Source organism: Shigella sp. FC1661 (assembly GCF_001712525.1).
Lineage (GTDB): Bacteria > Pseudomonadota > Gammaproteobacteria > Enterobacterales > Enterobacteriaceae > Escherichia > Escherichia coli.
In genome coordinates this window covers 1-41,947 of record NZ_MDGW01000578.1, presented here as the reverse complement: position 1 = coordinate 41,947, position 41,947 = coordinate 1, and the positions used below count along the sequence as shown (strand labels likewise).

Sequence of the window (41,947 nt, the reverse complement as noted above, 5' to 3'; positions counted from 1 at the left end):
AACCGAAGAACACGGCGGTGCGGAGTCCGGAGAGTAACGGAATAGCAGAGAGCTTCGTGAAAACGATAAAGCGTGACTACATCAGTATCATGCCCAAACCAGACGGGTTAACGGCAGCAAAGAACCTTGCAGAGGCGTTCGAGCATTATAACGAATGGCATCCGCATAGTGCGCTGGGTTATCGCTCGCCACGGGAATATCTGCGGCAGCGGGCTTGTAATGGGTTAAGTGATAACAGATGTCTGGAAATATAGGGGCAAATCCAGGCACTCATTCCACCATGCATTCCGATTAATCCCGCATAGCCAGTTGAACTTTGCTACTCTGTGAGAGGTAGTACCTTCTATCCAGTGCGGATTTAATTAATGGAATAAATGATTATGAGTGAAAATGATACAACCCCAAAGAAGTCTACAAGCCAGGTTAACAAAGCGGTATTCTTTACATCTGCTTTGCTAATTTTCCTTCTTGTCGCCTTTGCCGCCGTATTCCCGGATGTCGCCGACAAAAATTTTAAACTACTTCAGCAACAAATCTTCACGAATGCCAGCTGGTTCTACATACTTGCTGTGGCCCTGATTTTACTGAGCGTCACGTTCCTTGGACTCTCACGTTACGGTGATATAAAGCTGGGCCCAGACCATGCGCAGCCTGATTTCAGCTACCACTCCTGGTTCGCGATGCTTTTTTCGGCAGGGATGGGGATCGGCCTGATGTTCTTTGGCGTTGCCGAACCTGTGATGCATTATCTTTCGCCACCTGTCGGCACTCCAGAGACCGTTGCGGCAGCGAAGGAAGCCATGCGCCTGACGTTCTTCCACTGGGGTCTGCACGCATGGGCAATTTATGCCATCGTGGCGCTGATTCTGGCCTTTTTCAGTTACCGTCACGGTCTGCCTTTAACGCTGCGTTCTGCGCTCTATCCCATTATCGGCGATCGCATTTACGGGCCTATAGGCCACGCGGTTGATATCTTCGCCGTGATAGGCACTGTCTTTGGCGTTGCAACATCGCTGGGTTACGGTGTATTGCAGGTGAATGCCGGTTTGAACCATCTTTTCGGCGTGCCCATCAATGAAACGGTACAGGTCATTTTGATCGTGGTCATCACGGGGTTAGCGACGATTTCGGTGGTGTCCGGCCTGGACAAGGGAATACGCATCCTGTCTGAGCTTAATCTGGGCCTGGCGGTGTTGCTCCTGGCGCTGGTCTTGTGCCTGGGTCCCACTGTGCTTCTGCTGAAGTCATTTGTGGAAAATACGGGTGGTTATCTGTCGGAACTGGTGAGTAAAACGTTCAACCTTTACGCGTATGAACCCAAGTCGAGCAACTGGCTGGGGGGCTGGACATTATTATACTGGGGATGGTGGCTTTCATGGTCGCCGTTTGTAGGTATGTTCATTGCACGCGTTTCCCGCGGCAGGACAATTCGTGAGTTCGTGACTGGCGTGTTGTTTGTTCCCGCCGGCTTTACGCTCATGTGGATGACGGTGTTTGGAAACAGCGCCATCTATCTCATCATGAACCAGGGCGCCACTGACCTCGCCAATACCGTTCAGCAGGATGTTGCGCTTGCCCTGTTTAATTTCCTGGAGCATTTCCCGTTCTCTTCCGTGCTGTCATTCATTGCAATGGCGATGGTCATCGTCTTCTTTGTAACGTCTGCTGATTCGGGGGCAATGGTTGTGGATACTCTGGCATCAGGTGGGGTGGCAAACACGCCCGTCTGGCAGCGAATTTTCTGGGCATTGCTCATGGGCGTTGTTGCTATTGCCCTGCTGATCGCAGGGGGGCTGAGTGCGTTGCAAACCGTAACGATAGCGAGTGCATTGCCCTTCTCAGTTATCTTATTAATATCCATATACGGACTGTTAAAAGCCCTGCGTCGGGATTTGACCAAGCGTGAAAGCCTTAGCATGGCGACTATTGCTCCTACGGCTGCACGTAACCCAATTCCCTGGCAGAGAAGGTTACGCAATATCGCGTATTTGCCGAAGCGCTCTCTTGTGAAACGTTTTATGGACGACATTATCCAACCCGCCATGACGCTGGTTCAGGAGGAACTTAACAAGCAGGGAACGATAAGCCACATCAGTGACGCCGCCGAGGATCGTATTCGCCTTGAAGTCGATTTGGGCAACGAGCTGAATTATATATATGAAGTGAGGCTTCGCGGGTATAACTCACCGACCTTCGCGCTCGCTGCGCTGGATAATGATGAGCAGCAGAGTGAACAACATCGATATTATCGCGCTGAAGTCTATCTCAAAGAGGGCGGCCAAAATTATGATGTAATGGGCTGGAATCAGGAACAGCTGATTAATGACATACTGGACCAGTACGAAAAACACCTGCACTTCCTGCATCTGGTTCGTTAACAGCAACATGCCGCCACAGAGGCGGCATTTATTTATCCCGGCTGCAATATGAGGGAATGCAGAATGATTTCACGCTGGAAATGGATGCTGAAGCAGACATTTAAAAAACTATGGTTCAGGGCAACGTTATTCGCAATTGTCGCAATAATAACGGCCCTTTTATCAATTCTTTTTAAATCAATGATACCTGAGTCGGTTTCCGTGAAGGTTGGTGCGGAAGCAGTCGATAACATTCTGAACATACTGGCATCGAGTATGCTGGCAGTGACCACATTTTCGCTGAGCATCATGGTCACAGCCTACGGTTCAGCCACTACTAATGTGACTCCCAGAGCTACTCGTTTAGTTGTTGAAGACGTCACCACACAAAATGTACTGGCCACCTTCATCGGTTCTTTTCTCTTCAGTCTGGTAGGGATTATTGCCCTCAATATGGGAGCTTATGGAGAAAGGGGGAGAGTCATTTTATTCATTGTAACACTGGTTGTCATTGCCTTAATCCTCATCACATTGCTTCGCTGGATACAGCATTTGACCTCTCTGGGGAGGGTTGGTGAGACAACGGCAAAAGTAGAACAGGCGGCCATCGAAACATTTATTGCGAGAGCAAGAAATCCCTGTCTCGGCGGATATCCATGGCTTGAGAACAATGAACAGCCGAAAGGAACGGTTGCAGTTTATCCGAAAAAGATTGGCTATGTTGAATATGTTGATATGGTGAAACTCAGCAAGCTGCTGACCAATGATCCCCGTCATGTATACCTCGTGGCGCAGCCGGGCAGTTTCATACATCCGTCCACGCCAGTTTTGTACCTGAGTCAGGGCCAGGAGTCATCAATCAGCACCGATTTACTTGAGACGATTATTGTCTCGGATGTACGTTCATTTGCTCAGGACCCCCGATTTTGTCTTAGCGTCATGGCCGAAATAGCCTGCCGAGCCCTTTCCCCCGCAGTGAACGATCCTGGAACCGCCATTGATGTCATTGGCAGAGGTGTACGTATACTTTCCGCTTACGCGCAGAATAAATCTGATGAAATAGAAGTGAAATATCCTTCTGTACATGTTGCACCACTTCAGAATAACGATCTACTTGAAGACTTTTTCTCACCTGTTGCGCGCGATGGTGCCAGTATGAGGGAAATTCAGATAAGGGTCCTTAAAGGACTGTCGATGCTGAGTAAGGGTTGGCCTGGAATTTTTGCTGAAGCCGCACAAACCCTAGCATTTGAAACATTAGAGCATGCTACTCGTGCTGACCATATAGATTCTGACAGATATCTAATAAAATCAATTTATTATAATTTATTTAGTGGCGAAGATTCTAATAAAAAACCATAGTTGCGGAGCAAGCGATACGGTTGTTGGCAAGTCAAGGGCAAAGCATTCGCGTGAGAGTGGGCGTCTGCTTTGTGCCAACAGCGGACATTATAGATGGTATATGTAGAAAGTGAACATGCGTAGATTGTATGATTTAGCCGTCACTTAATTATTGGATAACTCACACAAGTATGACCGTTGCTTATCGCATACATTTGGTTTCCCTTAAGATTTACAAATGGAAATGTCGTATACTCATAATTTATAGAGGTCATATTAAATGTAAGGAATTTATCTTCAAGTTCTAATTTTGTAGAGTGGGCAGGGTATGTTCCTTCATTTTTCATTGTGATAATAAAACCGATAGGAAAAAAATGTAAAGCACAAATAAATGCCACATGTCCTTCGTTCATAAATGCTACACTTTGAGCGGATATGTGCATTCTGTGTGGGTAAAACCAGTAGTAAATATCATGAGTTTCCTCAAAACTTGAATTTTTACCCAAAACATAATCCTTTAAAGGTGTATAGAAGGGGCTATCTACGGGTTCTTTTTTACAATCTTCAACTGAAGTTGCTGATAGCACGTGCCCAATCATAGCCTTAGTGAAAGATATGCTATCAAAAGGTATTCTAATGAATGGATATACATTCATACCATTCATATATCGACTTAACTGTTCTTTAAAGGACTTTGTTACATTTTCAATTGCAACATCGAGCCCACCTAATACCTTATTGTTACAGTGGCTGCAAATGGTTCTGAAATAAGAGCCATTTTTAGCATTTAATGGTTTAACTGGTTCCTGAATACCAAAAAATTCGCTAACTGTTTTCTGCAAAACAGGGCCTAAGGTTATGGCGCACTTTGGAGGAACATGATCTTTTGTGAGCAAGCCATATTTCCCACAAATATTGCAATAACCTTCAGTAATGCCATTGTGCTTCCATCGTTCACTAATTTTCGTCATTTTTATTCCCTCAGTAGCATAAGCTATCTATACGTTTTTTAATCCTATCAAAGATACAACTTAACGTCAGGAAAATGATAGTGTTTATCTAAGTAATACAATTAACTTCAACGCGTGACAGTCTGCTTTTCGCTCAAAGCAGACTGTCAGATTTGATAGCGTTTTGGCTATGTAAATTGTCAGTCGGAAAATGAGTGAGTACAAACTAGGACAGGCGGGCGAATTGCCCGCCTTTTCTGTATCTGTTGTTTCATCCACTGACCAGACAGATCAAATAGCGTCTCATGCTCTGTACAACAGAAAATAGTTGCACCCATTAACCACGGAGTTAAACGGATGAGTGACTATCATCACGGCGTGCAGGTGCTGGAGATTAACGACGGCACCCGCGTCATTTCAACCGTATCCACCGCCATTGTCGGCATGGTCTGCACGGCCAGCGATGCGGATGCGGAAACCTTCCCCCTCAATAAACCGGTGCTGATTACCAATGTGCAGAGCGCAATTGCAAAGGCCGGTAAAAAAGGCACGCTGGCGGCATCGTTGCAGGCCATCGCTGACCAGTCAAAACCGGTCACCGTTGTTGTGCGCGTGGAAGACGGCACCGGCGACGACGAAGAAACGAAACTCGCGCAGACCGTTTCCAATATCATCGGCACCACCGACGAAAACGGTCAGTACACCGGACTGAAAGCCCTGCTGGCGGCGGAGTCGGTAACCGGTGTTAAACCGCGTATTCTCGGCGTACCGGGACTGGATACCAAAGAGGTGGCTGTTGCACTGGCATCAGTCTGTCAGAAGTTGCGCGCTTTCGGGTATATCAGCGCATGGGGCTGTAAAACCATTTCCGAGGTGAAAGCTTACCGCCAGAATTTCAGCCAGCGTGAGCTGATGGTCATCTGGCCGGATTTCCTCGCATGGGATACGGTCACCAGTACCACCGCCACCGCGTATGCTACCGCCCGTGCGCTGGGTCTGCGTGCCAAAATCGACCAGGAGCAGGGCTGGCATAAAACGCTGTCCAACGTCGGGGTGAACGGTGTTACCGGCATCAGCGCATCTGTATTCTGGGATTTGCAGGAGTCCGGCACCGATGCTGACCTGCTTAACGAGTCAGGCGTCACAACACTGATTCGCCGTGACGGTTTCCGCTTCTGGGGTAACCGTACCTGCTCTGATGACCCGCTGTTCCTCTTTGAAAACTACACCCGCACCGCACAGGTACTGGCCGACACGATGGCTGAGGCGCACATGTGGGCGGTGGACAAGCCCATCACCGCAACGCTGATTCGTGACATCGTTGACGGCATCAATGCCAAATTCCGTGAGCTGAAAACAAACGGCTATATCGTGGATGCGACCTGCTGGTTTAGCGAAGAATCCAACGATGCGGAAACCCTCAAGGCCGGAAAACTGTATATCGACTACGACTATACCCCGGTGCCTCCTCTTGAAAACCTGACCCTGCGCCAGCGTATCACCGATAAATACCTGGCAAATCTGGTCACCTCGGTTAACAGCAATTAAGGAGCCTGACCGATGGCAATGCCGCGCAAACTCAAGTTAATGAACGTCTTTCTGAACGGCTACAGCTATCAGGGCGTTGCAAAGTCCGTCACGCTGCCAAAACTGACCCGTAAGCTCGAAAACTATCGAGGTGCGGGGATGAACGGCAGCGCACCGGTAGACCTCGGCCTTGATGACGATGCGCTGTCAATGGAGTGGTCGCTCGGGGGCTTCCCGGATTCGGTTATCTGGGAGCTTTACGCCGCAACCGGTGTGGATGCCGTGCCGATTCGTTTTGCAGGCTCTTACCAGCGCGACGATACCGGCGAAACGGTGGCCGTCGAGGTGGTCATGCGTGGACGTCAGAAAGAAATCGACACCGGCGAGGGTAAACAGGGAGAAGACACCGAGTCGAAAATCTCCGTGGTCTGCACCTATTTCCGGCTGACGATGGACGGTAAGGAGCTGGTCGAAATCGACACCATCAACATGATTGAGAAGGTGAACGGCGTCGACCGGCTGGAGCAACACCGCCGCAATATCGGCCTGTGATTTTCATCCGGTCAGCCAGGCTGACCGGTTAACCCCCGATTCAGAAGTGAGAAAACCATGAACAAAGAAAATGTGATTACCCTGGACAATCCGGTCAAGCGTGGTGAGCAGGTCATCGAACAGGTCACGCTGATGAAACCCAGTGCCGGGACGCTGCGCGGTGTCAGTCTGGCTGCGGTCGCGAACTCTGAAGTCGATGCACTGATTAAGGTGCTGCCGCGCATGACGGCACCGATGCTGACCGAGCAGGAAGTCGCCGCGCTGGAACTGCCTGACCTTGTGGCGCTGGCCGGTAAGGTGGTCGGTTTTTTGTCGCCGAACTCGGTGCAGTGACGTTTCCGAAAAATCTCTCGGTCGATGACCTGATGGCGGATGTGGCAGTGATATTTCACTGGCCGCCATCAGAACTGTATCCCATGAGCCTGACCGAACTCATCACATGGCGCGAAAAGGCGCTCCGGCGAAGCGGAAACACGAATGAGTAACAATGTAAAATTACAGGTATTGCTCAGGGCTGTTGACCAGGCATCCCGCCCGTTTAAATCCATCCGCACAGCGAGCAAATCGCTGTCGGGGGATATCCGGGAAACACAAAAATCACTGCGCGAGCTGAACGGTCAGGCATCCCGTATTGAGGGATTCCGCAAGACCAGTGCACAGCTCGCCGTGACTGGTCATGCACTTGAAAAGGCACGGCAGGAGGCCGAAGCCCTTGCCACACAGTTTAAAAACACCGAACGTCCGACCCGTGCTCAGGCGAAAGTGCTGGAATCCGCAAAGCGTGCGGCGGAGGACTTACAGGCGAAATATAACCGCCTGACAGATTCCGTTAAACGCCAGCAGCGGGAACTGGCCGCTGTGGGAATTAATACCCGCAATCTTGCACATGATGAGCAGGGACTGAAAAACCGTATCAGTGAAACCACCGCACAGCTTAACCGTCAGCGCGACGCGCTGGCGCGTGTCAGTGCACAACAGGCAAAACTTAACGCAGTAAAACAGCGTTATCAGGCCGGAAAGGAACTGGCCGGAAATATGGCCTCGGTGGGCGCTGCCGGTGTGGGGATTGCGGCGGCGGGAACGATGGCCGGAGTTAAGCTGCTGATGCCCGGTTATGAGTTTGCGCAGAAAAACTCAGAATTGCAGGCCGTGCTCGGAGTGGTAAAAGACTCCGCCGAAATGGCTGCACTACGCAAGCAGGCGCGTCAGCTCGGCGACAATACCGCAGCCTCGGCAGATGATGCAGCTGGTGCGCAGATTATTATTGCGAAAGCCGGTGGGGATGTTGATGCCATTCAGGCGGCAACGCCGGTCACGCTGAATATGGCGCTGGCGAACCGTCGCACGATGGAAGAAAACGCCGCCCTGCTGATGGGGATGAAATCCGCCTTTCAGCTTTCAAACGATAAGGTCGCTCATATCGGGGATGTTCTCTCCATGACGATGAACAAAACCGCCGCCGATTTTGACGGCATGAGCGATGCGCTGACCTATGCCGCACCTGTGGCAAAAAATGCCGGTGTCAGCATTGAAGAAACCGCCGCAATGGTCGGGGCGCTGCATGATGCAAAAATCACAGGCTCAATGGCGGGAACGGGAAGCCGTGCCGTGTTAAGCCGCCTGCAGGCACCGACGGGAAAAGCATGGGATGCACTCAAAGAGCTTGGTGTGAAAACCTCAGACAGTAAGGGAAACACCCGACCAGTATTTACCATTCTGAAAGAAATGCAGGCCAGTTTTGAGAAAAACCGGCTCGGTACTGCCCAGCAGGCTGAATACATGAAAACCATTTTCGGGGAGGAGGCCAGTTCAGCCGCCGCCGTGCTGATGACTGCCGCCTCAACCGGAAAGCTGGACAAACTGACCGCTGCGTTTAAAGCCTCAGACGGAAAGACCGCAGAGCTGGTAAATATCATGCAGGACAACCTCGGCGGTGACTTTAAGGAGTTTCAGTCCGCTTATGAGGCGGTGGGGACTGACCTGTTTGACCAGCAGGAAGGCGCACTGCGTAAGCTCACGCAGACGGCCACAAAGTATGTGTTAAAACTCGACGGCTGGATCCAGAAAAACAAATCACTGGCGTCAACCATCGGCATCATTGTCGGTGGTGCACTGGCAATGATTGGTGTCATCGGTGCCATTGGCCTCGTAGCCTGGCCGGTTATCACCGGCATCAATGCCATCATCGCGGCAGCAGGCGCAATGGGGGCAATCTTCACGACGGTTGGCAGTGCTGTTATGACCGCCATTGGAGCGATTAGCTGGCCGGTTGTGGCCGTGGTGGCCGCCATTGTCGCCGGGGCGTTGCTTATCCGTAAATACTGGGAGCCTGTCAGCGCATTCTTTGGCGGTGTGGTGGAAGGGCTGAAAGCGGCATTTGCGCCGGTGGGGGAACTGTTCACGCCACTTAAGCCGGTGTTTGACTGGCTGGGCGAAAAGTTACAGGCCGCGTGGCAGTGGTTTAAAAACCTGATTGCCCCGGTTAAAGCCACACAGGACACCCTGAACCGTTGCCGTGACACGGGCGTCATGTTCGGGCAGGCACTGGCTGACGCGTTGATGCTGCCGCTTAATGCGTTCAACAAACTGCGCAGTGGTATTGACTGGGTACTGGAAAAACTCGGTGTTATTAACAAAGAGTCAGACACACTTGACCAGACCGCCGCAAGGACTAATGCCGCCACGTATGGCACCGGTGGTTATATTCCGGCGACCAGCTCTTATGCAGGCTATCAGGCTTATCAGCCGGTTACGGCACCGGCTGGCCGCTCTTATGTGGACCAGAGTAAAAACGAATATCACATCAGCCTGACGGGTGGTACTGCGCCGGGGACACAGCCTGACCGCCAGTTACAGGATGCGCTCGAAAAATACGAGCGGGATAAACGTGCGCGCGCCCGTGCCAGCATGATGCATGACGGTTAAGGAGGTGACGAAAAATGATGCTCGCGTTAGGTATGTTTGTTTTTATGCGCCAGACGCTGCCACACCAGACCATGCAGCGCGAATCAGATTATCGCTGGCCGTCAAATCCCCGTATCGGTAAACGGGATGCCTTTCAGTTTCTCGGTGTGGGTGAGGAAAACATGACGCTTGCCGGCGTGCTTTATCCCGAACTGACCGGCGGGAAGCTGACGATGACCACGCTCAGGCTGATGGCAGAGGAAGGCCGGGCGTGGCCGTTGCTGGATGGCACCGGCATGATTTACGGCATGTATGTCATCAGCAGGGTGAGTGAAACAGGGAGTATTTTCTTTGCAGACGGCACACCCCGGAAAATTGATTTTACGTTGTCGCTCACCCGCGTGGATGAATCACTGGCCGCGCTTTATGGCGATATCGGTAAACAGGCGGAATCGCTCATCGGTAAGGCTGGCAGTATGGCGACTAAATTCACGGGTATGACGGGGGCGGGATAATGCTGGACGCGCTGACATTTGATGCAGGTAGTACGCTGACGCCGGATTACATGCTGATGCTCGACAGCAGGGATATTACCGGCAATATCAGCGACCGTCTGATGAGCATGACCCTGACGGATAACCGGGGCTTTGAGGCTGACCAGCTTGATATTGAACTGAACGATGCCGACGGGCAGGTCGGGCTGCCGGTTCGTGGCGCTGTCCTGACGGTGTATATCGGCTGGAAAGGTTTTGCCCTGGTATGCAAAGGGAAATTCACCGTTGATGAGGTTGAACACCGGGGCGCGCCGGATGTGGTCACCATCCGCGCCCGGAGTGCAGATTTCCGCGGGACGCTCAATTCCCGCCGTGAAGGCTCCTGGCATGACACCACGCTCGGTGCGATTGTTGAGGCGATAGCCTCCCGTAACAGGCTGGAAGCCAGTGTCGCTCCGTCACTGGCCGGAATTAAAATCCCGCACATCGACCAGTCGCAGGAGTCTGATGCGAAATTCCTGACCCGTCTTGCAGAACGCAACGGCGGTGAGGTCTCGGTAAAAATGGGAAAACTGTTGTTTCTCAAAGCGGGGCAGGGGGTGACGGCCAGTGGTAAAAAAATCCCGCAGGTCACCATAACCCGCAGCGACGGCGACCGCCATCATTTTGCGATTGCTGACCGTGGAGCCTATACCGGCGTAACAGCAAAGTGGTTACACACCAAAGACCCGAAGCCACAAAAGCAGAAGGTAAAACTGAAACGCAAAAAGAAAGAGAAACACCTGCGCGCACTGGAGCACCCGAAAGCGAAACCGGTCACGCAGAAGAAAACGCCAAAAGTACCGGAAGCGCGCGAAGGTGAATACATGGCAGGTGAGGCTGACAACGTTTTTGCCCTGACCACGGTATATGCCACGAAAGCGCAGGCCATGCGCGCCGCTCAGGCGAAGTGGGATAAGCTGCAACGGGGCGTTGCGGAGTTTTCCATCAGTCTGGCTACTGGTCGGGCAGATATTTACACGGAAACGCCGGTCAAAGTATCAGGCTTTAAGCGCGTCATAGACGAGCAGGACTGGACAATCACTAAGGTGACACATTTTCTGAATAATAGCGGCTTCACGACGTCCTTAGAGCTTGAGGTCAGGCTTTCTGATGTGGAGTACGAAACAGAAGATGATGAGTGATGTTTTGTTTTATCTGTTTGTTTTATAAGGGTAAATTAACTAAAATGGCACCATCAACAAAACCGGAAGAGGTGCTCGCGATGTTTCATTGTCCTTTATGCCAGCATGCCGCACATGCGCGTACAAGTCGCTATATCACTGACACGACAAAAGAGCGTTATCACCAGTGTCAGAACGTGAATTGCAGCGCCACGTTCATCACTTATGAGTCGGTACAGAGATACATCGTGAAGCCGGGAGAAGTCCACGCAGTAAGGCCGCACCCGTTGCCGTCAGGGCAGCAAATTATGTGGATGTAATTAGAAACAGGAAGCCCCTCAGTCGAGGGGCTTTTTTTGTCGATGTGGTCAATGTGTGGACGTGACCAGAAATAAATCCTTTTATTTCAATTTGTTGTACGTAAAAAATAAGCCCGTGTAAGGGAGATTACACAGGCTAAGGAGGTGGTTCCTGGTACAGCTAGCATTTTATGGGTTATGTTTTTCAGCGAAACGGATGATAACCTTAATAAATGCAGCTGTATGTGATCGGTTTCTAAGAATTTTCCATCCGGGAAAAATAATCGAAATTAATCACTTACCGTGGGGATTACGCGTGGTTTCCCCGGAGAAATTACGCATCAGCAGCGCGTAATTGAGCTCAAGATCCTGCGGGACCGGGAGCCACACAGTATAACCATCGCCTGGTGCTATCGGCATAGCTTCGCCTTTGGCGTTTTCCATGTGCTCAAGGGTAAAATTAATGTTGCCTTGCGGCGTCATCAGCTCAAGGCTGTCGCCAACGGAGAATTTATTTTTCACCGCTACCGCCGCGAGGTCCCCCTTGCGCTCACCGGTAAACTCACCAACAAACTGCTGGCGGTCAGAAACTGAATAACCGTATTCGTAGTTCTGATAATCGTCGTGAGTATGACGACGCAGGAAACCTTCGGTATAGCCACGATGCGCCAGACCTTCCAGAGTTTCCAGCAGGCTGGTATCGAACGGTTTTCCCGCAGCGGCGTCATCGATAGCTTTGCGGTAAACCTGTGCGGTGCGTGCACAATAGTAGAAAGATTTGGTACGACCTTCGATTTTCAGCGAATGCACGCCCATTTTGGTCAGGCGTTCTACATGGGCGATGGCGCGCAGATCTTTCGAGTTCATGATGTAAGTGCCGTGCTCATCTTCAAACGCGGTCATATACTCGCCCGGACGCTGGGCCTCTTCGATCATAAACACTTTGTCGGTTGGTGCGCCGATACCCAGCGTCGGCTCAACATTTTGCACCGGAATCGGCTCGTACTTGTGTACGATGTTGCCAACATCATCTTCTTTCCCTTCCTGGACGTTGTACTCCCAGCGGCAGGCGTTGGTGCAGGTGCCCTGGTTCGGGTCGCGCTTGTTGATATAGCCAGAGAGCAGGCAGCGACCGGAGTAGGCCATGCACAGCGCGCCGTGAACGAAGATCTCGATCTCCATATCCGGCACCTGATTGCGGATCTCTTCAATCTCTTCCAGCGACAGCTCGCGAGAGAGGATCACGCGGGTCAGGCCCATTTGCTGCCAGAATTTCACCGTCGCCCAGTTCACGGCGTTAGCCTGCACCGAAAGGTGGATCGGCATTTCAGGGAAGTGCTCACGCACCAGCATAATCAGCCCTGGATCGGACATAATCAGCGCATCCGGCCCCATTTCCACCACCGGTTTCAGGTCACGGATAAAGGTTTTCAGCTTGGCGTTGTGCGGTGCAATGTTGACCACGACATAAAACTTTTTCCCCAGCGCGTGGGCTTCATTGATGCCGAGCTGAAGATTTTCGTGGTTGAATTCGTTGTTGCGCACACGCAGGGAATAACGCGGCTGGCCCGCATAAACAGCATCTGCGCCATAAGCGAAAGCGTAACGCATATTTTTCAGCGTTCCCGCCGGGGAAAGGAGTTCCGGTTTAAACATAATTCTCTCGTTCTGATGACAGGTCAGATCCGCTTCACCTGATGAAGCGGTTAGGGGAGTGCCCCCACTTTAAGTGGCGGGCATTGTAGCGCAATCGGCGGGTTTAGCTCCAGTGTAAATGTCTGGTGGCGTCCTGGTTTTGGTTAAGGATACGAATGACGATAATTTCCCCTGGTGATTGCAGGAAATAAATGACGTGGCGTTCAAAAGGAAGAACAAAAATACCTTCGCCTAATTCAGGTCTGGGCGTACCTATATTATTGTTACTCAGAATCTGGAGAACGTCTGAAAGATGTTCCACATATCTGTCGGCTTGTGGTTCGCCGAAATGGTGATAGCTGTAATACCAGATGCCTTCTAAATCCTCATTGGCTTTTGGCATGAGTTTAATAATACGCACATTATTTCCTTATCCCTGCTTTCACCTTCCGTAAGAACGCGTCCTTTTCCCACGGCTGAGCTTCACCACTACTCAACCCTTCTGCGAGCATGTCACGTAACGCTTGCAGGCGAGACTCTGCTTGCTTTTCTCGAAGTAATCGCAGTGACTCACGGATCACTTCGCTTTGGGTGCGATAGTCGCCGGATTCAATTAAGGACTCGATAAATTCACGCAACTCATCGCCGAGATCAACCGTCATCGTTCTGGCCATTTTACGCCCGCCTGTAAGTAAAAATCTTACATCAGTGTATGTCATAAACCGGATAGCGTCACGAAAGTATTAGAAGATATTTTGGCACATGAACATGTTCAGGAGGATAAGTATGGGATGGTAAACAAAGAAAGCACAACGAGTGCTCGTCAGTGCCCACTATTTTAATGGCGGCGGTTACTCTTAATTATTAATAACTAAGCGTTATTTGGATATAAAGCCGGACGCCAACAACCCACGCCCGGCATCGTAATTACGTATTGTCTTTCACCGTCTGGCTTGTGCCATTGGCTTTAACGGAGGCAATTCCGGTTTCACGAGATTGCGCGGTGGCGTACATCTGGCTGGAGCCGATAATTTGATGATTAGCGGCTTTCAGATTGAAATAGAATTTGCCGTTACTTGCCGTTTTTTTCTCATAGCGTTCTTCTTGCGGGCTGTTGCTACGCACCGACGCGATGCCCTTTTCCGCAGAGGCTTTTGAGGTATACAGCTCGCTGGTGAGGATAGTCTCACCATTGCCCGCTTTTAGCACAAACCGGAACTGATTATCACTGCTCTTACTGAGTTCAAACCAACCAGCCATAATGACTCCTTGATTGAAATTGTGTATCGAAAACAGCATCTAAAGGTGCTGTTTACCGATTAAAGTATGAGCGATTTTCTGATGCCTGCCAGGGCGGAGAGATAATGTCAGTTTGCTGACCATGCGTGGGATAATGTGGCCGGATCGGGTCTGAACGCCATCTCCGGCTAACAAAATAATGTCGCTAAAACTAAACGATGCGGCAGGCGTCGGCTTCCCAGCGGTAACCGACGCCGTAAACGGCGCGGATAAATGACTGTTCGGCGTCGAGAGATTCCAGCTTGCGGCGCAGGTTTTTAATGTGGCTGTCGATGGTGCGGTCGGTTACTACGCGGTAGTCGTCATAAAGATGATTGAGCAAATGCTCGCGGGAGAACACTTTTCCTGGTTCATGAGAGAGCGTTTTCAGCAGACGAAATTCCGCAGGCGTCAGGTCAAGCATTTTACCGCGCCATGAAGCCTGAAAACGACCTTCGTCGATAATCAACGGGCTTTCAGCATCCTGTTGCTGCAACTCGCGCTGCGGTTTGCAACGGCGCAAAATGGTTTTGACGCGCGCTACCACTTCCCGTGGGCTGTACGGCTTGCAGATGTAGTCATCTGCGCCAATCTCCAGCCCCAGCAGGCGATCGATCTCTTCGATTTTTGCCGTCACCATCACGATCGGAATGTCAGAAAAACGACGAATTTCCCGGCACAGCGTCAGGCCATCGGTGCCAGGGAGCATCAGATCTAACAGGATCAGATCCGGTGGTGTCTGGCGCACATACGGCAGTACCTGATCGCCGTGGCTGATAAGCGTCGGCGCATAGCTCGCAGCACGCAGATAATCAATGAGCAACTGCCCCAGCTTCGGTTCATCTTCCACGATCAAAATACGCGGTGTGTTTTCGTCGATTGGTAACTCGGTCATACTTCTCTCTGTAAATCCCGTTCCAGCGGTAACTCTACTGTAATGCTTACCCCGCCAAAAGGCGAATGGGCAGCAATAATGCGACCATTATGTGCTTCAACAATGTTCAGGCAAATCGCCAGCCCCAGCCCGGAACCGCCGCTGGCACGGTTGCGGGAACCTTCGGTGCGATAAAAACGTTCAAACAATTTTTGTAGCTGATCGTCACTGACACCTGGCGCACTGTCGGCAAAGGTCAGGCGCACCGTTTTGTCGCGCTGCCCGGCAGAGATTTGCAGGCTGCCGCCGCTGTCAGTGTAGCGCAGGCTGTTTTCCAGTAAGTTATTGAATAACTGCATTAAACGGTCGCGATCGCCAAATACGGTAATACTGTCTGGCAGGGAAAATTGCAGTTTCAGGCCACGACTGGCGAATCGTTCGCGAAATGCGCCGCCCGCCACTTCCAGCAGTGGGATCAAATCTACCGGTGCTTTTTGATAGGCGAGAGCGCCTTCATCAGACATCGACAACTGATGGAGATCGTCAACCAGTTTGGTCAGTGTACCGACCTCCGCCTGTAAAGACGCCACCGTCTCCGGCGTGAATTTACGCACGCCATCCTGAATGGCTTCCAGTTCACCGCGCAGCACCGCTAATGGCGTACGCAGTTCGTGAGAAATATCGGCCATAAAATCGCGCCGCATTTGCTGGTTTTTCTCCAGTGTGCTGGCAAGCTGGTTGAAGTCTTGCGCCAGTTTGCCCAGTTCATCTTCACTGGTGGGCGTTACGCGGGTAGTGAAATCGCCCGCCGCCAGTTTGTGCGTGCCATCGACAAGTCGTTTTACCGGTGCCAGTAAACCGCGCGCCAGCAGAAAAGTGGCAAGTGCCGCGAGTAACGTTGCCAGGGCGACAATCAACCAGCTGGTTTGCCGCTGTTGTTTATCGAAATTGATATCAGTATTGCGCGTTAACCGCTCAACGGGGGAGGCGATCACCGCGCCAACTTCCGCACCGTTGACCAGAATGGGTCGCCGTGTACCGTCAGGTGGAATCGGCGCTCGCGGACCAACCAGCACTTTGTTGTTTTGATCAACCACCCAGAACTGGGTACGCCAGCCGTGCGGTGGCATACCCGGGCCGGGTTTATCTTCCGAATTATCGTGTTCAAATGAACGCAGGATCTGAAAGACAAAGCGATCATTGTTGCGCAGGAAGCGCCAGTTGCCATGCTGCGCATACTGCTCGCCAAGCGCATCACTTAACAGTTGTAATCGCTGTTCATTACCATGCTTGATGTAATCAATAAAGCCACGCTCAAAACTGATACGCACCGCCCAGTGCATACTGATCAGCAAGACAATGCAGGTGGCGAAAATCGCCAGAAACAGTTTGCCGGTAATACCGGGTCGCCAGAACTTCATTGCGCGCTCCTTTTCGCCGCGAAATAGCTACATTTTGATGCGTATCGTTCGGCACTCTGGCAAAGATGAACGCCGGAAGGGCGATGATCAACGCCATGCTAAGCCAGGTGTACATAAAGACGGTTTGTGTGGTGCCGCTGTCGACGCTGACATGCTGTGAACCAAAAAGTCCCAGCAACAGCCCGGCGATAGTGACGCCGATACTCATCGACAATTGCATAATCATCGACAGCAGGCTGTTTCCGCTGCTCGCCAGATTGTCCGGGAGATCTTTCAGCGTCAGGGTGTTCATGGAGGAGAAACGCGTCGAGTTGACCATCCCTTGTAAAAACAGGACGAACGGCAAAACGTAGTACCAGCCCAGCAGGGCGGTAGTCATAAACAACAGGGTGACCAGCGACAGGCCAAGCGTGGTTGCCACCAGTACCCGACGATAGCCAAAGCGATTCACCACCTGTACCACAATTCGCTTCATCCCCATGCTGCCGAGCACCATCGGGATCATCATCAGTCCGGCATGAAAAGGCGAGAAACCGAGGCCAATTTGCAGGAAAACCGGTGTCATAAAGGGCAACATGCCACTGCCAATACGTCCGGCAAAGCTCCCCGCCAGGCCCAGCGAAAAGGTACGAGTACGGAACAGTTTCAGACTGAACAGGGCACGGTTGTTATTTCTGGCATGCAGCAGATAAAGCACCAGTGCCACCACGCCAACTGCGACCAGGCCTGCAATCGTCAGCGGCGATAAACCTGTACCTTTACTGCCGTCCAGCGCCAGGGTTAATACCGCCATGCCAACCGCCAGCAATAAAAATCCGGAGAGATCAAAGCGCCGCGTCTGCATGGTGTAGTTCGGCATTAACAGCAATGTGGCGATCGCACCGATAATCCCCACCGGAATGTTGATCAAAAAGATCCAGTGCCACGACGCGTACTCCACCAGCAGACCGCCGAGCGCCGGACCGAGCAGCGGACCGACCTGACCGGGTAACGTGACAAAGGTCATCGCCGCCATATATTGCTCGCGCGGTACGATTTTCATCACCGTCAATCTGCCGACCGGCACCATCATCGCGCCGCCAACGCCCTGTAACGCGCGTGCCAGCAACAGTTCGTTCAGCGTGCCGGAAAGCGCGCAAAACAGTGAACCGAGAGTAAACAGCACGATGGCGGTAAAGAAAATATTGCGCACGCCGACTTTGTCCGCCAGCCAGCCGCTGGCGGGCAGCATCACCGCCACGGTCAGCACATAAGAGACAATGACCATGTGCATATGCAACGGACTTTCCCCGAGGCTTTGCGCCATTGAGGGAAGGGCGGTGTTTACGATGGTGGTGTCCAGCGACTGCATAAAGAAGCCGAAAGCCACAATCCACAATTGCCAACGGGTGCTGTCGGGAAGATCTGTCATTTACTCGGTTACCGTTTGTTTAGGTTTACGCGAAAAACGCAGCCGCAGACGGTCGAAAAAGAGATACACCACCGGCGTGGTATACAGCGTAAGGAGCTGGCTCATTACCAGTCCGCCGACAATGGTGATCCCCAGGGGTTGCCGCAGCTCCGAGCCGTCACCGCCCGACAACACCAGCGGCAGCGCGTCAAACAGCGCCGCCAGGGTAGTCATCATAATCGGGCGAAAACGCAGCAGACAGGCCTGGAAAATAGCTTCCTGCGGCGTCAGGTTACCGTGCCGTTGGGCTTCAAGCGCAAAATCGACCATCATAATGGCGTTTTTCTTCACGATGCCGATTAATAGCATGATCCCTATCAGGGCGATTAGGCTGAACGGGGCATTGAACAGCTCCAGCGCCAGCAGCGCTCCAACGCCCGCCGAGGGCAGGGTGGAGAGGATCGTCAGCGGATGTACGTAACTCTCGTAAAGGATACCCAGCACGATATACACCGTGGCGATGGCGGCGATAATCAGGATCACCTGTGAGTTCATCGTCTCCTGGAACACCTGCGCCGTGCCGGCAAAACTGCCGCGCACCGTCGAAGGCACACCAAGCTGGGTCATTGCGCGATCGATCGCCGCACTGGCGTCCGAGAGCGATTTTCCGGTCGGCAGGTTGAACGAGATGGTCGAGGCTGCCGATAATCCCTGATGATTCACCGATAGTGGGGCATTCGCCGGTTGCCATTTAGCGAAATACGACAGCGGGATCGCTTTGCCTTCGTTATTAATGACGAACATTTTTTCCAGCGCGCTGATGTCCTGGGTATAGCGCGGATCCACTTCCATCACCACTTTATACTGGTTCATCGGCTGATAAATGGTCGAGATTTGCCGCTGACCGAAGGCGTTATTTAACAGGCTGTTGGCGGCCTGCACGTCGATTCCCAGCCGTGCCATGGTGTCGCGGTCGTAAACCAGATTCATCTCCGCGCCGTTATCCTGCTGATCGGAGTTCACGTCCGCCAGTTCCGGCAACGTCGCCAGTTTTTTGCGGATTTTTGGCTCCCATTCGCGCAGTGCCGCCAGGTCGTCGGATAACAACGTGTACTGGTAGCTGGCGTTCGACTGACGCCCACCAACGCGAATATCCTGTACCGCCATCAGGAACAGATTCGCCCCCGGTTCTTTCGCCAGTTTTGCGCGCAGACGGTCGATAATTTGCTGCGCCGTTTCGCTGCGTTCGTCGCGTGGCTTGAGGGTGATAAACATCATCCCGCTGTTCACTCGCGAACCGCCTGTAAAGCCGGTGACATTATCCACTGCCGGATCGTCACGGATAATTTTCATGAAATCCTGCAACTTACCGCGCATCGCCTGAAACGAAATACTCTGATCCGCCTGAATCCCGCCCATCAACACGCCAGTGTCCTGCTCCGGGAAGAAGGTTTTCGGGATCGAGATATACAGCCAGATATTCAGCGCAATGGTGCCAAGCAGCACCACGCCCACCAGACGGGTATGATTGAGCACCCATTTCAGCGACTTGCCATAGCCTTGTTGCAGGGCTACCAACATGCGGCCAAAACCACGCAGTCGCTTTTGCTCGCGCGGCTTGCTGGCTTTCAGCATCCAGCCACACATCATTGGCGTTAGCGTCAGGGAAACCAGCAACGAAATACCAATGGCGACAGAAAGCGTCACGGCAAACTCGCGTAACAGTCGGCCCGGCAATCCGCCCATCAACAGCAGCGGCAGGAACACCGCCACCAGTGACAGACTCATCGACAGCACCGTAAAACCGACTTCGCGAGTACCTTGCAGTGCGGCTTGCAACGGTTTCATTCCCGCTTCCAGATGACGTGCAATGTTTTCCAGCACCACGATGGCGTCATCCACCACGAAACCAGTAGCGATGGTGAGCGCCATTAACGAAAGGTTATTGAGACTGAATCCGCACAGGTACATCGCCGCAAACGTACCAATCAGCGAAACCGGCACCGCAACGGCGGGAATAATAGTGGCGCGACCCGAGCGCAGGAATAAAAACACCACCAGAATCACCAGCGCCACCGAGATAATCAGCGTTTGCTCGACTTCTTCCAGCGAGGCGCGAATGGTGGGGGAGCGATCCTGGGCAATTTGCAGATCAATCGCCGCCGGAATGGTTTCCTGCAACTCCGGTAATTTTGCCCGGATGCTGTCAACCGTCTGGATAATATTGGCTTCCGGCAGCTTGCGGATCATCAGCAAAATAGCCGGTTTGGCGTTGGTCATCCCGGCGTTGCGCACATCCTGCACTGAGTCGGTCACCGTCGCCACATCGCCCAGACGAACCGCGCCGCCGTTGTTGTAGTGAATAATCAACGGCTGATATTCAGCGGCGGTTTTTAGCTCATCATTGGTCTGGATCTGCCAGCGGTGAGTGCCATCTTCCAGTGCCCCCTGCGGTTTACGCACGTTGGCATTGCTGATGGCAGTGCGTACGTCATCCAGCGACACGCCCTGATTAAACAGCGCCTGCGGGTTCAGCCCGACGCGCACGGCGGGCAGCGAGCTGCCGCCGACATCGACATCACCGACACCGTCGATTTGCGAAATCGTCGGAGCCAGCTGCGTCGAGGCGAAATCGTACAATTCACCCTGCGAATAAGTATCGGAGGTTAGCGTGAGGATCATAATTGGCGCATCCGACGGGTTCGCTTTGCGATAAGTCGGGCGGCTGGGCATCCCACTGGGCAGCAGACTTTGTGCGGCGTTGATCGCCGCCTGCACATCACGCGCCGCACCGTTGATATCCCGGTCAAAATCAAACTGCAAAATAATACGCGTGCTGCCGAGCGAACTGCTGGAGGTCATTTCACTGACCCCGACAATGCGCCCAAGTGAACGCTCCAGCGGCGTGGCAACGGAAGACGCCATTGTCTCCGGCGACGCACCGGGCAGCGAGGCGCTGACCATAATCACCGGAAAATCGACCTGCGGCAGCGGGGCGACCGGCAGCATACGGAAGCCCAGTATGCCGCACAGGGTAATGGCGACCGACAGTAAAATCGTCGCCACCGGGCGGTAAATGAAGAGGGCAAAAAACTTCACTTACGCCTCCTCTTCATGACAGGCAAAGCGGCTTTTAGTCCACAATGCCAGGCGGTCGAACAGCAGATAAATCACTGGCGTGGTAAACAGCGTCAGTACCTGGCTGACAACCAGACCACCGACCATACCAATGCCTAACGGACGACGCAGTTCCGCGCCGACCCCGGTACTCAACATCAGCGGCAGCGCGCCAAGCAGAGCCGCCAGGGTGGTCATCAGGATCGGACGAAAACGCAGCAGACAAGCCTGGTAGATTGCATCGCGCGGCGACATGCCTTGCTCGCGCTCGGCAGCCAGCGCGAAGTCGATCATCATGATGGCGTTTTTCTTCACGATACCGATCAGCAAAATAATGCCGATAATCGCAATCACATCCAGTTCGCTACCGGCAATCATTAACGCCAGCAGTGCGCCAACACCTGCCGTGGGCAACGTCGAGAGAATGGTGATTGGATGAATAAAGCTCTCGTACAGAATGCCGAGCACGATATACATCGCCACCACCGCTGCGACAATCAGCCAGACAGTGCTGCCCAGCGCCGACTGGAAGGCGAGGGTGCAGCCCTGGAACTGCGTGGTGATATCCACCGGTAGATTCAGCGTCTTTTCAGTGTCCATAATCGCCTGCACCGCATCGCCCAGCGAATAATTATCCGGCACGTTAAAGGAGATGGTTGTTACCGGGAACTGATCCAGATGGTTGATGGAGAGCGGTGCAAAACGCTGCTCAATTTTGGCAATCGAACTTAGCGGAACCACGCCACCGTCGCTGCTGGTCAGGCGAATGGTACCCAGCGCCGCGAGGCCTGGGGTATTTTCGGTGTTGTGTTCCAGCACCACGCGATACTGGTTGGCTTGAGTATAAATAGTGGAAATCAGCCGCTGACCAAACGCGTTGTACAGGGCGTTATCGACATCTGCCATGCTGATCCCCAGACGGCTGGCGCTGTCACGATCAACATTGACATACGCCACCAGCCCTTTGTCCTGCCAGTCGCTGGAGACATCAGAAAGCTGTGGCAGTTGCTGGAGTTTTTCCATCAACTGTGGCACCCAGGTACTGAGCGCATCCAGTGACGTGGCCTGCAAGGTAAACTGGTACTGGGTGCGGCTGACCTGAGTATCGATGGTCAGGTCCTGCGTTGGTTGCAGGAAGAGATCGACGCCCGGCACTTTATCCACCGCCGTTTGCAGACGGGCGATGACTTTTTGCACCCGATCATCACGTTCATCCAGCGGTTTGAGGTTGATCTGCAAACGCGCACTGTTCAGCGACGGGTTAGTGCCATCAACGCCAACAAATGAGGTCAGACTTTGCACTGCCGGATCCTGCAAAATCACGTCCGCGACCTGGCGTTGCCGCTGGGCCATATTGGCAAAGGAGCTGGATTGCGGTGCCTGCAAAGTGCCCTGAATAATGCCGTTATCCTGTACCGGGAAGAAACCTTTCGGAATGAACACCCACAATAGAACGCTAAGCAGCAGCGTGCTGAGCGCCACGCTTAAGGTCAGCCACGGATGATTCAGCACTTTCGCCAGTCCACGACCATAGGCGGCGATTATCCTGTCGAACATTTTTTCCGAGGCACGGGAGAAGCGGTTCTGTTTACGCAACGACTCCTGGCTGAGCATCCGTGCGCACATCATCGGTGTCAGGGTTAGCGACACCACGGCTGAGATTAAAATCGCTACCGCCAGGGTAATAGCAAATTCGCGGAACAGTCGCCCGACGATATCGCCCATAAACAGCAGTGGGATCAACACCGCAATCAGCGAGAAGGTCAGCGAGATAATGGTAAAGCCGATTTCACCTGCGCCTTTGAGCGCCGCCGCCAACGGTTTTTCGCCTTTTTCGATATAGCGGGAAATATTTTCGATCACCACGATGGCGTCATCGACCACGAACCCGGTGGCGATAGTTAACGCCATCAGCGTCAGGTTATTGATTGAAAAATCGAGAAACACCATAACCGCGAAGGTGCCGATTAACGACAGCGGCACTGCGACGCCGGGAATGATGGTCGCCGGAATATTGCGCAAAAACAGGTAGATAATCATTACTACCAGCGCGATAGCCATCATCAATTCACACTGAGTATCGTCGACGGATGCGCGGATATTGGTGGTACGGTCAGAAAGTACCGTCACCTCCACCGATTTCGGCAAACTCTCGGTGAGCTGTGGCAGCATCTGCCGGATGCTGTCGGCGGTGGAGATAATGTTAGCACCGGGCTGGCGCTGAACATTCATCACAATGGCCTGTTCTTTGTTCGCCCATGCGCCGAGCCAGCTGTTTTCTACACCTTGCTCTACGGTTGCGACATCGCCCAGACGAATCGGCGCGCCGTTCTGGTAGGCGATAATCAACTGGCGATATTCTTCCGCAGATTGCATTTGGTCATTCGCGGAAAGCGTAACCGCGCGGGAAGGGCCGTCGAGGCTACCTTTTGCCGAGTTAACGTTAGCGCCGGTAATGGCGGTGCGCACGGTTTCGCTGGTCAGGCCGAGGGCGGCAATCGCCTGAGCGTTAAGTTTGACGCGAACAGCCGGACGCTGGCCGCCGGAAAGCGTCACCAGGCCGACGCCGGAAATCTGCGAGATTTTCTGCGCGACGCGGGTTTCCACCATATCTTCCACTTGCGTCATCGGCATGGCGGTTGAGGTAACGGCGAGCGTCATGATCGGCGGATCTGCCGGGTTCACTTTGCTGTAAACCGGCGGGTTAGGCAGATCGCTCGGCAACAAGTTGGTCGCAGCGTTAATCGCGGCCTGCACTTCCTGCTCGGCGACATCCAGCGGTAATGTTAGCTGGAACTGTAAGGTGATAACTGACGCACCGCCGGAACTTTGCGACGACATCTGTTTCAGGCCAGACATCTGCCCGAACTGGCGTTCGAGCGGCGCGGTAACGGCAGAGGTCATGACATCCGGGCTCGCACCTGGGTAGAGCGTGACCACCTGAATGGTCGGATAGTCCACTTCCGGCAGCGCCGAAACGGGCAGGGCGCGATAACCGATAATCCCGGCGAGTAAGATCGCCACCATCAGCAGCGTGGTGGCGACAGGACGCATAATAAACAGGCGCGACGGGCCGCCTGTGCTGCTCGGAGGTAACACCTGCATCAGGAGCGTGCTCCTTTTTTCGCGTATTCGCGGCTGGTGGCTTTCTCTTCCGGAGTGGTGGCGCTCTGGGCTTCCACCACTTCCACTTTCGCCCCTTCGGTCAGGCGATCAATGCCGTCTGTCACCACGCGATCGCCCGCAGAAATACCTGCACGGATCACCACTTTCTGACTGTCCTGAATGCCCGGCGTCACCAGATGTTTGCTGACCTTGTTTTCGCTATTCAGCACCCAGACAAAATGGCCTTCATTGCCCATTTGCAGGGCGGCTGTTGGGATCACTACGGCGTTTTGTTCGGTGTCGACTAACATGCGCGCGTTAACAAACTGATTGGGAAACAGCGCATCATCCTGATTATTAAAGCGTGCTTTCACTTTAATCGTACCGGTAGTGGCATCGATTTGGTTATCGAGACTTAACAGCGTGCCTTCACTTAATTTCTTCGAGTTGGTGCGATCCCAGGCTTCTACCACCAGCGGTTTCCCGGCTTTTTGCGCCTGCACGACGGTAGCGATATCGCTTTCCGGCAGGGTAAAGAGCAAATCGATAGGATGCGTCTGGGTGATCACCACGATCCCGGTGGTATCACCACTGGAGATTTGGTTACCAACATCAACCTGCTTGAGACCAACGCGACCATCGACTGGTGCGGTGATGCGGCTCCAGTCGAGTTGCAGCTGCGCGCTGGCGACGCTTGCTTCATCAGCCTTAATGGTGCCTTCGGTTTCACTGACCAGCGCCTGTTGGGCATCCAGCTCCTGGCGGGAGACGAGATTGGTTTTTGCCAGTTGCTGATAACGCGCCAGATCACGGCGGGCGTTGGTAAGCGTGGCTTTATCTTTTGCCAGTTGGCCCTGGGCTTGTGCTAATGCAACTTTGAACTGGCTGGGGTCAATTTCTGCCAGTAAATCGCCTGCTTTGACCTGCTGGCCTTCCTGGAAATGTAACGCCATCAGTTGACCATCCACGCGGCTGCGCACCGTAACAGTATTAGCGGCGGTAATGGTGCCAAGCCCGGTGAGGTAACGTGGAACTGCCTGTTCTACGGCGGTCGCCGCCTGAACCGGGGCTAATGGGCCGGAACGCATACCACGGCGACCACCCGCTGGCGATTGCTGCGCTTGTTTCGTCGCCCCTGGGGCTGCACTCTGGGAGTCATTGCGGCCTTGCCAGAACCAGAATGCGGCGATGGCGGCGATAACCACCACGATTACGATTACCCAACGGGATTTATAACTGCCTTTCATCGTTAAGAGTTTCTCTTCCTGAAACGTTTCGCGGAATGATACTAGTGTAGCCAGCCAATAAGGGAGAAAAATGGAGGAATTATGAAACACTATCGGGAATCGTCTGAATGGCGGGCACATTTGCGAGCACGCATCCAGTAATAACACAGGAAACTATTTTATCTACGCGTTAGCGATAGACTGCTTGCATGGCGAAAGGAGGTAAGCCGACGATTTCAGCGGGACGCTGAAACGGGAAAGCCCCTCCCGAGGAAGGGGCCATAAATAAGGAAAGGGTCATGATGAAGATACTCATCATCGTGGTGCTCTTAGTGATTAGCTACCCAGCATACTAAGACTACCAGGGCGGGGGAAACCCCGCTCTACCCTCACTCCTGAAAGTATGCCTTCACGTTCAGAATGTCAATCCGCAGGCTTTGCAGTCTGTGATCCTGCCAGCAAATATTCTTTGCGAGTCGTTACGCAATAATCACACTTGAAACTATTTTATCCGCAAGTCAGCGATAGACTGCATACAGGGCGAAAGGAGGTAAGCCGAAGATTTCAGCGGGATGCTGAAACGTGAAAGCCCCTCCCGAGGAAGGGGCCTTAAATAAGGAAAGGGTCATGATGAGGCTACTCATCATCGTGGTGCTCTTAGTCATTAGCTGGCCAGCTTACTAAGACTACCAGGGCGGGGGAAACCCCGCTCAACCCTCACTGCTGAAAGTATGCCTTCACGATAAGATTGTCAATCCGCAGGCTTTGCAGTCTGCGATCCTGCCAGCAAATATTCTTTGCGAGTCGTTACGCAATAATCACACTGGAAACTATTTTATCCGCAAGTCAGCGATAGACTGCATACAGGGCGAAAGGAGGTAAGCCGAAGATTTCAGCGGGACGCTGAAACGGGAAACCCTCTCCCGGAGAAGAGGGCTTTTAATAAGGAAAGGGGTATGATGAAGCACGTCATCATACTGGTGATACTCTTAGTGATTAGCTTCCAGGCTTACTAAGAACCCCAGGGGGAGGGGGAAACCTCTCCCTAACCCTCACTCCTGAAATTATGTCACTCCGCCCTTAGTGTCAATCGACGGCTCTCCGTTCTTGCGAGGCGAATAGCAAAATTTTCTGCGCCGCCGGGACTAATTCTGAAAGTTTCTTCGTTTGCTCTTATTTCATTATTGCAGTCGGTATGATACCGGACCTCAATAATTCTCTAAGAAAGGATTTCTTATGAGCGAACAAATCACGTTTGCCACCAGCGATTTTGCCAGTAACCCGGAACCACGTTGCCCCTGCATTTTGCTGCTGGATGTTTCTGGTTCTATGAACGGTAGACCCATTAATGAACTTAACGCCGGATTGGTTACCTTTCGCGATGAGCTGCTTGCCGATTCGCTGGCCTTAAAAAGAGTTGAACTCGGCATTGTGACGTTCGGCCCGGTGCATGTGGAACAACCCTTTACCAGCGCCGCTAATTTTTTCCCGCCCATCCTGTTTGCCCAGGGCGATACACCAATGGGCGCTGCCATTACCAAAGCCCTGGATATGGTAGAGGAGCGGAAACGTGAGTATCGTGCAAATGGTATTTCGTATTATCGCCCGTGGATTTTCCTGATCACCGATGGCGCTCCAACCGATGAGTGGCAGGCTGCCGCCAACAAAGTGTTTCAGGGGGAAGAAGATAAGAAGTTTGCCTTCTTTTCCATCGGTGTTCAGGGGGCGGATATGAAGACTCTGGCACAAATCAGCGTTCGTCAGCCTTTGCCACTGCAGGGATTACAATTCCGTGAACTGTTTAGCTGGTTATCCAGTTCGCTGCGTTCGGTTTCCCGCTCCACGCCGGGAACGGAAGTTGTGCTGGAAGCGCCAAAAGGCTGGACGTCAGTGTGAGCTGGCGTCTGGTTTATGCATCCGCTGTTGGAACGTCGCACATTAGCGCTGATTTACCTTGTCAGGATGCCTGCCAGATGCAGGTTGCCTGGCTAAATGACCAGCAGCCATTACTGGTGATGTTCCTTGCTGATGGCGCAGGTAGCGTTTCGCAGGGAGGAGAAGGCGCGAAGCTCGCCGTCAATGAAGCGATGGCGTTTATGGTGCAAAAAGTACAGGACGGTGAATTGGGGCTTAATGATGTCCTCGCCACAAATATGGTACTGACCATTCGTCAACGACTTTTTGCCGAGGCAGAAGCCAAAGCATTAGCAGTTCGCGATTTTGCCTGCACGTTTCTGGGATTGATTTCATCGGCTAACGGCACATTGATTATGCAAATTGGCGACGGCGGTGTAGTGGTGGATTTTGGTCGTGGTCTGGAACTGCCGCTCACGCCGATGGTGGGTGAATATGCCAATATGACGCATTTCATTAGCGATGAAGATGCTGTTTCCAGACTGGAAACTTTCACCAGCACTGAGCGTGCGCATAAAGTTGCAGCATTTACGGATGGTATTCAGCGACTGGCGTTAAATATGCTGGATAATTCTCCGCATGTGCCTTTCTTTACCCCGTTTTTCAATGGACTGGCGGCAGCAACGCAGGAACAACTCGATTTATTACCTGAATTGTTAAAGCAGTTTTTGTCCAGCCCGGCGGTAAACGAGCGTACCGATGATGATAAAACGTTGGCACTGGCGCTGTGGTTACCATGAAACCCACTTTATATACTGCTACTGGTGAGTGCGTTACGCCAGGCCGTGAACTGGGCAAAGGTGGCGAAGGCGCGGTTTATGATATCAATGAGTTTGTCGATAGCGTCGCCAAGATTTATCACACGCCGCCACCCGCCTTAAAACAGGACAAACTTGCCTTTATGGCTGCGACAGCTGACGCGCAGTTGGTGAATTATGTCGCCTGGCCGCAGGCAACGCTTCACGGTGGGCGAGGCGGAAAGGTTATCGGTTTTATGATGCCAAAAGTTTCTGGTAAAGAACCGATTCATATGATCTATAGCCCGGCACATCGTCGCCAGAGTTACCCTCATTGTGCGTGGGATTTTCTACTCTATGTTGCGCGCAATATTGCTTCATCTTTTGCTACGGTTCACGAGCACGGGCACGTCGTGGGGGACGTAAACCAGAACAGCTTTATGGTAGGTCGCGACAGCAAAGTGGTGTTGATCGATAGTGACTCCTTTCAGATTAACGCCAATGGCACACTGCATTTATGCGAAGTCGGCGTGTCGCATTTTACGCCGCCAGAGCTACAAACCTTGCCATCATTTGTCGGTTTTGAACGTACCGCGAATCACGATAATTTTGGCCTTGCGTTGCTGATTTTTCACGTCTTGTTTGGTGGGCGGCATCCTTATTCTGGTGTGCCGCTTATCTCTGATGCGGGTAATGCGCTGGAGACGGATATTGCCCATTTCCGTTATGCCTACGCGTCAGACAACCAGCGACGTGGTTTAAAACCGCCGCCACGATCGATTCCGCTGTCGATGTTACCGGGCGATGTTGAAGCCATGTTTCAGCAGGCGTTTACGGAAAGTGGCGTAGCAACCGGGCGTCCGACGGCTAAAGCGTGGGTAGCAGCACTGGATTCTCTACGCCAACAGTTAAAGAAATGTACCGTTTCGGCAATGCATGTTTATCCCGCTCATTTGACCGACTGCCCGTGGTGTACGCTGGATAATCAAGGCGTTATCTATTTTATTGATCTCGGCGAAGAGGTCATTACCACCGGCGGTGATTTTGTGCTGGCGAAAGTCTGGGCGATGGTGATGGCGTCAGTAGCGCCGCCAGCATTGCAACTGCCATTACCCGATCATTTCCAACCGACTGGCAGGCCGCTTCCTTTAGGCCTGTTACGGCGCGAATACATCATTCTGATTGAGATCGCACTGTCAGCGTTATCGCTGCTGCTTTGCGGCCTTCAGGCAGAACCGCGTTATATTATTTTGGTTCCTGTGCTGGCGGCTATCTGGATTATTGGCAGTCTGACAAGCAAAGCGTACAAAGCAGAAGTTCAGCAACGCCGTGAGGCATTTAATCGCGCGAAAATGGACTATGACCATTTAGTCAGCCAGAGCCAACAGTTGGGCGGGCTGGAAGGTTTTATCGCCAAACGGACGATGCTCGAAAAAATGAAGGACGAAATTCTCGGGTTACCGGAAGAAGAAAAACGTGCTCTGGCAGCACTTCACGACACCGCAAGGGAACGGCAGAAGCAGAAGTTTCTGGAGGGATTTTTTATTGATGTTGCCTCTATTCCCGGCGTTGGCCCTGCGCGTAAAGCGGCGTTACGGTCCTTTGGTATTGAAACAGCAGCGGATGTTACCCGTCGTGGGGTTAAGCAAGTTAAAGGGTTTGGTGATCATCTGACCCAGGCGGTCATCGACTGGAAAGCGAGCTGTGAACGCCGTTTTGTGTTCAGGCCGAACGAAGCGGTAACGCCTGCAGAAAGACAAGCGGTAATGGCGAAAATGGCCGCCAAACGACATCGGCTGGAATTGGCGTTGACTGTCGGCGCGACAGAGTTGCAGCGATTCCGCCTTCATGCTCCAGCACGGACCATGCCGTTGATGGAACCGTTACGTCAGGCGGCAGAAAAACTGGCTCAGGCGCAGGCAGATTTAAGTCGCTGCTGAGCCATTTTTCAATTAACGAAACACCACTTCCGCCCAGCGTGCCAGCCCGGCGGTGACGGAGCCAAAGTCATCGCCGCCTGCAATCGGAATGCCCGGCAACTGTTCTGCCAGCGCTTTTTTAATCAGCGGCGAACGGGCGCTACCGCCGGTCAGGTAGATGACATCCGGTTTTTCCTGGGCGTTATCCAGGGCCAGTTGCACCTGTTCCAGAATCCGCGCCAGTGGCTGGCTGAGGGCGCTTTCCAGCCCTTGCTGGCTAATCAGCGTAGCCAGTTCATCGCTGATAAACGGCAGTGAGGCGCGGGTTTCCGCTACGCTTGAAAGAGCAATTTTGCACTCTTCTGCGCTACGCACCAGGCGATAGCTTAAACGCTGACGCCAGATTTTCTGTAGCAGGGCCACTTTTTCCGGTTCGCGGGCATCGCGTACCAGATCGTTAAGCAGACGACCGTTGGCACTACTGTAGAAATCACTCTGCGCAGGTACGTCGTTGATGGCCACCGCATTCCACCACGGCAGAATCGGCAGGGCGATGCCTTTTTCGGTTTCGCCCCCCATACCCAGCAGTGGCATCAGGTTTTTAAACGCTAGTGCGATATCCAGATCGTTACCGCCAATACGGTAACCACTGTGACCCAGCAGGCTGGCTTCACGATCGAGACGCGAACGCCACTGCGGCCCCATCAGCAGCAATGAACAGTCAGTCGTACCACCGCCGATATCCACCACCAGTACCCGTTTTTCTTCCTGTAAGGTGGCTTCGTAATCCAGCCCAGCCGCTACCGGCTCGTACTGGAATACCACGTCCCTGAATCCGGCACGCTTCGCCGCGCGTTCCAGAATCCCTTGCGCCTGGGTGTTTGCTTCATCACCGCCCAGACCCTGAAAGTTGATCGGGCGACCAATCACCGCCTGAGTAATCGTTTCTGGCAGCTGTGCCTGCGCCTGCTGGCGAATGTGCAACATCATTGCGCAGACCAGATCCTCAAACAGCGCTACCTGCTGCGGTTTTAAGCCGCTGGCACCGAGGAACGATTTTGGTGATTTCACAAACCACACTTCTTCCGGATCATCAATGTACTGTGCCAGTGAGGAAAGACCGAACTGCACGCTTTTCGCCGTAACATCGATATCTTCTTCGTGGTTATAACGAATCGCCCGACGTAACAGCGCCTGCGTTTCATCGTCGTCTGCCGGAACATCATGATGGCGGTACAGCCATTCGCTTACCGCCTCACGCGTTGGCGCGCAAAGCATTGAAGGCAGCAGCGTGCTGTCGTTTTCCATTTTTAGCAAGTGCGGTTTACCGTCACGCATGATCGCCACTGAACAGTTTGCTGTACCGTAATCAAAACCAATAAACACGAAATAATCCCCATGCCGGTGAAGAAGGGGCGTGACTTTAGCGAAATGTTGCCGTCGCGACAACCGGAATATGAAAGCAAAGCGCAGCGTCTGAATAACGTTTATGCTGAAAGCGGATGAATAAGGAGATGCGATGTATACCCTGAACTGGCAGCCGCCGTATGACTGGTCGTGGATGTTGGGATTTCTCGCCGCCCGTGCAGTGAGTGGTGTGGAAACGGTCGCTGACGATTATTATGCCCGTAGTCTGGCGGTGGGCGAATATCGCGGCGTGGTGACTGCTATTCCGGATATAGCCCGCCATACTCTGCACATAAATTTAAGTGCAGGTTTAGAACCCGTTGCCGCTGAGTGTCTGGCGAAAATGAGCCGCCTGCTTGATCTGCAATGTAACCCGCAGATTGTTAACGGTGCGTTGGGCAAGTTAGGCGCGGCGCGGCCCGGATTGCGTTTACCCGGCAGTGTTGATGCTTTTGAGCAGGGCGTGCGGGCGATTTTAGGCCAACTGGTGAGCGTGGCGATGGCGGCAAAATTGACCGCCAAAGTGGTACAGCTTTATGGCGAACGGCTGGATGATTTTCCGGAGTATATCTGCTTCCCCACGCCTCAGCGGCTGGCAGCAGCCGACCCGCAGGCATTAAAAGCGTTAGGCATGCCATTGAAACGGGCAGAGGCGCTGATTCATCTGGCAAATGCGGCGCTGGAGGGCAGCTTACCAATGACAATACCGGGCGACGTAGAACAAGCGATGAAAACGCTGCAAACTTTTCCGGATATCGGACGCTGGACGGCGAATTATTTCGCTTTGCGTGGCTGGCAGGCGAAAGATGTTTTCCTGCCGGATGATTATCTGATTAAACAGCAATTTCCGGGAATGACACCGGCGCAAATCCGCCGTTATGCCGAACGCTGGAAGCCCTGGCGTTCTTATGCGCTGTTGCATATCTGGTATACGGAAGGCTGGCAACCAGACGAAGCATGACGTTGGTCGCCGGATGCGGTGCGAGCGCCTTATCCGGCCTGGGGAATGAGCGATTTGTAGGCATGATAAGACGCGTTAGCGTCGCATCAGGCGATGGGGAAGCACGCCTCAGTTAATCGCGAAATAACTACTATTCACCAGCAAATCCAGCGGTTGGGCATCGGCAATCACATCACCATAAATCAGATCGACGCCGATGCCAGAAAGCGTATCCATCACTAAGGGTAAAACGACTGGCCCGGCGATGGTTTTCATCCCGAGTCGCTGAGCGTGCCCCTGAATAATCGTAATCAGCATCTCATCCATCAAATTACCCTGCACGTTGGCGCATAACTCACCATCAAGTAGCAGGTAATCTGCCATATTCGCTTTCAGCGAGTTGAAGATTTGCAGATCGCGGCCCACCTGGTTGAGCACTATCCGACATCCCGCCAGCCGCAGTTTTTGCACGCTTTCTGCGTGCTCTAAAATCGCTTCAGCCGGAATAATCAGATGTAATAACCGTGGTGGTAGAGGGCTGTTTTCCAGCTGCTCAAGCAGATCATTCACCAGCGTGGCGCTACTCAAACCGGCAACGGAAAGGGGGAGGGCGATGCTTATGCCTTTACTGGCAACCGCTTTTGCGGCCTGCTGGAAAAATTCGTGGAATACCCGGCGGTCAAGAGCATGGCTAAGCGCCGGATCGCTGAAGCTACGACGAAATGTTTGTTCATCAATAATCTCGCCTTCGCAACTCCAGAGCTTAAGTGAAATCAGCCACAAATTACGCGCTTCCGGGATCCGTGGCAAAGCGACACCGTGGGCGAGCATCATCAACTGATTCTCTTTAATCATCCGCCACTGTTCATCAAGCGACATCGCCGCCCGTTCGCTATGTGCGGCAGCTTGCTGCGGTTCGTAAACCGTCACCCGGCCCCGGCCACCATTTTTGGAGGCATAACAGGCGATATCAGCCTGCGACATCACTTCTGCCGCCTGATGATTATTGTCATCGATCAAGGTAATCCCGGCGCTGGCACCTACCCGATGTACCCGGCCTTCCCATATAAAGTGATAGTCATTCACAGCACTGATAATACGTGTAGCGATAAAACGAGCGCTTTCAACATTGCAGTCTGGCAGCAGCAGACCAAATTCATCACCGCCGAGCCGCGCCAGCACGTCACTGGAGCGCAGCATACTCAGCATCAACGACGCCAGTTCGCGCAGCAAAGCGTCGCCCGCCGCATGCCCGGCGCTGTCATTCACCGCTTTAAAGCGATCAAGATCGATAAACACCAGTGCATGTCGCTGATGCGTACTGTTTACCGTTTGCAGCAGGATACGCAGTTGTTTCTCAAAACTGGCGCGGTTGGCGAGATGCGTCAGTGCATCATGGGAGGCGCTGTAGCTCAGCTGGCGCAGCATTTTGCGTGATTCGGTAACGTCCTGAATCACCAGAACCGAACCAATATTGCTGCCGTCCAGAGTACTTAACGGCGTAATACTGTAATGCACGTCGTAACTGCCGCCGCTCCGACAGTGCAACACCACATCTTGTTCGATCGCGGAACGTGAGGTGTCGGCACTGTAAATGTTCTCCATTAATGGTCCGTTGTCGCCAAAAGTAATATGCAACACCGTCAGGAGCGGAACACCTAACGCTTCTTCCTGCGTCCAGCCGCTCATCTTCTCCGCCACTGGATTCATAAAGGTAATTTTCATCGCCATATCAATACAGACCACGGCTTCGCCGATGGAGTCCAGCGTAATGTGCAGGCGCTCTTTTTCCTGAAACAATGCCTCGTTAAGCTGTTTAACCTCAGTCATATCCATATTAATGCCGAGCAGGCGTTCGACTTCGCCTTCTTTATTCAGTACCCGGTTGGCGAGGGCGCGGATATGGCGAATACCGTCTTTTACGGTAATGCGAAATTCCAGTTTAAAGGGCGAGCATGATTGCAACGAATCACGAATCACTTTTTCGGCATGCTGGCGATCTTCCGGCAGCACGCACTCGTACCACACCTGCCAGTTCGGTTTGATATGTGGAGGAATTTCATACAGCTCGAACATCCGCTTATCCCAGCTAAAAATATTCGGCTTCAACTCCCACTCCCAGATGCCAATCCCGCCCGCTTCGTTAGCCAGCGTGATGTGCTCCATCAGTTGCTGATTGACCTGTTCGGTGCGTTTTAGCTCGTTAATGTCTTCAATCTGAGCGATAAAATAGAGCGGCGTGCCATCCGTGTGGCGCACCAGTGAGACGGCAAGCAACGCCCAGACAACATCGCCATTGCGGTTGTAGTAACGTTTTTCCATTGAATAGGTGTTTATTTCACCGCTTATCAGCTTTTCAACCTGTTGGAGATCTTTATTGAGATCCTCCGGCCAGGTCAGTTGCTGGAAGGTGAGTCCGCGCAGCTCTTCCTGACTGTAACCGAGAAACTGGCAGAGTGCTTTGTTGGATTGCAGCCATTGTCCCTCGGTGCCCACTAACGCCATGCCGATAGCGGAATATTCCATCGCGTTCCGAAAACGGGTTTCGCTTTCGGAAATGTGTTTGCGTTCCGCACGAAAGGCATACATCACCATGGTCATGATGTTGGCGGGCAGCAGGATCAGCAAAAACGGTAGCCACGGCATATGGCTCATCAGGTACGTACGCGGCGTAGCAAGCAGGGAGGGATCCGCGGCCATCATCAGCGACACCATCATCACCGTGGTAAGGAAGATCAAAAAGGCTTCCATTCGTGGCAGGCGCACGGCGCTCCACATCAACAGCACAATAATGAAAGTAAAAGGCCACGGCAGATACAGCATCGAAAGCCAGCTTAACGTCAGTGTGATGGCTAACGTGAGCAGCGACTCAAAAAGCAACCGTGGGTTGCGATGGCGCAGCAGATAGTGTGGTTTAAATAACAATCCCAGCGGCACCAGTGCCAGAGCGCCGATGGATTCTGACAGTACCCATATCAAAAATGCCCTGAGAGGATCGTCTCCGGGCGTCAGCAGGACAACCAGAACACCCCCCAACAGAGGTGGAACAATGGCGCTGCCGAGTGCCAGACGCAGCCAGTCAGCCAGATTTTGCAAGGGGTTATACCACGGCAGCAATTTACGTAGCAGCACTGCCCCGACCACGGCTTCAACAATATTGATGGTCGTCCAGGTCATGTTCAGCGAGCTGGTGGAAAAAAGCAGGATGGATGCGGCGATATTTCCCAGCGAACAGCTCAGCGCAATTCCCGGCCACATGCGCCCGGCATGGCGATAAAACGCCACCATCATGATGGACGTCGGGAACCACAGTGGGGCGAGTTGGGTGCCAAACTGCGAAAGCTCAAGCGAGAAAAGGGTGAAGATAAACGAGACTAAACCTAAACTGACCTGGTGAAGCAGCGGGTGGGGCAGGGCAATTAATACATGCTGTGATTGTTTGCTCATTACCGCTTTATCCGCAAGGCCAGGTCGCCAGTATTCGTTTCTGTGTTTATGCTAGTACAAAAGTTTTACATTTTATATGCGAATTGCTCATAAAGTGACGTAAAGGCGGATAATTTGCGCAACTGCGTATAACATTTTTTACTTTGTATAAAACTGATCAACGTAATTTGCCACCGGGAATTCTTCGTCAACAATTAACTCTGAGCGCGCGGCAACGTTATTCGACTGGTATCAGGCGGATGAAATCCCTATAATTGCCGCGTTTGGCGCTTCGTCGCCCCCTTCCTAACATCCAGGTTAATCAGGTCGCTAAATATATGACTGATCAGTCTCATCAGTGCGTCATTATCGGTATCGCTGGCGCATCGGCTTCCGGCAAGAGTCTTATTGCCAGTACCCTTTATCGTGAATTACGTGAGCAAGTCGGTGATGAACACATCGGCGTAATTCCCGAAGACTGCTATTACAAAGATCAAAGCCATCTGTCGATGGAAGAACGCGTTAAGACCAACTACGACCATCCCAGCGCGATGGATCACAGTCTGCTGCTTGAGCATTTACAAGCGTTGAAACGCGGCTCGGCAATTGACCTGCCGGTTTACAGCTATGTTGAACATACGCGTATGAAAGAAACGGTGACGGTTGAGCCGAAGAAGGTCATCATTCTCGAAGGCATTTTGTTGCTGACGGATGCGCGTTTGCGTGACGAACTTAACTTCTCCATTTTCGTTGATACCCCGCTGGATATCTGCCTGATGCGCCGCATCAAGCGTGACGTTAACGAGCGTGGGCGTTCAATGGATTCCGTGATGGCGCAATATCAAAAAACCGTGCGCCCGATGTTCCTGCAATTCATTGAGCCTTCTAAACAATATGCGGACATTATCGTGCCGCGCGGCGGGAAAAACCGCATCGCGATCGATATATTGAAAGCGAAAATAAGTCAGTTCTTTGAATAAGCTTGATAAATTGTGTACCGTTCAGTGATAACCTGGTATGCCCTTGACGTAATTGGCGTTAAGGGAGTGATGCGCGAAAGGAGAAAATGCCATGCGTCTGTGTGACCGAGATATTGAAGCCTGGCTTGATGAAGGCCGTTTGTCGATCAACCCACGTCCGCCAGTGGAGCGTATTAACGGCGCGACGGTGGATGTACGCCTGGGCAATAAATTTCGTACCTTCCGTGGTCACACGGCAGCGTTTATCGATCTGAGCGGTCCCAAAGATGAAGTGAGCGCCGCGCTTGACCGCGTGATGAGCGATGAGATCGTTCTCGACGAGGGCGAGGCGTTCTATCTTCACCCAGGAGAGCTGGCGCTGGCGGTGACGCTGGAGTCGGTGACGCTGCCAGCCGATCTGGTGGGCTGGCTGGACGGGCGTTCCTCACTGGCGCGTCTGGGGCTGATGGTGCACGTCACCGCGCACCGTATCGATCCGGGCTGGTCTGGTTGCATTGTGCTGGAGTTCTACAACTCCGGTAAGCTGCCGCTGGCGCTGCGTCCGGGCATGTTAATTGGTGCGCTGAGCTTTGAGCCGCTTTCCGGCCCGGCGGCGCGACCTTACAACCGCCGTGAAGATGCGAAATATCGCAACCAGCAGGGCGCGGTAGCCAGCCGAATCGATAAAGACTAATTCAGGCCCATTGAGGATACCATGAGACGATTTCTGACGACGCTGATGATACTCCAGGTCGTGCTGGTGGCCGGGTTATCTGCGTTAGTGTTGCTGGTGAATCCGAATGATTTCCGCGACTATATGGTCAAGCAAGTTGCTGCACGTAGCGGTTATCAATTGCAGCTCGACGGGCCACTGCGTTGGCACGTCTGGCCGCAGCTTAGTATCCTCTCCGGGCGAATGTCTCTCACCGCCCAGGGCGCGACCCAGCCACTGGTTCGCGCCGACAACATGCGCCTGGACGTGGCGCTTTTACCACTACTGAGTCATCAACTGAGCATTAAGCAGGTGATGCTAAAAGGGGCGGTGATCCAACTGACGCCGCAGACGGAAGCGGTGCGCAGTGAAGACGCTCCGGTTGCACCGCGCGACAATACCTTGCCGGATCTGTCAGACGATCGCGGATGGTCGTTTGATATATCCAGTCTTAAGGTGGTGGACAGCGTTCTGGTGTTCCAGCATGAAGATGACGAGCAGGTGACAATCCGCAATATCCGCCTGCAAATGGAACAAGATCCCCAACATCGTGGCTCATTTGAGTTCTCCGGGCGGGTTAATCGCGATCAGCGCGATCTCACGATATCCCTTAACGGTACGGTAGATGCTTCTGATTATCCGCATGATTTAACGGCGGCTATTGAACAAATTAACTGGCAGTTGCAGGGTGCAGATTTACCAAAACAAGGTATTCAGGGGCAGGGGAGTTTCCAGGCCCAGTGGCAGGAGTCACATAAACGCCTTTCATTTAACCAAATTAGTTTGACCGCCAATGACAGTACGCTGAGCGGGCAAGCACAGGTTACGCTGACAGAGAAACCGGAATGGCAGCTGAGGCTGCAATTCCCGCAACTGAATCTTGACAACCTCATCCCGCTTAATGAAACAGCGAATGGTGAAAACGGTGCCGCGCAGCAGGGGCAGAGCCAATCAACGTTGCCGCGCCCGGTTATTTCTTCGCGTATTGATGAACCGGCCTATCAGGGACTGCAAGGCTTTACGGCTGATATTTTGTTGCAGGCCAGTAACGTGCGCTGGCGCGGAATGAATTTTACAGATGTTGCCACGCAAATGACCAACAAGTCGGGTTTGCTGGAAATTACTCAACTGCAGGGCAAACTTAACGGTGGACAGGTTTCACTGCCGGGCACGCTGGACGCGACATCAATAAATCCGCGGATAAACTTCCAGCCACGGCTGGAAAACGTTGAGATTGGTACCATTCTGAAGGCGTTTAACTATCCGATTTCGTTGACCGGAAAAATGTCACTGGCTGGTGATTTCTCCGGTGCTGACATAGATGCCGACGCATTCCGCCACAACTGGCAAGGACAGGCACATGTCGAAATGACCGACACGCGCATGGAAGGGATGAACTTCCAGCAGATGATTCAGCAAGCGGTAGAACGTAATGGTGGTGATGTGAAGGCCGCTGAAAACTTTGATAACGTGACGCGGCTTGACCGCTTTACCACCGATTTGACGTTGAAGGATGGCGTCGTGACGTTAAACGACATGCAAGGTCAATCGCCTGTGCTGGCGCTTACAGGGGAAGGTATGTTGAATCTGGCAGATCAAACCTGCGACACCCAGTTTGATATTCGGGTCGTGGGTGGCTGGAACGGGGAAAGCAAACTGATTGATTTCCTCAAAGAAACGCCAGTACCGCTGCGGGTTTATGGCAACTGGCAGCAACTCAATTACAGTCTGCAAGTGGATCAGTTACTGCGCAAACATCTACAGGACGAAGCGAAACGTCGCCTGAATGACTGGGCCGAGCGGAATAAAGATTCCCGCAATGGCAAAGATGTGAAGAAGTTGCTGGAGAAGATGTAGATTACCAGGTGACCTGTCCTGTAGGCCTGATAAGACGCGTAAAGCGTCGCATCAGGCGTTCGCGGCGGCACCATTATATTCTGAATATGTAAGATCGAAGGCTGTTCCGTTCACTTGATGTTCCTCACTACTATGGAACGCTCAAGCCGGTGAACGTGCCAGGGTGGCTCAATCGCCACCACCCTGGCAACCCGGGCTCCCGGCGGTAAATCGCCGCTGGCGCGGTTCCCTCATCTTATTCCTTTCGGCTATCGGGTACGGGCGCGAGGTAACATCCCTGTAAAACGCGCCCTCAGCCCACATCCATGTGGGCTGCCCCGGCCTACAGGAAACGATTCGGCGATTTACAGCCGGACCCACACCCCCGCTGTAATGTCCATGTACCACAGACAACGCTTCATTGCTGAAGTTATAAGGCGTCACGCAGCATCGGGTAAAATGACCGATACCATCACACCTCGTACTCCATCTCGCCATCCTTACGCAGCGGTATAATCTGCACCTTCTGCACGCGATGGCTTTCTACCTGCAACGTTTTAAGCAAATAATCCCCCACCTGAACTTCTTCGCCAGGTTTTGGAATACGCTGCAAATACTCCATCAACAGCCCGGCAATGGTGTGATATTCACGTTTTTCATCCAGCGGCAGCGGCACATATTGCACCAGATCCTCCAGCGGCATATGACCATTCGCCGTCCAGGAACCGTCCGCATTCTTCTGAATATCATGGCGGGCGTCGATCTCTTCCACTTCGTTCGGTAAGTTACCGGCAATGGTTTCAGTGACGTCACTTAATGTCACAATCCCTTCCACCGAGCCAAACTCATCCACCACAAAAGCAAAGTGTGTGCGGGCATTACGGAACTGCTCCAGGGCAGGTAACAACGGCAAGGTTTCCGGGAACACCAGCGGCTGGCGAATCAACACCCGCAGGTTGAGCGGTTCGCCGCGCAGTGATTGTTGTAACAGGTCGATAACGTGAACAACACCGAGCAAATCTTCCGCGTCATCGCCATCAGTAACCACCAGCCGCGTATGCTGATTTCGCTCCAGCAACTGGCGGATTTCTTCTTCCGGCGCGTTGAGATCGATATGCTCAATATCGTGGCGCGACGTCATAATGCTGCTGACAGTACGCTGGTTAAGATTAAGTACCCGCTCAATCATCCGCCGTTCCTGCGGATTAAAGATCTGCTGGTTACCATGATCCACCAGCATGGACGCGGTTTCGGCGTCCAGTTCCGCATCCTCTTTTTGCCCGCTAAGCAGACGCATTACCGCTTCGGTAGTCCGCTGGCGCAGTGTCTGGTTAGCGGAAAGAAAACGTCGCCGGTTAAAGATAGCCAACTGATTGAGCGCCTCGATCATCACCGAGAAACCAATGGCAGCGTACAGGTAGCCTTTCGGAATGACGAAGCCGAAACCTTCTGCCACCAGGCTAAAGCCAATCATCAACAGGAAGCTTAAGCAGAGAATAACGATGGTCGGGTGACTGTTAACAAATTGCGTTAACGGCTTGCTGGCCATCAACATCAGGCTGATAGCGATAACCACGGCGGCCATCATGACCAGTAAATGGTCGACCATCCCGACGGCGGTAATCACTGAGTCGAGTGAGAAGATGGCGTCCAGTACCACAATTTGCGTCACCACGCCCCAGAACTTCGCACCTTTGCGTTGTGTGGGATTATTGCTGTCTTTCCCTTCCAGCCGTTCGTTCAGCTCCATCGTGGCTTTGAACAACAGGAAGAAACCACCAAACAGCATGATTAAGTCGCGGGCGCTAAAGGTAAACGAGCGGAAGCTGAACAGCGGTTGAGTCAGGGTGACCAGCCAGGAGATTGACGCCAGCAGTAACAGGCGCATTAACATCGCCAGCAGCAGCCCGGTAACCCGTGCGCGGTCGCGCTGCTTCGGCGGTAGTTTTTCGGCGAGGATGGCAATAAAGACCAGGTTATCAATGCCGAGGACCAGTTCGATCACAATCAGCGTGATTAACCCGGCCCAGATAGACGGATCGGCAATCCATTCCATAGTAAGTACAAAACCTATTCGTTGTATGACAAATGTCACAATTCGATCATGGATAAATCGGGGCAAAAATGCAATGTTGCAGCACTATTTATCTCATATTATTTGAGGGTAATAACCTCACATTATCCCTGAATTAAAAGTGGTAATAATAAAACATCATTTAAGAAATATCGCATGTGGAGGCGCAATATTAAATATTGTCAACCTAAAGAAAATCCTAAAAACCATATTGAATGACACTTAATATAATTCTTAAAAATAGCCAATTGCCGAATTGTTACCTTGCCTGCTATTCCGTTAGCGGTGATGCTGCCAACTTACTGATTTAGTGTATGATGGTGTTTTTGAGGTGCTCCAGTGGCTTCTGTTTCTATCAGCTGTCCCTCCTGTTCAGCTACTGACGGGGTG

General features: G+C 52.6%; 35 protein-coding genes and 1 pseudogene. 22 read left to right on the top strand and 14 right to left on the bottom strand.

What is annotated here, in order from left to right:
- The 3 genes from BFF42_RS23490 to BFF42_RS23475 form a co-directional block, all read left to right on the top strand.
- Positions 1-254: integrase core domain-containing protein (locus tag BFF42_RS23490; RefSeq protein ID WP_024167457.1), on the top strand; the 254-nt coding region annotated here is incomplete at its 5' end.
- A 126-nt stretch (positions 255-380) separates the two neighbouring features.
- The gene (locus tag BFF42_RS23485; RefSeq protein ID WP_005032116.1) at positions 381-2,378 is read left to right on the top strand and encodes a BCCT family transporter; all 1,998 of its coding nucleotides are present in this window, start codon (positions 381-383) and stop codon (positions 2,376-2,378) included.
- A gap of 63 nt (positions 2,379-2,441) precedes the next feature.
- Positions 2,442-3,719: a DUF2254 domain-containing protein gene (locus BFF42_RS23475; protein WP_000625667.1), complete on the top strand. Its 1,278-nt coding sequence runs from the start codon at positions 2,442-2,444 to the stop codon at positions 3,717-3,719.
- 140 nt (positions 3,720-3,859) lie between these two features.
- On the opposite strand, the gene BFF42_RS23470 is transcribed toward BFF42_RS23475, so the two are convergent.
- Positions 3,860-4,669 (bottom strand): hypothetical protein, encoded by an 810-nt coding sequence (locus tag BFF42_RS23470; RefSeq protein ID WP_000161640.1) that lies wholly within the window; start codon positions 4,667-4,669, stop codon positions 3,860-3,862.
- A 336-nt stretch (positions 4,670-5,005) separates the two neighbouring features.
- Between BFF42_RS23470 and BFF42_RS23465 the strand changes: the two genes are divergently transcribed.
- The 8 genes from BFF42_RS23465 to ogrK all read left to right on the top strand — a co-directional run bounded on the left by BFF42_RS23465 (position 5,006) and on the right by ogrK (position 11,608).
- Complete coding sequence (locus BFF42_RS23465) at positions 5,006-6,196, top strand: phage tail sheath protein (RefSeq protein ID WP_001286716.1); 1,191 nt, start codon at positions 5,006-5,008, stop codon at positions 6,194-6,196.
- A gap of 12 nt (positions 6,197-6,208) precedes the next feature.
- The gene (locus BFF42_RS23460) at positions 6,209-6,727 is read left to right on the top strand and encodes a phage major tail tube protein (protein WP_001251408.1); all 519 of its coding nucleotides are present in this window, start codon (positions 6,209-6,211) and stop codon (positions 6,725-6,727) included.
- Positions 6,728-6,784: 57 nt separating this feature from the next.
- Entirely contained in the window at positions 6,785-7,060 is a 276-nt protein-coding gene (locus tag BFF42_RS23455; RefSeq protein ID WP_001031307.1) for a phage tail assembly protein, read from the top strand.
- A complete protein-coding gene (locus BFF42_RS23450) occupies positions 7,057-7,212 on the top strand; it encodes a GpE family phage tail protein (RefSeq protein ID WP_000143830.1) in 156 nt (51 codons plus the stop codon). The genes BFF42_RS23455 and BFF42_RS23450 overlap by 4 nt, the downstream gene beginning before the upstream one ends.
- Positions 7,205-9,652 carry a phage tail tape measure protein gene (locus tag BFF42_RS23445; RefSeq protein ID WP_039059812.1) on the top strand — a complete coding sequence of 816 codons (2,448 nt, stop codon included), beginning with the start codon at positions 7,205-7,207 and terminating at the stop codon, positions 9,650-9,652. Before BFF42_RS23450 ends, BFF42_RS23445 begins: the two co-directional genes overlap by 8 nt.
- A 14-nt stretch (positions 9,653-9,666) precedes the next feature.
- Positions 9,667-10,146, top strand: coding sequence for a phage tail protein (locus BFF42_RS23440; RefSeq protein ID WP_000978874.1), 480 nt, complete (start codon positions 9,667-9,669; stop codon positions 10,144-10,146).
- Positions 10,146-11,309: a phage late control D family protein gene (locus BFF42_RS23435; protein WP_000882978.1), complete on the top strand. Its 1,164-nt coding sequence runs from the start codon at positions 10,146-10,148 to the stop codon at positions 11,307-11,309. The genes BFF42_RS23440 and BFF42_RS23435 overlap by 1 nt, the downstream gene beginning before the upstream one ends.
- An 80-nt stretch (positions 11,310-11,389) precedes the next feature.
- A complete protein-coding gene (gene ogrK, locus BFF42_RS23430; RefSeq protein ID WP_000468308.1) occupies positions 11,390-11,608 on the top strand; it encodes a prophage transcriptional regulator OgrK in 219 nt (72 codons plus the stop codon).
- 273 nt (positions 11,609-11,881) lie between these two features.
- Here the strand turns inward: ogrK and trhP are convergent, their stop codons facing one another.
- The 10 genes and pseudogenes from trhP to mdtA form a co-directional block, all read right to left on the bottom strand.
- Positions 11,882-13,243: a prephenate-dependent tRNA uridine(34) hydroxylase TrhP gene (trhP, locus tag BFF42_RS23425; RefSeq protein WP_000476011.1), complete on the bottom strand. Its 1,362-nt coding sequence runs from the start codon at positions 13,241-13,243 to the stop codon at positions 11,882-11,884.
- A gap of 103 nt (positions 13,244-13,346) precedes the next feature.
- Complete coding sequence (locus BFF42_RS23420) at positions 13,347-13,643, bottom strand: type II toxin-antitoxin system RelE/ParE family toxin (protein ID WP_001220181.1); 297 nt, start codon at positions 13,641-13,643, stop codon at positions 13,347-13,349.
- A gap of 1 nt (position 13,644) precedes the next feature.
- Positions 13,645-13,941 (bottom strand): type II toxin-antitoxin system ParD family antitoxin, encoded by a 297-nt coding sequence (locus BFF42_RS23415; protein WP_001307279.1) that lies wholly within the window; start codon positions 13,939-13,941, stop codon positions 13,645-13,647.
- A gap of 208 nt (positions 13,942-14,149) precedes the next feature.
- Positions 14,150-14,482 (bottom strand): YegP family protein, encoded by a 333-nt coding sequence (locus BFF42_RS23410; protein ID WP_000929408.1) that lies wholly within the window; start codon positions 14,480-14,482, stop codon positions 14,150-14,152.
- 190 nt (positions 14,483-14,672) lie between these two features.
- The gene (gene baeR, locus BFF42_RS23405; protein WP_000137873.1) at positions 14,673-15,395 is read right to left on the bottom strand and encodes an envelope stress response regulator BaeR; all 723 of its coding nucleotides are present in this window, start codon (positions 15,393-15,395) and stop codon (positions 14,673-14,675) included.
- Entirely contained in the window at positions 15,392-16,795 is a 1,404-nt protein-coding gene (baeS, locus tag BFF42_RS23400; RefSeq protein WP_000675150.1) for an envelope stress sensor histidine kinase BaeS, read from the bottom strand. Before baeS ends, baeR begins: the two co-directional genes overlap by 4 nt.
- A gap of 10 nt (positions 16,796-16,805) precedes the next feature.
- A pseudogene (mdtD, locus tag BFF42_RS23395) lies at positions 16,806-18,206 on the bottom strand (multidrug transporter subunit MdtD); the annotation flags it as partial.
- Positions 18,207-21,284 carry a multidrug efflux RND transporter permease subunit MdtC gene (gene mdtC, locus BFF42_RS23390; protein ID WP_000667607.1) on the bottom strand — a complete coding sequence of 1,026 codons (3,078 nt, stop codon included), beginning with the start codon at positions 21,282-21,284 and terminating at the stop codon, positions 18,207-18,209.
- A complete protein-coding gene (gene mdtB, locus BFF42_RS23385; protein ID WP_039060131.1) occupies positions 21,285-24,407 on the bottom strand; it encodes a multidrug efflux RND transporter permease subunit MdtB in 3,123 nt (1,040 codons plus the stop codon).
- Positions 24,407-25,654 carry a multidrug efflux RND transporter subunit MdtA gene (gene mdtA, locus BFF42_RS23380; protein WP_000678969.1) on the bottom strand — a complete coding sequence of 416 codons (1,248 nt, stop codon included), beginning with the start codon at positions 25,652-25,654 and terminating at the stop codon, positions 24,407-24,409. Before mdtA ends, mdtB begins: the two co-directional genes overlap by 1 nt.
- A gap of 278 nt (positions 25,655-25,932) precedes the next feature.
- Between mdtA and BFF42_RS23375 the strand changes: the two genes are divergently transcribed.
- The 6 genes from BFF42_RS23375 to yegI all read left to right on the top strand — a co-directional run bounded on the left by BFF42_RS23375 (position 25,933) and on the right by yegI (position 30,224).
- Positions 25,933-25,989 carry a type I toxin-antitoxin system Ibs family toxin gene (locus BFF42_RS23375; protein WP_012767742.1) on the top strand — a complete coding sequence of 19 codons (57 nt, stop codon included), beginning with the start codon at positions 25,933-25,935 and terminating at the stop codon, positions 25,987-25,989.
- A 271-nt stretch (positions 25,990-26,260) separates the two neighbouring features.
- Positions 26,261-26,317, top strand: a complete 57-nt coding sequence (locus tag BFF42_RS23370) for a type I toxin-antitoxin system Ibs family toxin (RefSeq protein WP_114142527.1) — start codon at positions 26,261-26,263, stop codon at positions 26,315-26,317.
- A 272-nt stretch (positions 26,318-26,589) separates the two neighbouring features.
- Positions 26,590-26,649, top strand: coding sequence for a type I toxin-antitoxin system toxin IbsA (ibsA, locus tag BFF42_RS23365; RefSeq protein WP_010723109.1), 60 nt, complete (start codon positions 26,590-26,592; stop codon positions 26,647-26,649).
- A gap of 220 nt (positions 26,650-26,869) precedes the next feature.
- A complete protein-coding gene (locus tag BFF42_RS23360; protein ID WP_000003160.1) occupies positions 26,870-27,529 on the top strand; it encodes a vWA domain-containing protein in 660 nt (219 codons plus the stop codon).
- Positions 27,526-28,287 carry a PP2C family serine/threonine-protein phosphatase gene (locus BFF42_RS23355; protein ID WP_000119055.1) on the top strand — a complete coding sequence of 254 codons (762 nt, stop codon included), beginning with the start codon at positions 27,526-27,528 and terminating at the stop codon, positions 28,285-28,287. Before BFF42_RS23360 ends, BFF42_RS23355 begins: the two co-directional genes overlap by 4 nt.
- The gene (gene yegI / locus BFF42_RS23350; protein ID WP_039060133.1) at positions 28,284-30,224 is read left to right on the top strand and encodes a protein kinase YegI; all 1,941 of its coding nucleotides are present in this window, start codon (positions 28,284-28,286) and stop codon (positions 30,222-30,224) included. The genes BFF42_RS23355 and yegI overlap by 4 nt, the downstream gene beginning before the upstream one ends.
- Before the next feature lie 12 nt (positions 30,225-30,236).
- Here yegI and yegD read toward each other — a convergent pair whose 3' ends face one another.
- Positions 30,237-31,589: a molecular chaperone gene (gene yegD / locus BFF42_RS23345; protein ID WP_000469639.1), complete on the bottom strand. Its 1,353-nt coding sequence runs from the start codon at positions 31,587-31,589 to the stop codon at positions 30,237-30,239.
- 133 nt (positions 31,590-31,722) lie between these two features.
- Between yegD and alkA the strand changes: the two genes are divergently transcribed.
- A complete protein-coding gene (gene alkA / locus BFF42_RS23340; protein WP_039060134.1) occupies positions 31,723-32,571 on the top strand; it encodes a DNA-3-methyladenine glycosylase 2 in 849 nt (282 codons plus the stop codon).
- 108 nt (positions 32,572-32,679) lie between these two features.
- Here the strand turns inward: alkA and BFF42_RS23335 are convergent, their stop codons facing one another.
- Positions 32,680-35,997 carry a diguanylate cyclase gene (locus tag BFF42_RS23335; RefSeq protein ID WP_039060135.1) on the bottom strand — a complete coding sequence of 1,106 codons (3,318 nt, stop codon included), beginning with the start codon at positions 35,995-35,997 and terminating at the stop codon, positions 32,680-32,682.
- Between the two features lie 317 nt (positions 35,998-36,314).
- Here BFF42_RS23335 and udk point away from each other — a divergent pair, with 317 nt between their 5' ends.
- The 3 genes from udk (at position 36,315) to asmA (ending at position 39,504) form a co-directional block, all read left to right on the top strand.
- Complete coding sequence (gene udk / locus BFF42_RS23330) at positions 36,315-36,956, top strand: uridine kinase (protein ID WP_001295424.1); 642 nt, start codon at positions 36,315-36,317, stop codon at positions 36,954-36,956.
- 91 nt (positions 36,957-37,047) lie between these two features.
- On the top strand, positions 37,048-37,629 hold the full coding sequence (gene dcd, locus BFF42_RS23325; protein WP_001234767.1) for a dCTP deaminase: 582 nt from the start codon (positions 37,048-37,050) through the stop codon (positions 37,627-37,629).
- Between the two features lie 21 nt (positions 37,630-37,650).
- A complete protein-coding gene (asmA, locus tag BFF42_RS23320; RefSeq protein ID WP_039060137.1) occupies positions 37,651-39,504 on the top strand; it encodes an outer membrane assembly protein AsmA in 1,854 nt (617 codons plus the stop codon).
- Positions 39,505-39,955: 451 nt separating this feature from the next.
- Here asmA and BFF42_RS23315 read toward each other — a convergent pair whose 3' ends face one another.
- Positions 39,956-41,539, bottom strand: coding sequence for a TerC family protein (locus BFF42_RS23315; protein WP_000454701.1), 1,584 nt, complete (start codon positions 41,537-41,539; stop codon positions 39,956-39,958).
- A 357-nt stretch (positions 41,540-41,896) separates the two neighbouring features.
- On the opposite strand from BFF42_RS23315, the gene BFF42_RS28480 reads away from it, so the two are divergent.
- Positions 41,897-41,947, top strand: a 51-nt coding sequence (locus BFF42_RS28480; RefSeq protein ID WP_165888145.1) for an IS1 family transposase, incomplete at its 3' end; no start/stop codon positions are given.

Bases quoted from the DNA above. Each gene is read 5' to 3' on its own strand.
- BFF42_RS23485 (WP_005032116.1), top strand. From the start codon at position 381: ATGAGTGAAAATGATACAACCCCAAAGAAGTCTACAAGCCAGGTTAAC.
- BFF42_RS23475 (WP_000625667.1), top strand. From the start codon at position 2,442: ATGATTTCACGCTGGAAATGGATGCTGAAGCAGACATTTAAAAAACTA.
- BFF42_RS23470 (WP_000161640.1), bottom strand. From the start codon at position 4,669: ATGACGAAAATTAGTGAACGATGGAAGCACAATGGCATTACTGAAGGT.
- BFF42_RS23465 (WP_001286716.1), top strand. From the start codon at position 5,006: ATGAGTGACTATCATCACGGCGTGCAGGTGCTGGAGATTAACGACGGC.
- BFF42_RS23460 (WP_001251408.1), top strand. From the start codon at position 6,209: ATGGCAATGCCGCGCAAACTCAAGTTAATGAACGTCTTTCTGAACGGC.
- BFF42_RS23455 (WP_001031307.1), top strand. From the start codon at position 6,785: ATGAACAAAGAAAATGTGATTACCCTGGACAATCCGGTCAAGCGTGGT.
- BFF42_RS23445 (WP_039059812.1), top strand. From the start codon at position 7,205: ATGAGTAACAATGTAAAATTACAGGTATTGCTCAGGGCTGTTGACCAG.
- BFF42_RS23440 (WP_000978874.1), top strand. From the start codon at position 9,667: ATGATGCTCGCGTTAGGTATGTTTGTTTTTATGCGCCAGACGCTGCCA.
- BFF42_RS23435 (WP_000882978.1), top strand. From the start codon at position 10,146: ATGCTGGACGCGCTGACATTTGATGCAGGTAGTACGCTGACGCCGGAT.
- ogrK (WP_000468308.1), top strand. From the start codon at position 11,390: ATGTTTCATTGTCCTTTATGCCAGCATGCCGCACATGCGCGTACAAGT.
- trhP (WP_000476011.1), bottom strand. From the start codon at position 13,243: ATGTTTAAACCGGAACTCCTTTCCCCGGCGGGAACGCTGAAAAATATG.
- BFF42_RS23415 (WP_001307279.1), bottom strand. From the start codon at position 13,941: ATGACATACACTGATGTAAGATTTTTACTTACAGGCGGGCGTAAAATG.
- BFF42_RS23410 (WP_000929408.1), bottom strand. From the start codon at position 14,482: ATGGCTGGTTGGTTTGAACTCAGTAAGAGCAGTGATAATCAGTTCCGG.
- baeR (WP_000137873.1), bottom strand. From the start codon at position 15,395: ATGACCGAGTTACCAATCGACGAAAACACACCGCGTATTTTGATCGTG.
- baeS (WP_000675150.1), bottom strand. From the start codon at position 16,795: ATGAAGTTCTGGCGACCCGGTATTACCGGCAAACTGTTTCTGGCGATT.
- mdtB (WP_039060131.1), bottom strand. From the start codon at position 24,407: ATGCAGGTGTTACCTCCGAGCAGCACAGGCGGCCCGTCGCGCCTGTTT.
- mdtA (WP_000678969.1), bottom strand. From the start codon at position 25,654: ATGAAAGGCAGTTATAAATCCCGTTGGGTAATCGTAATCGTGGTGGTT.
- BFF42_RS23360 (WP_000003160.1), top strand. From the start codon at position 26,870: ATGAGCGAACAAATCACGTTTGCCACCAGCGATTTTGCCAGTAACCCG.
- yegI (WP_039060133.1), top strand. From the start codon at position 28,284: ATGAAACCCACTTTATATACTGCTACTGGTGAGTGCGTTACGCCAGGC.
- alkA (WP_039060134.1), top strand. From the start codon at position 31,723: ATGTATACCCTGAACTGGCAGCCGCCGTATGACTGGTCGTGGATGTTG.
- BFF42_RS23335 (WP_039060135.1), bottom strand. From the start codon at position 35,997: ATGAGCAAACAATCACAGCATGTATTAATTGCCCTGCCCCACCCGCTG.
- udk (WP_001295424.1), top strand. From the start codon at position 36,315: ATGACTGATCAGTCTCATCAGTGCGTCATTATCGGTATCGCTGGCGCA.
- dcd (WP_001234767.1), top strand. From the start codon at position 37,048: ATGCGTCTGTGTGACCGAGATATTGAAGCCTGGCTTGATGAAGGCCGT.
- asmA (WP_039060137.1), top strand. From the start codon at position 37,651: ATGAGACGATTTCTGACGACGCTGATGATACTCCAGGTCGTGCTGGTG.
- BFF42_RS23315 (WP_000454701.1), bottom strand. From the start codon at position 41,539: ATGGAATGGATTGCCGATCCGTCTATCTGGGCCGGGTTAATCACGCTG.